Genomic DNA, 49,391 nt, shown 5'->3' on the forward strand with positions numbered 1-49,391 from the left:
CCGAAATTTTAACAGAAGAAATTTATCCTGATGATGAAGATAAAATTGTAGCAATTTCAGGACCAAGTCATGCAGAAAGTGTAGCTCAAAAAGATTTAACTGCAATTTCATGTGCTTCAACAAGTAGGGAAAATGCGCAAAAAGTTCAGCAGTTATTTTCAAATGATTATTTCCGCCTTTATACAAATAGTGACTTGATTGGTGTTGAAGTGGCTGGAGCAGTTAAGAATGTTATTGCCATTGCAGCAGGTATTTTAGTAGGAAAACACTATGGTGATGATGCTAAAGCGGCTCTAATGACGCGTGGTTTAGCTGAAATTACGCGTTTAGGAGTCAATTATTTTGGTGCCGACCCGATGACTTTTAGCGGACTTTCCGGAATAGGTGATTTAATCGTTACCTGTACGTCAGTTAATTCCCGCAATTGGCGTTGTGGTAAACAATTAGGTGAAGGGAAGAGTCTTGACTATATATTGCAGAACATGGGCCAAGTTGTAGAGGGTGCGACAACGGTAAAAGCTGTGCATGAATTGTGTCAAGAAAAGCAGATCGATATGCCAATCAGTGAAGCAATTTATCGCGTTTTATACCAAAATTCTAATGTTGATGATGAAATTACCAGGATGATGGGCAGGAGCCCTAAACAAGAAATTAGACTTTAGCAGGCAATTTGTTGTAACATTACTTACGAAAAATAAGAAAGTACTGGGGGTAAAACTATGACGGAAAAATATGATGTGATCATTATTGGAGCAGGGCCGGGTGGCTTAACTGCCGCTCTTTATGCTTCTCGCGCAAATCTGTCAGTTCTGATGCTTGATCGCGGTTTGTATGGCGGGCAAATGAATAACACCGATGCGATTGATAATTATCCTGGTTTCAGTGAAATAAAGGGACCTGAGCTAGGCGAAAAAATGTATAATTCAATCATGAAATTTGGTGCCAAATTTGAGTATGGCGATGTTCAAACAGTAACCATAGATGGAGACCAGAAAATCGTAAAAACAGATACAGGTGAATATAGTGCTCCTGCTTTGATTATTGCTACTGGGGCTGATCATCGTCATTTAGGAGTCCCTGGTGAAGATGAATATTCTGGTAAAGGTGTTTCTTATTGTGCAGTTTGTGATGCAGCCTTTTTTAAGGACGAAGACATTGCTGTTATTGGTGGTGGCGATTCGGCAATTGAAGAAGGAATCTATTTAGCACAAAGTGCTAAATCAGTTACGGTTATCCATCGTCGTGATCAGTTACGGGCACAGCCGACTTTACAAAAACGTGCTTTCGCCAATTCCAAAATGCACTTTATTTGGAATGGTTTGACCGAATCTATTGATGGCGATGGTGAAAAGGTTACAGGAGTGACATATAAAGATAAAGAAACAGGAGAAGAAAAGCATTTGCAAACTCGCGGTGTCTTTATCTATGTCGGGGTTATTCCTCAAACAGCCCCATTTAAAGACTTAGGCATAACTGATGAAAAGGGTTGGATTCCAACTGATGAACATATGAGAACTAAAGTTGATGGCATCTTTGCCTTAGGTGATGTACGTGCTAAAGACTTGCGTCAGATTGCTAATGCAGTTGGTGATGGCAGTATTGCTGGCCAAGAGGCTTATAATTATCTCCAAGACTTAAATGATCGTTAAATATAAAGACTAAAAAAAGAATTCATTTAAATTGAATTCTTTTTTTATTTTTACGGCTAGCAATAATGATAAATGCTAGAATAGAATCTATGAAACCGAATTTATTGCTAGAAAAAAGGGGTACTTTACCGAAATGAATGCAGAAGAAAAATTTCGAGAATGGCAAAATGCACACAACATGCCAAATTACTTGCAAGCACAGTTAGCAAAAATGGGTCAGGATCCCAAATGGATTGAAGATGCATTTGGCCAGGATATTAACTTTGGTACTGCTGGGATGCGTGGCAGACTTGAGCCTGGGACCAATCGTATTAATTTATATACTGTGGGTCGAATGACCGAAGGATTGGCCCGGCTGATCGATGAAAAGGGTGAAAAAGCTCAAAAAAGAGGTGTAGTGATCTCTTTTGATTCTCGCTACCATTCCCGCGAATTTGCGGAACAGGCAGCGCAAATTTTAGGAGCCCATAATATTCATGTTTATCTCTTTGATGATTTAAGACCAACACCTGAATTATCATTTGCTGTTAGGTACTTACACGCTGCAGCCGGAATTAATATTACTGCTTCTCATAATGCCAAACAATATAATGGTTACAAGGTTTATGGTGCCGATGGTGCCCAAATGGGGCCTGAAGATGCTGAGCGTGTTTTTGAATACTCCCAAAAAGTAACTAATATATTTACAGTTAATAGCGCATCGGTAACTCAACTTCGTGCTCAGGGAATTTTACAGTTAATTGGAGAAGATCTTGACGAGGCATATTTAGCTGAACTGAAAACGGTAAATGTTAATACTGAACTTATAGAGCAAAATGCAAATAGGCTAACCATTATTTACACTCCTTTGCATGGCACAGGCAAAATACTTTATGAACGCGCTTTTAGACAAAATGGTTTTAGTAAAGTAATACCCGTTCCTAGTCAGGCAATCATCGATCCGGAATTTCCCACTACTAAAAAACCAAATCCTGAATACCGCGATGTTTTTGATCCAGGGATTAAGCTGGCAAATGAAAAAAAAGCTGATTTAATCATTGCCACTGACCCTGATGCAGATCGTATGGGTGCTTGTGTGCGCACAAAAAATGGTGGTTTTCAAGTATTAACGGGTAATCAAATTGCTACCTTGATGATTTATTATTTATTAGTTAATTTGAAAAATAATGGCCAACTCACCAGTGATTATGAATTAATTACTTCTATAGTTTCGAGTAGTATGCCACTTAAAATTGCAGAGGACTTTGGTATCAAAACAAAATCAGTTTTGACGGGTTTTAAATTTATTGGCGAAGAAATTGATCGCATGAATAAAATGCACGACGGCAAATTTTTAATGGGCTTTGAAGAAAGCTATGGTTACCTTTTTAAACCATTTGCTCGAGATAAAGATGCTATGCAGGGAGCGCTAATGTTTGCTGAAGTAGCCTCTTATTATGCCTCAAGGAAGATGACAGTCCTAGACGGTTTGAATGAAATCTGGCAAAAATATGGCACATCCTATGAAATTACTAAAGCTATAGAGATGCCAGGAATTGGTGGACAAAAGAAAATGGCGGAATTAATGGCAAAATTGCGTTCTGAAAATTTACCAGAAATAAATGGAGTGCCAGTCGTTAAAATTCAAGACTTTTTGAAGCAGCAGGAATTTAATAAAGATGGCGCTAAACCAATGAGTGACTTACCTAAATCAAATGTATTGAAGTACTTTTTAGCTGATGAAACTTGGTTAGCTTTGAGGCCGTCCGGTACAGAACCTGTGATTAAGGCTTATGTTGGAGTAAATAAACCAGACATTGCGACTGCACATGAAGCAGCCGCAAGTTATCAAAAAGCATTGGCAAAACTGTTAAAATAAAACAAAAAGGATGCGAAAATACGTTCGAAAGTGTAAAATATAATAAGTCAAAATAAGAGTTGAGCTGTTTGGTCCAACTTTTTCTACGAGGGGTCTTTCGATGATTAAACGACAAGAAGAACGTAAATTTGATCTGGTTTCAAAATTTAATCCAGCAGGTGATCAGCAACAAGCAATTGATAAATTAGCTGCTGGTTTTAAAAGGGGTTATAAAGAACAGATTTTGGAAGGTGCTACCGGTACAGGTAAAACTTTCACGATGGCCAATATTATAGCGAAATTAAATAAACCTACTTTAGTCATTTCTCATAATAAGACTTTAGTTGGCCAGCTTTACGGGGAATTTAAAGAGTTTTTCCCCCACAATGCCGTTGACTATTTCGTATCATATTATGATTATTACCAGCCGGAAGCTTATGTTCCTCAATCTGATACCTATATTGAAAAGGACTCAGCGATTAATGATGAAATTGACCAGTTGCGACACCAAGCTACCAGTGACTTAATGGAACGTAACGACGTTATAATCGTTGCATCTGTTTCGTGTATCTACGGCTTAGGTGATCCTAAAGAATATGCTGCAAGCGTGATTACTGTTCATAAGGGTGAAGAATATCACAGAAATACTCTGCTGCGTGATTTGGTCAATATCCAATATGACCGCAATGATATTGACTTTCAACGTGGCCGTTTTCGCGTTCGCGGGGATGTGGTAGAAGTTTTCCCTGCTGGAAATTCTAATCATGCTTATCGAATCGAATTTTTTGGTGATGAAATTGACAGAATTGTGGAAGTAGACTCTTTAACTGGTGAAGTGATTGGTGAAAGAGAGAGCATTTCACTGTTTCCGGCTACTCACTTTATGACCAATGAAGAACAGATGAGAAGGGCTCTTAAAGCAATTTCACAAGAAATGAATATTCAGGTGAAAAAGTTTGAGGGCGAAGGCAAGTTGTTAGAAGCAGAACGGATTAAGCAGCGCACTACCTTTGACATGGAAATGATGGGTGAAGTTGGCTATACCAACGGTATTGAAAACTATTCTCGTCATATGGAAGGCCGTAAAGAGGGCGAGCCGCCTTATACTTTGCTGGATTTCTTCCCTGATGACTTCTTAATTTTAATTGATGAATCACATGCTACAATGCCGGAAATACGGGCAATGTATAACGGTGATCGCAATCGTAAAAAGACTCTAATTGATTATGGCTTTCGTTTACCTTCAGCACTTGACAACAGACCCTTGAAACTGGCTGAATTTGAAAAACATGTAAATCAAATTCTTTATGTGTCAGCGACTCCGGGAGATTATGAACTGGAACGCACAGATCACAAAGTTGAGCAAATCATTAGACCAACAGGTTTGCTTGACCCCAAGATTGAAGTTAAACCAGTTGAAGGACAAATTGATGATTTGGTCGCCGAAATTAACAAACGCATTGAAAAGAATGAACGTGTTTTTGTTACTACATTAACGAAGAAAATGGCAGAGGATCTGACAGATTATTTGAAAGATCTGGGTATTAAAGTACAATATCTGCATTCAGATGTTAAAACATTGGAACGGATGCAGATTTTGCGTGATTTGCGGACTGGCAAGTATGACGTTTTGATTGGGATCAACTTATTGCGTGAAGGAATTGACGTACCGGAAGTTTCACTGGTTGCCATACTTGACGCTGATAAAGAAGGCTTTTTGCGTGCATATAGACCTCTTGTTCAGACAATGGGCCGGGCTTCAAGAAATGCTGATGGTGCGGTAATTATGTATGCTGACACGATTACTGACTCAATGAGAGAAGCCATTGAAGCAACACAGAGAAGACGTAAATTACAGATTAAGTTTAATGAAGAACACGGGATGAAACCGAAAACAATTGTTAAACCTATTAGGGATGTTATTTCTGCCACAAAAGTTGCCGATGAAGACAGTCAAAGCGATAGTTTTGCCGATCTGAATTTTGATGAACTAACCGTTAAACAAAAGAGAACCATGATCAAAGACTTGCGCAAGCAAATGCAGGATGCCGCCAAGAAACTTGACTTTGAAGGAGCCGCTACTTTACGGGATGCGATCATGGAATTGGAGAGCTCAACTAGAAGCCCAATTAAGAAAAAAGGAAAAGCATTAAATGGTAAATGATAAGATTGTTATTCGGGGTGCCCGTGAACATAATTTAAAAGACATTAACCTGTCAATTCCTAAGGACAAATTGGTCGTTATTACTGGTTTGTCAGGTTCTGGGAAAAGTTCTTTAGCTTTTGATACATTATATGCTGAAGGACGCAGAAGATATGTTCAGTCATTATCAAGCTATGCACGGCAATTTTTGGGTCAAATGGACAAACCTGATGTTGATTCTATTGATGGTTTAAATCCTGCGATTTCAATTGATCAGAAAACTACCTCACATAATCCCAGGTCAACAGTTGGCACAGTGACTGAAATCAATGACTATCTGCGATTATTATGGGCTCGAGTTGGGCATCCGGTTTGTCCAAATGATGGCACCTTAATTGAGCGCCAGTCAGTCGAGCAGATGGTAAATCGTATTTTAGCTTTACCTGAGCGAAGTCGTATACAAATCCTGGCACCAGTAATTAGATCTAAAAGAGGCGCTCATAAAGAAGTTTTTAAACGGGTACAACGCGCCGGATATGTGCGTGTCATTGTCGATGGCACTATGCATGAGATTGGTGAAGAATTCGATTTAGAAAAGAATAAACGTCATTCGATTGATATCGTTGTCGATCGTTTAATTGTTAAAGAAGGTATTCGCTCGCGACTTTTTGATTCAGTAGAAGCTGCTTTGCGTTTATCGGACGGTTATATGAATGTTGATGTTATCGGTGGTGATATGATCAATTTTTCAGAGTACTATGCTTGTCCTAAATGTGGTTTTACTGTAGGTGAAATGGAACCGCGTCTATTTTCTTTTAACGCACCATTTGGAGCCTGTCCTGATTGTGATGGCTTGGGTGTGAAGTTATCAGTCGATGAAGATTTAGTTGTCCCAGATAGAAATAAAACTTTGGCAGAAGGTGCAATCGCACCATGGAAGAATTCGAAGTACTATGGGGAAATGCTTGAACAAGCTTGTGCAGCGTTAAAAATTCCCCTAGACAGACCTTTTGGCAAATTAACTAAAAAGCAAAGAGAGACGATTTTGCATGGCTCAACTAAAAAAATTAAATTTCATGTAACTGGTGATTTTGGAGTTAATGACACTACTGCACCTTTTGAGGGTGCCATGGAAAATGTTGAAAGACGTTATTACCATCCAATGTCCAAATTCATGCGTGATGTTATGGGAAAATATATGACTGAGCTGACTTGTTCAACCTGTCATGGCAAGCGGTTAAATCGTAAAGCCCTGGCTGTCAAAGTCAATGGCAAAGACATTGCCGAAGCTTCTGATTTGGCAATTAGTCATGCTCTTGAATTTTTCACAGATATCAAGCTTGACGAGCAGGAGTCAGTAATTGCAAAACCGATATTAAAAGAAGTGCGCGATCGACTCAATTTTTTGAATAGTGTAGGCTTAGATTACCTGACACTGTCACGTTCTGCTAACACTTTGTCTGGTGGCGAAGCTCAAAGAATTCGACTCGCAACTCAAATTGGTTCTAATCTTTCAGGTGTTATGTATGTTCTCGATGAACCTTCAATTGGTTTGCACCAACGTGATAATGACAGGTTGATCGCTGCTCTAAAGCGCATGCGTGATTTGGGCAATTCACTTATCGTTGTCGAGCATGATGACGAAACTATGAGACAAGCTGACTACTTGATTGATATGGGACCAGGTGCTGGTACATACGGCGGTAAAGTCATGGCTGCCGGAACTCCTGAAGAAGTTGAACAAAACAATAAATCCTTAACCGGGCAATATATGTCCGGTAAGAAGTTTGTTCCTGTGCCTTTGAAAAGGCGTAAAGGCAATGGTAAAAAAATCACATTAACAGGTGCGGCAGAAAATAATCTTAAAAACCTCAAGGTTGAATTTCCTTTAGGCAAATTAATTGTGGTTACTGGAGTTTCCGGATCCGGCAAGTCAACTCTAGTTAATATGATATTAAAGCGTGCCTTGGCACAGAAATTAAATAGAAATCAAACCAAACCCGGCAAATATAAGAGTATTAGCGGCTATCAAAATATTGAAAAAATTATTGATATTGACCAAAGCCCAATCGGACGCACTCCACGTAGTAATCCTGCTACATATACTAGTGTCTTTGATGATATTAGAGCTCTGTTTGCGCAAACAAATGAAGCTAAACTACGTGGTTATACCAAAGCACGTTTTTCATTTAATGTTAAAGGCGGTCGTTGTGAAGCCTGCCATGGCGATGGCATTATCAAGATTGAAATGAACTTCCTACCGGACGTTTATGTTCCTTGTGAAGTATGTCATGGGAGTCGTTATAACTCTGAAACTTTAGAAGTTACTTACCGCAAGAAAAATATCGCGCAAGTGTTGGATATGACAATTAGCGAAGCATGCGGCTTTTTTAAAAATATCCCTAAAATTGCACGAAAATTGCAAACGATTGTAGATGTCGGCCTAGGCTATGTCAAATTGGGTCAATCTGCAACTACTCTTTCTGGTGGGGAAGCTCAAAGAATGAAGCTGGCTGCTGAACTGCAAAAGTTGTCAACGGGAAAGAACTTCTATATTCTCGATGAACCAACGACTGGACTTCATACTGATGACATTAAGCGGTTACTGGAAGTCTTACAAAGATTGGTTGATCAAGGAAATACTGTTTTAATAATTGAACATAATCTTGATGTGATTAAAAATGCTGATTGGTTAATTGACCTAGGTCCTGAAGGAGGAGAAGCTGGTGGCAAAATAGTTGCTACTGGAACTCCAGAACAGGTGGCACAAGTTAAGGAAAGTTATACTGGTCAGTACTTAAAACCCGTGCTTAAACGTGATACGGCATTAACTGAAAAGGCTAGTAAAAAAGCAAGTAAATAGTATTAATTTATTGCGATAAAGTGTACAATAAAGCGCAAGGAGGAATAGAAATGGATAACTTTTCTAGTTACAGAGAAAATCGCGGGTTTAACTGGGCAGCATTTATCTCTGGTATTTTAATGGTAATTGCTGGGCTGTTCTTGTTACGTCATCCTGGTAAAGCACTTCATGCCTTTGTATTGCTTTTTGCTATTGTGTCTATTGTTCAGGGATTCGTGTGGCTGGTATTCTACAGTCGTTTTCGTTACTTTATCCCTTCCAGTTGGTTATCGATTGTTTCAGGGGTGCTGGATATTATTGTCGGAATTTTATTTCTCTATTCATACGATGCTGCGGGCTTGACAATCGCTTACTTGTTTGCCTTTTGGTTCTTATTTGATTCAATTACCGGGATCATTTTTTCATGGAGTATGAGGAAGATTTCTACCTTTTTCTTTTGGCTCAATTTAATATTAAATATTTTAGGGTTACTGATAGCAATTAGTTTGATGTTTAATCCTGCATTATCAGCTTTAACATTAATCTGGCTGGTTTCCTTCTGGTTGCTAATCTTTGGTATTAATCAGGTAATTGCAGCATTTGTCAACAGATAATTTTAAAAAGTTCATTTGAACTTTTTTTTTGCCAAAAAAGTAATGAAACACCTGGTATGTTATAATTTTAGTAATAGGAGGTCAGCGAAAATGGCTAAGCATAAAAAGCAGCTACTGATTGTTACAGGCATGAGTGGTGCAGGGAAAACCGTGGCTTCTCATGCTTTAGAGGATATGGGCTATTTTGTGGTTGATAATTTACCTCCATCGCTTTTATCTAGTTTTTGGGACTTAATTGTTAATTCGGATGATTTTACTAAAGTAGCAGTTGTAATTGATTTGCGTGTTAGACGATTTTATAAAGATCTTGATAATGAAATTAATTCGCTGGAAGACAATGGTACTGTCCAAACTAGAATTATTTTTCTGGATGCTGCAGATAATACTTTAGTAGCACGTTATAAAGAAACAAGGCGTGTTCCGCCATTGGCCAATAATGGACGCTTACTTGATGGTATTCAGGAAGAACGACGAATTTTAACCAGCATTAAGAGCCGGGCAAATGATATAATTGATACTTCTAATCTAAGTCCAAAAGAATTGAAACAAGAACTGGCAAATAGGTTTAGTGAACTGCATAAACAGCCCTTTTCAATTGAGGTATTATCTTTTGGTTTCAAATATGGTATGCCGATTGACGCTGATATCGTGATGGATGTCAGATTTTTGCCTAATCCGTTTTATATACCAGAATTACGCCCTTTTACTGGACTTGATAAAAGAGTTTTTAATTATGTGATGGAGAAAAAGGAAACGCGCAGTTTTTATCAGAAATTTCTGGACTTATTAAAAGATGCTTTACCAGGTTATATCAAAGAGGGTAAAAGCAAGTTGACTATTGCCATTGGTTGTACAGGTGGACAGCATCGCAGTGTTGCAATTGCAAAGCAATTAGCCAAAGATTTGGCTGAAGACTACACGGTTGACCTAACCCATCGCGAAATTAGTCGTTACACTAGAAATAGGTGATTATATGACATTTGGTGAAAAAACAAATCATACCAGTAAAAGCAGGAGACCGCAGGTTGTGGTTATTGGTGGCGGTACCGGTTTGCCTGTTGTTTTGACTGCACTCAAAGAGCAAAATGCTGATATCACAGCAATTGTAACGGTATCAGATGACGGTGGTTCTTCTGGCTCAATTCGCAACTTTATTAACGTTGTTCCACCGGGGGATATCCGTAATGTCTTAGTTTCGTTAAGTGAAATATCCCAAGAAGAAAAAGACGTTTTTCAGTACCGCTTTGATTCTTCTGATTCCTTTTTCTCTGGTCATGCCATTGGTAATTTGATTATTGCTGCTTTGAATGAAATGCACGGAAATATTTTTGATGCTGTCCAGTCTTTATCTAAAATGATGAAAGTAGACGGACATGTTCTCCCAGCTTCTAATGAGCCTTTAACGCTTAACGCTGAGTTTGTTGATGGTTCCGTTCAAGCTGGTGAAAAAGAAATTACTGATAAAGACAAAAGAATTAAACGAGTATGGGTTACAAATACAAATTCCAAGTCTGAACCAGAAGCTGTACCGCCAGTTTTGGAGGCAATTAAAAAAGCTGATGCTGTAGTCTTAGGCCCTGGAAGTTTGTTCACATCAATCTTGCCTAATCTGATGATTCCTAATTTAGGAGAAGCAGTCAAAGAAACTAACGCAGAAGTAATATATATTTGCAATATCATGACTCAGCTAGGCGAAACGGATCACTTTTCAGATTGTGACCATGTCAGAGTAATCAATGCCCATCTTGGTGGGCATTATATTAATACAACTTTGGTTAATGGTGCCAGAATAGATATGTCCAAGTTTAATCCTAAAGATTATGATGCCTACCTTGAACCTGTTAAAAATGATTTCAAGGGATTACGTGAGCAGGGGTGTCGCGTGATTACTGATGATTTTATTGACCAGCATAGTGGCTTGGTTTTTCATGATGGCAAAAAAGTAGCTGAGGAAATCATCAACTTGGCATATGCCGCAATGTCTCGTAGGAAGGAATAACAAACAATGGCAAGCTATGCAAGTAATGTGAAAAAAGAGTTGACCTCATTACCTATTCATCCTGAACATGCTAAAGCAGAATTGGCTGCTTTTTTGCGCATGAATGGTGTCTTAAATTTTCACGAGCATCAGTTTAGCCTTGATATAACTACTGAAAATCCTGCAATTGCTAGACGTATATTTTCTTTAATAAAAACTGCATATAAAGTTGAGCCACAATTAATAGTTTCACGCAAAATGAAGCTTAAGAAAAATAACCAGTATTTGGTACGACTGCAAAATCATGTCAAAGAAATACTGAATAATTTAGAAATTTTAACGCCCTCGTTAAATTTAATCACCAGAATCCCAGACAGAATCATTAAGTCACGTGAAGGAGCAATGTCATATCTCAGGGGTGCGTTTTTAGCCAGTGGCAGTGTGAATAATCCCAATACGAGCAGGTATCATTTAGAGATTTATTCTATTTATCAAGATCATAATGATGATCTACTTAAGATTATGAATGATCGTTTTAATTTGAATGCTAAAAGTACGAAAAGACGACGAGGTTATATTGTATACCTAAAAGAAGCTGAAAAAATTGGTGACTTTTTACATATTGTTGGAGCGTTGAATGCGATGCTGTCTTTTGAAGATCTGCGTATTATGCGTGATATGCGTAATTCTGTCAACCGGCTTGTTAATTGTGATACAGCCAATTTAAAAAAGACTGCAAATGCAGCAGCGAAACAGGTTGAAGACATAGAACTAATTGAGCGTAAAATTGGCTTAGAAAATATTCCTGAAAAGTTGCAGGGATTGGCTAGACTACGATTAGAGGAACCGGAACTGTCACTGAAAGAAATAGCGCAGCAGGTTCCGGACGGTCCAATATCAAAATCAGGAGTCAATCATCGTTTTAAAAAAATTCATGATATAGCGGAAAACATTCAGAAATAAAAAAAGAAACTCATCCATGTGAATGAGTTTCTTTTTTTATTATGTTGAAGTAATAATAAGATCGATGCCATTATTTATAATGCTCTTGGCAATATTGATTGGTGGGGTTTTATCAGTGATAATAGTTTGAATTTTTTTTGAATTGAAATCCGATAAAAGAATGTAGTCTTTTTTGCCAAACTTAGTATGATCAATTAATAATATTGTCTTCTGTGATTTGTCGATTGCAGCTCTCTTCATGTAAGTTTGGCTTTCATCTGCCATATATATTCCATTCTCATCAATTGAGCTGCATGAAATGAAATTTAAGTTAGGGCGATAATTATTATCAAGATCAGCAATTGCTTTTGGACCCAAAATTGAATTAGAACGGTTTGATATTTGGCCTCCTAAAACTGAAATATCAATATTTTCTAATTGTGTTACTTCGTCAACAATATTGATATTATTCGTAATAATATGCAAATTTTCTTTTCCAGCAAAATACTTAGGCAAAAAAGTTAAGGTGGATGATCCATCTAAAAAAATTGCGGCTCCATTAGTAATTAAATCAGCTGCGTACTTACAAAGTTTATTCTTTACAGCTACATTTTCACTCTTCCTAGTTGCATATGCAATTTCGACATTGGAATTTTCAAGCAAGCTCACATATCCATGAGTCCGGCTAATTGTATTTGTTGCCTGTAAACTCATAAGATCCCTTCTTAAGGTTGAAATACTAATTCCAAGTTTTTCTTGTAATTTTTTGGTACTAACTCTCTTGTTTTTAGCTAGAATATCGATTATTTGCTGTAATCGATCTGCTTTTGGAACATTCAACATAACTCCCCCAATTATTCAATAATAAAAATAACATATTAACAAAAGAAACTAAATATGAAGATATTAAAGATTTTTTTAGCCTTCATATTTCAGTAATAGGTTATTAAGTTAAATATCTTGACAAGATTAATTATAGCGTTTACAAGCCATAAATACTTATATATGAATTTTTGTATATTTTAATTAAAAGTTTGAACATTTTTGAACAAATATTGGCTTTTACTTAAATTAACTCTTGAAATGAAATTGGAAGCGTTTTATAATCTTATTGTAATCAAAAAGTTCATAAAAGTTCGAACATATGAACAAAAGGAGGATTTAATGAGTAGTTACGCAAATTTATTTGACCGAAATCTTGTTTTTTGGAATATTCATGCAGATAGTTGCACGGATTTATACCAAAAGATAGCGAATAAGCTTGAGAATGCTAATGTTGTGGAGACAAGCTATTTTAAAGCTTTAACTGATAGAGAAAAAGAATTTCCTACTGGGCTGAATACGCAATATTTACCTATTGCTTTACCACATGCTAATCCAGAAAATGTAAAAAAGGCATTTATAGCTGTTGTGAAAACCACATCTAAAATCAACATGAAACAAATGGGGACTAATGAAGATATGGAAAGTCAATATTTTTTCTTTTTGGGAATTGTTAAAGAAAAACAGGATTTGCAAGTTAAGTTATTACAAAGATTTATGCAGCTGATGAATGACGAAAGTTTCGTTAAGTCGTTTAAAAAGCTGTCGAAACCAGAAGAAGTTTATGAATTTTTAGTAAATAGATTTTAAGGAGTTTATTATGTTAAAAATTGTTGTTGCGTGCGGCAGTGGTATTGCTACTAGTGAAACAGTTGTAGGGACAGTGAAATCTTTTTTAGAAGACCATTCAGTTAAAGGTGTAGAGGTTGAAGCAACCGATTTTAAGCAACTAGCCAGTGTTTTGCCAAATTATGATATTTATGTTTGGTTAGCAAAACCTACACCGGAGATTCATGATATTTGCAAAAAAGAGGGAATTCCTGAAGTAAATGGAGTTGATATTTTGACAGGGTCAAAAGGTGACAAAACTTATCTAGAGTTGGTCAATGCCATGATGTCATTAAAAAGTAAAGCATAGTGAAAGGGGATGAGTTAAATGGAAATATTAAAAAACGTAGTCAATTATGTTCTTAACTTAGGGGCTGCGGTCTTCGTACCATTGATTATGTTCGTCATCTCTATCATAGCAAGATTAAAGTTGAGTAAAGCAGTTAAAGCCTCACTTACATTGGGTGTTGCTTTTAGTGGAATGACTTTGGTTGTTAATTACATGACTGATTCCATTTCGCCGGCTGCCAAGGCAATGTCTAAGATGTTGCACTTAAGTTTGAATGCTATTGACCAGGGGTGGCCTGGTGTAGCTGCAATCACCTGGTCATACAAAGCAGCATTTTTGTTCTTTCCGTTCTTGTTACTAATTAATTTTGTCATGCTGACATTTAATTGGACAAAAACCTTGAACGTAGATATGTGGAATGTTTGGAACAAGATCTTCACGTATGTTGTGGTCCTATACTTTACACATAATGCCATTTATGGGTTCATTGTTGCTGGCATTCAAATTGTTTTAGAACTAAAAGCAGGGGACATGTGGCAAAGACACATTCAAGACCTGACTGGAATTCCGGGAGTTACTGTGCCTCATTTCGTGACCTTATTTGCAGTTGTACTAATGCCACTTAATAAACTGTTAGATTTTATTCCAATAATGAATAAACCAGCTGATGCTAATGCTATCCAAAAGAAAATTGGTATTTTTGCTGATAACTCAGTAATGGGTGCGATTATTGGATTGTTATTAGGTTTTGGAGCAGGTTATTCTGTTTCGGGTTCCTTAAAACTTGCCATTGAGGCCGCAGCAGCCATGACAATGTTTCCAATGATTTCAAAATTATTCATGGAAGCATTAAATCCGATAGCTAATGCTATGAATGAAATGATGAAGAAACATTTCAAGGGTCGGCAAGTATTTATTGGCTTAGATTGGCCAATTCTCGCAGGAAGAAATGAATTATGGGTTACAGTAATCATTTTAGTACCAGTTATGTTAATTATGGCGATGGTTTTACCTGGTAACACAGTTTTACCATTTGCCGGAATAATAAATCTGTCATTTGTAGTTGCAGCTTTGCTTTTAACAGGAGCAAACCTGTGGAGAATGCTGACCTTAGGTATCATTACAACCCCAATTTTCTTATACGGAGCAACCTATTTTGCACCAGTTATTACCAATTTGGCCAAATCGACTGGAGCCGTTCATGTTAATCCTGGTCAACAGCTGTCATGGTCAACTTTTGAAGGACCAGATTTTAGATTATTTTTTGCACAAGCCTTTAATGGCAAATGGTGGGCAATAGCTGCTGCTTTAGTATGGTTATTAATTTTTGTTTGGCTTTATAAAGATCAAAATAAAATTGCCTTGCCTAGCGAACGTTATGCCTTAAATAATGGTCAGGCTAATAATGCAGAAAGTACACAAGTCGATCTTAGAGTTAATGAAGAAGATAAATCGTGGAGTATTTCTAGTATTGATGGCATCGATTTTGCTAATGTGCATAAAAAGATTCCAAGTCCTGCAACAAAACGCAACTTTACAATCAACGATATTAATGACGTAGATTTTACGAATTTTAACAAATAAAACGGAGTAATCAAATGAAAGATAAAACTCCAAAATCGAAAAAACTAACCAAAATATGGTGGTCATTTGCTTTATTCATTAACATAATCTTAACGATTCAAGCTATTTTGACTCAAAATATTATGGGTTGCATCAGCGTAACCTTATTTGGCCTTTTTATAGCTAAATATGGTGATCCAGTAATTTTTGAAAATTATAATCGCCAAAAAGAAATTAAGTATCAAGCTGCGTATAAAAAACGTAAAGAATATGAAGTAAGGAAAAGAGATAATTAGATGATAGAGAATTACAATATAACTAAGGAAAGACTTCCTTTTGAAAATGAACGTAAAGATATAGCTGAAGTAGCACGCGAAATGTTTAACCGGAAAATGACAAATATCGCTGGTGGAAATATTTCCGTCAAAATTACTCCAGATGAAACTTTCTCTTATGATAACCAGACATATTATGCCAATCATGATTATTTACTAATGACTCCCACATTTATGTCAGAAGCATGGTTTTCAAAATTAAATGCTTCTCAAATCTTAGTCATTGATTTGGAAACAGGCGAAAAAATGGCTGGTGAAGGTAGATTAACCCGTGAAATTAACATGCATATAGGAGCATACAAAGCAAATAAAGACATTAGAGTAGTTTATCATTCTCATGCACCAAAATGTATGTTTTGGGCTACTTTAGGTCAGGACATGCCTAACTTAACAGAAATTACATCTTTTAATGTACCTCTTGGAAAAATTAAGTGCTTACCTTATCGTGAAGCATGTAGTAAAGAACTCGCTGATCTAGTCCATGATGAGCTGGTGAAACTTGGTACCGGTGCTAAAGAAAATATTTTTCTATTAAACAGCCACGGAGTTTTAATTACTGAAACAGATCTGCATGCTGCAGCTCAAGTTTTAGAAACAGTTGAGTGGAATGCGGAGATTGCATATAAACAGGCAATCTTTAAGAAATTAGGAATCATAGATCAATATCAATCACGTGGCAAAAGTACTGATGGTATGGTAGGTTAAATTGACAGACTAAAAGTAAATATCTATTCAAACAAAAAGGAAGTCAAATGCAATAATTTGACTTCCTTTTTACTCTTAAGAGCATCAATTTTTTGGTTGATAATTAATTTTATTTCTTTTGGTTAACCATAATTTCATCGATTAAACCATAGTCTTTAGCTTGCTGTGCGGTCATGTAATTGTCCCGCTCAGTGTCCTTTTGAATTTTTTCTAAAGGCTGACCAGTAGTTTCATGCAAAATTCTGTTAATCTTTTCACGGCTCTTTAAAATTTCATTGGCAGCAATTTGAATGTCTGTTTGCTGACCCTGTGCACCACCTAAAGGCTGGTGAATTAGAACCGTGGAATTAGGTAATGCAAAACGTTTACCTTTTGCACCACTCGTCAGTAAAATGGAAGCCATAGAGGCTGCCATACCTATAGCGATGGTTGAAACATCAGATTTAATAAAATTCATGGTATCCATGATTGCTAAACCAGAAGTAATCACACCACCTGGTGAGTTAATGTAAAGTGAAATATCCTTGGTGTTGTCTTGAGCATCAAGAAATAGTAATTGTGCAATAATTGAATTTGCCATATCATCGTTAATTTCACCACTTAACATGATGATTCTGTCTTTCAATAAACGTGAATATATGTCATATGCGCGTTCGCCGCGTGCAGTTTGTTCAATAACTGTAGGTACAAGCATCTTTCTACCTCCTAAATATAATTAGCACTCTATCAAGTACAGTGCTAATTAAATCACTTACATTACTTGCTGTCAATGAAAGTGTATTAAAATTGTATTCTTTTTAATAAGGTTTTTATTATATAATTTAGATGTAAACTTAAATATTGGAGGATATATTTTGAAGCTTTATAAGAAAACAATAACCTATTTGCTGACTTTAGTTGCCGGATTATTGATCTATACCGGTTTGTCAACTACATCAGTTGCGGCAGATTCCAGTAGCACTCAGCCGCCAGTTCAAGATGATAGTAATAAATCATCGAATAGCTCAACTGATGCAAATTCTGATAATACTGATGCCAATAAATCAGGTCAAACTGATCAAAATGGTACAGATGATCAGGATAATACTAAGCCTAAACCCAAACAGGTTGTTACCGGTTTTGCTATGATGACAAAAGTTGCCGGTAATAAGAACTATAAGGTTTGGAAAGAAGTTAAAGACGGCAAAGTTAATACTAAAGTAGCTGATGGCATAAATTTTCAGTATAGTCATATTCAGTCTGACCAACTGATCGAAACCAAAAAATATCGTTATTGGCGTATTTATGTTAATGGTCGTGAAGTAGGCTATGTAAATGAAAATTACTTTGATAGAAACAAAATAGCTGTTCCTAAGACTGTTACTTTAGTTCGCAATGAGTTTTATAATTTTTCACCAAAAGATGCAATTTCATATGTCACTAACAGTATGGGAACTGTGATTGACAATAGTCAGGTAATTGTTTCTAAAGATAGTATAAATTGTGGTACTCCTAAAACATATAAAGTGAAATATACATATGGAGAGGCAACTGCCACAGTTAAAGTGACTGTTAGAAAGAGCACTAAAGAGGGAGTTGTTGATGCAGACACATTTAATTCCTTCCCTGCTCAACCGGGCACAAATGATTATCAAGCTTGGAAAACTCATTATGGTTCATCCTTAAACTATGTTAGTCCAACAGAGTATAGTCCTGAAGATAGTAAACATACCTTAACTAGTGGTGATTTGACACTGAAAACCAAGTTTTATCAACCAGTTTTATTAAGTGTTGCAGATCCAACAGATGATAACATCAATCGTGTCGGTCATATCCCAGAAGGAGTAACCGTTTCTGATGGGTGGGCCTATACCAGTCTTTTGAGTCATACAGATGTGATGTCTGGGCACATTGTAGGCTATGATTTGAACAAATTAACTAGTCCATATAATGCGCAGCACCTACTTGATATGACCCAAAAGAAGTTTAACAATTACGTTAAACATATCAAAGTTAGTCCGTATATTCCAATCGGCCACGGCCAAGCTATGGGTTCAAGCGACAAATACATTTATGTTTTAAACAACGACAATACTTTAAAAGACACAAATGATTCTGAAGAATTGATTCAAATACGTAAAAGTGACTTGCAGATTAATAAAATTTGGACAATCAAAGCGTGGATTGATGACGGCAAGACTAACCGCTATTTCCATAATGGTGTGATGATTTCTGACTATGACATGTATACCGTTTATCATGACACTGAAAATAATTGTTATGAATACTGGGAATTTACTCGTACCGGTGATAACTGGTATCCAAAAATAGTAGGAAAAACTGATGGCAACTTTGTTAATAACAATGCACCTGTCCAAGGTTTTACTTATGATCCCAAGCATAAAAACTTTTATTTAGCCTTTAACGATTTGATTTTTAAAATCGGTCGTAATGGTAAAATAAAAGATACCTACTCATTTGATACTGGTCGAGAAATCGAAGGCATCTCAATTAGCGATAATAAGCTGTATGTAAATCTAGCTCAAAGAGCTGAATTACTCGTAAGTATGAATATTAAGTAGCCAAAATAATTTGAAATAAGAGCTAAAAAGCTCTTATTTTTTGCTTACGAATAAAAAATTCCTTTAATAAAATTACGCGTTTATAAATCTTAAAGAAAGTTAAATATCGCTAATCTATAATTTTATAATCACATTTATTAATTATGTATAAATAATTATATTATATAAAAACAAAAAGCTAAAAAGTATTTCTAATAGCAAAAATTCTAAATTTGGTCCAAATCGTTTTTGTATGGTAATAAATAAAAAGTAAACTGCGACTATAATCTCTATTATTATTATTTTTATATGATGTTCCAAAACTGCTACAGCAGTTCTATTATAATTTGTAGCACTTTTACGATTAGTTTTATATATTAACTAAAGTAATTGTATGCAATATAAAATTTGGTTATTTTGTTAGGAAAATGACATCTTAATTAATGTTTCTATATAATTATAATAGATATAATTAAGTTTAAAATATCAGATTTGAATACTTGCCTTTTAAAGGAGTAAATAAATGAAAAAATGTCCCAATTGTGGTGCTTTGATGGAGGCTGACGTTAACTTTTGTACTAAATGCGGTACTGATTTGCGTAACATCAACAATACTCAAGCTAATAAATCAGAACTTAAGCCAAATGTTAACCCACCAATTATTCCAGAAAAAAATGAGTCGGAGCATATGAAACACAGTGCAACTCCGAACGAACAACAATCAATTTCTGATCAAGCTAGTCAAACTGAAAGCCAGTTTGCAGAGCCTAGAATAACGCCGCAGCCTCCACAGTACAATTCTCAGCCAATTTATTCAAATCAAGGACAAACAAATAATCAATATCAAACTTCGAATAGTGAAAGAAAAGAAAAGTTCAACAACTATTGGCAATGGTGTGTGGCATCATGGAAGCGCCCATTCTCAGAACTTACTGGAGAAAGTTGGTATGGCTGGGTGACGATCCTCGCAGAAGATATTGTGCTGGTTTTAGGAATTTATTTTGGAATGAAAGCCGTTGCTAATAGTTATGGTGCAAGTTCTTTTGGTCTTGGAAATACAGTTTCTGGAATTGCCTTTAATGCTACAATTGCATTATTATTTTTCTCAGTCCTTTTTGAAGTGATAGTTATTGGTGGCTATTATGCTGCTTATAGATTTATATATGGTCACGGCAAAAATTTGCTTGAATTTGTTAATTCTGGTGTTCACAGTAGTAATTTGAATTTAATCCTAATCGTTTTAACGTTTATCATCATGTTATTAGGATCAAGTAACGGTTCAGTGGCAGGTTTATTGTTTTTGCTAATAATTGCAAACTTCTTTATGGGTTTTCAGGTGACTACTTTAGGTGAAAATCTTAAGCCGGTACGTGACAAAATGTACGGCTACATTATTTCCTTCTTTATTATTATTATCGCGCTAATAATTTTGTTCTCTCTGATATATAGTTCAGCCTATGATTCATTAATGAATCAGTTGTTTTCAGCCTTTAGCTGATAAGGACAGAGGAGCAAAAAATAATGAGTGGAAGAAGATTTTGTCCCAATTGTGGCACAAAGTTAGAGAGCAACGTTGAGTTTTGTCCCAACTGTGGTTTCAAATTAGCAAAAAAAGAGCATGCCAGTCCGTCAAGACAAGCATATCAGCAGACAGTTAAGAAACAGAGCTCGTCTCAAGGACGTCAAGCTTATCATGCCCAACCCATGAAGAAGAAAACGAAAGTTTTGCTTACTCTGGGTGTAACATTTTTAGCAGTTTTTACAATATTTTATGCTTGGGGCTCAAGCCATTATTCAAAAGAAAATCAAATTAATAGAATTAAAGCAGATTTAATTGATACTAAAGCCGGATTAGCTAAAGATGTTGTTGCAGATGATTCTGCTATGCAGGTAACAGATACGGCTTTAAAACCAACTCAGACTTATTTCGCGGAACATCATAAGGCTGTTAACGAGTTAACTAATTATTTAAAAGAAGATGCTTCATTCAATAGAATTCGTCTCGTTAAATCTGGTCACCATATGTTGCTTTTTCCGAAATATGTTTTAAGAGTGCCTACGATTTATGCAACTGTAGCCACTAATCATTCAAATTCTTCCATAACTGTCAATGGTAAATACATTGGTCAGGTTAAACCCGGGAATTTTGCTGGTGAAAAACAAGATAATAAATATGGTGTTAAATTAAGACACTTGTTCGTCGGAACATACCACATAAAAGTTAAATCTAATATTTCAGGCAGAAATTTGTCGACTACTTCAAATTATGACTTGTGGTCCAGTGGCACAGTCGATATGGGAATTAGGACTGAAAATTTCACGGTTAAAAGTACTCCAGGTGCAATAATTTACTTGAACGATAAAAAGGTTGGCACTTTAAACAAAAAAGGTAAATTAACATTTAAGGATTATCCAGTAACCGATAAGTTGAAAATTTATGTTAAGGCTAAAGTGGGTAATAATACTATTAAATCTCAGGAAATGAATTATGGTGATGTGCAATATGATGATGCAAATGATAGTCATAAGACCATTGAGCCTAAATGGGATGGTTTAATTGCCAAAGAAGATGCCCAAGAAATATTAGAGGACAATTTTAAGGATCCCGATGAAGATGCTTTTGTTAATGGAGCGGAAAACAAGAGTTATCAAGAATTACGGAAAATGGATAAGGGATATGATGATGATGACGATATTGACAGTTATGATATGTCATGTTCTGTTATTTCTGTCAGTCCTGCACCAAATAAGTCCAGCGATGTAGTTTATAAAATTACCTTTACTTTTGAAGTTGGTGATACTGAAAGAAAACAAGTTTTGCTATATAAAGGTGCTTCATTCCGTTCTTCTGATAGTGATGATGAAGATAATGAAAGTCAAAAGATTAAATCAATTGGAACTGGTAAAATAGTTAGTGATAAAAGGTATTAGTAAGGTAGATTAATTTAGAAGGAGTTTAAACATGAAAAAGAATAGTTTTTACAAAAAAATGATTATGTCAGTGGCTGGTGCAGCTTTGGTATCAGTTGGCTTAAATCAATCACCAAATAACGCATTTAATAGCGGTGTCACTGAAGTCAGTGCTGCCAAGAAGACCAAAAAAGTCAAAGCCGTTGGTGCAAATTCTGCAGTATACCAGAAAAAGGGCAAAAAGATGGTCAAAACCAAGAAGACCATTAAAGTAGGAAAAAAAGTACACGTTTTTGCTAAGAAAACTGTTAAAGGCAAAACTTACTACAAGATCGGCAAGAATCAATATATCAAAGCTGCTAACGTTGATGGCAAGACCCGTAAAGCAGGCAAAAAGACAGTATTATATACCAAAAGTGGCAAAGTAATTAAGAACAGTATGGTTCGTAAAGGCCAAAAGATCAAGGTATATGGTGGCGTAGTAACCATTAAGGGCAAGAAGTACTATTCAACAAAGTACGGTTACATAAAAGTAAGTGCTTTGGCTAAAAAAGCACCTGTTGTAAAACCAAACAATGATACATCAGACAATACATCAACACCAACAACCACTAAGCCAGTAGAAAACAATAGCAATGGTTCAAATGGCTCAACAGCTGGTTCCAATTCAAATGGGTCGAATGCAACAAATAGTTCAGCGTCAAATTCAAGTTCAAGTGGCAGCATAAGTGTGCCAACAGGGAATGACAGCAGTTCCAACAATACTGGTTCAAATGGTTCCAGCTCTAATGGTGGCAGTAGTAATGGCACCGGTAGCGACAACAACAGTTCAAATAGCTCCGGCTCCAACAGCAGTGACAATAACAGCTCAAATGACTCGGGATCCAACAGCAGTGATAACAACAGCTCAAATGACTCTGGCTCCAGCAGTAGCGACAATAACAGCTCGAATGATTCTGGCTCCAACAGCAGCGACAATAATAGCTCAAATGGTTCCGACTCTAACAGCAGCGACAATAACAGCTCAAATGATTCCGGCTCCAACAGCAGCGACAATAATAGCTCGAATGGTTCTGAAACAAACTATGCTGAAAATACTATAGTTATTCCAAAAGATTATACTTGGGAAAAAGTTTCTAAAGCTGATAAGGAACCAATTGATGAAAATCTTAGAGCTCTCGATCGAGCATCAAGTGAAGGAATGAAAACCAATCGGTTTAAATCGGAGTCGAAGAATGATGATGAAGAAATTATAGATTTGAACAAGTTGACCAAAGATCAAAATATAAAGCTTACAAATTTTTTCATAAAGTTACTAAATTCAGCCAGAACACAACTTGGCTTAAAGGAAATATATGCTGATCCGAAGAATCAAAAATTGGCAAATGATATAGCTGCAATATATTTAAGGGACAGAAAATTTGGGCTTGTAACAGATACCGAACCTACTGGCCATTATGTAAAGGGAATAGTTGAAGCAGCGCATGATAATGGACTTAATATAGATAATAATTATATTGAGGATCTTAGCATGAATTTTCAGACAGCTGGGCCTTCAGATATTTATAATGAAAAAACTAGTATGACACAAGCAAAACAATTCATTTATGATGGTATAGTAGGTATGCTTTTTGGAGGAACCACTGGAAATGATGGTACAATCATGGAAGGTACAGAATATCACCATGCTAGATCACTATTATATCCAACTAATATAACTGGAGCTGCTTCATTTCACTATGGAGTACCAGAAAATGGAATCGGGGCAGGCTACGGAGAAGTTGTTACCCACTTTATTTTAATTGCCGATTTTGCGATTCAAAATTCTGATAGTAATAAAGGTACTTATAAGCCTACCGGTCAAAATTAAATTGACATAAGAGGAGTACACAACGTAAAAAAGAATAGCTTCCTAAAAAATGATTATGTCGGTGGTTGGTACAGCTTTGGTATCAGTTGGCTTATGACGAACTCCAAATAATGCATTTCTTAGCGATATCACTGAAGGATAGTGTTGCTAAGAAATAGAAAAGGTGTTAAAAGCTGATAAGGAACCGATTGAAAAGAATAGTACAGCTTGACTCAAGTTTCAAGTGAAGGGATGAAAAATCATTTTTTTGCTTAAGCAAAAGCAGATGCTGAAGAAGTTGTAGATTTAAATAATTTGATAAGTAATGAAAATAAAAATTTTGATTGTGAAATATTGGCAGGTGATCGCATATCTGATTTTTGGTGGCTTAACCACTTTAATTAACTTTCTATTATTTAACTATTTATATACTTGTTATATACTTGAGAAAATTTGACTGGCTACCAGGTGGTCACCTTTGTGGCTTGGCTGGTAGTCAGTTATTTTTGCCTATGTTACCAATAAACTATATGTGTTTCATGCATATTCACGTACAAAAAAGAAAATGATTGGAGAAATTTTTTCTTCTGGAGAATTCTCAGTTTATTAATAGATTTTTTGATTTTGAAAATTGGTATTGGCTCATGAATGCTAATGCTTTTTGGTGAAAATTGTCGATAACGTAATAGTCGTTATTGCTAATTATCTTTTTAGTAAAGTATTTATTTTCAAAAATAAGACTCGGCCAGATAATTAAGAGATGTAGTTAGATTTAGGAAGAATGTAAATCGTGTACAAATGAATATAAATTTTTCAAGTTAGGTATCTAAATTTTTAAAACTTTTTTTATTATTTAGTTGCCTTGTGACACTAGAAATTTTTACTTATTGCTTCCTTAAATTAAAGCAGACTAAATAATGATAATATATTACAATCGGAAAGTTAAAGAAAGAGTTTAAAAATTCAAAAATGAAAGTCTTGAAAATGTTAGGTAACTTAAAAAAGTCAAAAATATTGCAATTTTTAGCTTTTTCATCTTTAGTGCTTTTATTGTTATCGGCTTGTAGTCAACAAACACAAAGAAAATCTGCTTCTGCTCCTGAAATAGTAAAGTCAAAACCAAATGAATCTAATTCTAAGACTAAATCTGCACTGAGAAAAGGCAAAGCAATTGATTCCAACATAAATCCTAAAAGAACAGCTACTGTCATAGCGGTATATGCTGCCAAAAAATATGGCGGTGACTGGCAAAAAACATTAGCAGACGAAAAAAAAAATGGATTTGCTGTGGCTGTTAAAAACAGCGAATATTTTCCTCATGTACCTTCGAGCTTTGGTGTGGTTTACCAAATAGGAGATCACGAAGTGCTTTATACGTTAAAACAAGTCGGTCAAGATAATCTTGTCTATTTATATACAAACAATGGCATGAAAGAGTTGGGTCAAGCAACATTTAGAACTATGAGTCAATACTTGAAAGAAAATGGTTGGGAATATTTAATTAGCGAATATGCCCATAAAACTAAGATTTTTGATCTAAGGATCAGTCCAAAGCTAATGAGTCAAAAAATGCAGGGTGATGCTGGAGCTTTCATCATGCCGTTTGCTATGCGAGGTAACTGGTATAGTTATTTTAATAAACGTATGAATACTACGACAATTGGCCCAAATTATACTACTGAAAATGGTGAAAAATATGAACTGCATCGGATCGATGATAGATTTTTTGAGCATAAAACTTATGGAGAAATGTCTAAAGACTATCAAATAAGAACCGAAAATTGGAAAATGACAGGAGAATTGAGCAGGAAGATTCATGGCATCAGATGGATTAACTTTCGAGCTTGGATGCAGGGAGCAGGAGATGGCATATATTTTGGTCTGCATTCAGAAATGGGTCAACCAGTTTTAGTTGCTGCAAGCGGTGCCTCAATAGCAACTGATCAAATTTATTGGAAAACACCACAACTTGCCTTGCAAAATAAAAATAAAGAATTTAGCGATTTATACTATCTTAGGTAACCCTCAAAATTTAAAAATGAAAATTATAATGTAATTTTTAGTTATGAATTTAAAAATATCATGATTAAAGAAATTCATTAAGTAGGGTAGAATTAATTTTTATTTTGTCACATTACTCTGAAGTAACTTACTTTTAATACAGAACAAAAAGGTTGTACTGATCTACTTTAGTTCTCAAATTTCAGCTTGTAGAAGCAGAATTGGATCAGTTAGCAAAAAGCAATGGTAAATAAATCTGGTTAAAGAAAATTACCAATAAATTATTTATCATAAACAAAAAAAGAGCCACTTTGATGTGACCCCCATATTTTTTAAATTTAGGAGTCGTATCATTCAACTCTTTTTTCTTTCTTTAGACAGTCAGGACATAAACCATATATTTCAACATGACTAGAAGATGTGACGAACCCAGTTTGTTTTTCTGCCTCTGTTCTCATGTGACTTTCAATTGAGTCAAAATCAGGATAATAAACGTCAGCTATTTTACCACACTTTTTACAGATAATATGAAAGTGGGGTTTGACAAAATAATCGTAGTGCAGAGAATCATCGCCATTTTTTATTTCGATTACAATTCCGGCATCAACTAATTTGTTTAGAGTATTGTAAACCGTAGCACGATAAGTAGGTTCATCACCACTAATTGCTGAAAATATTGTGGCCGCAGTAGGATGATTATGATGTGCCATTAAGTATTCTAATATTTTTAAGCGGGGTTTAGTAGCTTTTAAGTGGTGACTACGTAACAATTCTTCAGCATCATCATGAAAATTAGGCAAAGTTCTCATCTCCTTTATTATTTAGTTATAGTTTAGCATTTTTGGTAAAGAAAAAACCGCCTTAAGCAAGGCGATTTTATTTAATTATTATTTTTCTTCTTGGTGGCGTCTGATAGTTGGCATAATCAAACCAAGTAGCAGTAATACTACAGGTGTAGCAATATTTAAGCATAGCGTGAACGGATCTGATGAGTACATACCCATTAAACAGCATGCAATAGTAACTGCCAATCCCCAAAGACCAGCTATATATGCCAGCCACTGGTGCTTGGTCATTTGGTAGTTGTCAAAACCGTTATGAAACTTTTCATGTTGTTTTCGTAAAGCCAAATATGCAATGAAAACCCATAGATATCGCATTGGCATTACTATTGAATTAAGTTTAACCAATTGTGCCATTACTGCTTGTGCATCAGGCATAACGGCTTGAAGTGCTATAATTCCACCAGAAAGAATAACAATCATCCAAATACCGTTAATGTAGGCACCATGTTTATTAACTTTTAAAAGCTTTTTAGGAATGAAATCTTTAGCTTCTTTGCCTCCTAACAGCATTCTTAGGGGAGCATCAATACTTATAACTAAAGCAGAAAATTGACCAATCACATTGCACCAGGCATAGATGTAGAGGAATAATCCACCAACTCTGTAATATTCACCCAATTTTTGAAAGGCAATGTAAGGGCCGTTTGAAATGTATTCATTCAAATTGCCATTAACAGTCTTAGGATCAAACATTAATGCTAAAGCAATTGTGCCCAAAATAGCTGAAATCATCACCATTCCGGCCAAGCCTAACATTGCTTTCGGGAAATTTTTCGAAGGATTTTTCAATTTATTAACATATGGCGAAATTTTCTCCGCTCCACCGACAGCAAATACTAAAATTGACAGAGAAGTAAAATACTTAATGTTAAAATCTGGTACAAAATTTTGCCAATTCCAGTTTACAGTATTGAAATTAGCGTGCGGATTAATCATTGGCGCCGCAAACATCATGATAATAAATAAAATTGACATGATGAACATTGAAGTACCAGCAATTGTCGACAAAGTTTTAATTACTGGAATTCCTCGACTGGCTACCCAGCAAAAGAATAAAAAGATTACTAATGTAGCTAGTTGTGTCCAAGCTGTTGGCAGACTGTCATACCAATTAGTATTTCCAAAGATACCCCAGGCCATGCCTCTCAAGCCACCTGTACCTTTACTAGAAATGTAAACTACGTGAACCGCCCAAAAGGTCCAACCAGCATAATATGCCCATTTAGGTCCAATAGTGGCGTTAATCCAAGAAGCCACACCACCTTCAGAATCTTTAAAAACAGACCCTAGTTCACCAACCATTAGGGCATAAGGGATAAAGAAAAGCAGGAAAATAACTATCCAGCTAAAAATTACCTTTGTGCCATCAAAATATATAAATCCGTTGACAACGTTGCCGAAGCTCCATACTATAGAAAAAGCCATAGTAGCAAGCGTTGTCCACATCATCTTTTTAGAATTGTTTGGTGTTTCACCCATGAAACTACTCCTTATTTTAAGATAACAATTTTATTATTTTAGCTTAAATGTTTTTAAAAATCTAATAAAAAGTAGTTTATTTTTTATAACGTCGGTAATTATTGATTTATGCCTAAAAAAGTGCAAAACTGTTATTATATTATAAAAGAAGGGTTGTAAGCTTTAATGAAAAAAAGATTTAAAAACACGCTGCTGGTTGCTGGAACTATAGCCGCAGTTGGTTTATTTGTTGGGAGTAATAATTTTTACATTTCTGCTAAAAGTTATCATAAGGCCGTCACTAAAATAGCTGGTAATGGTAACTATGCAGTTTATCGTCATGCTTCGAAGAAAGGACCATCCGGAAAATTTACTTCGACAAAATATTTTAAACACGCACAGATTCAATCTAAGAAGTCAATTAATACTAAAAAGGGCAAGTTTTGGAAAATAATTGTTGACGGTCGTACTGTTGGCTGGGTTAACCAAAACTTTTTTGCCAGAAATAAAATTTCAGTAGCTAATAAAGTTAGTTTAGTACAAAATAAGCAGTATTCGTTTAACACCAAAGATGCTATTAATTATGTGACTGATAGTGCCGGAACAGCCGTTGACGCAAGTAAAGTTAATGTATCTAAATCTAAGATTAATTCAGGCACACCAGGAAAAACTACTGTTAATTACAGTTATGGCAAAGCTAAGGCTAGTGTTGCTGTGACTGTTCGCTCTGACAAAAACGAAGGCATCGCAAGAGCCAATAAAACCCCTAAGAAGGGTCCAAAGGAAGTTACAACTTGGAAGGGAAGTTCCAAGTCTTCTTCCAGAAATTGGAATGCAGCTCATCACTATACCCCTGAAACCAGATCCAATACTTTTAGAGCTAATGGATTAACGTTAAAAACTAAGCTCTTCCAGCCCCGGTTTGTAAGTCTTGACTACCACAAGGCTGGCGATAAAATGGGTCAGGTAGGTGTAATTCCTGAAGGAATTACTGTTCATGGCTCAAACTTTACTGTTGCGGTCTTTAATTCTAGTAAAGCTCAAAACGGTCACTTAGTTTCTTATGACTTAAAACACATTAACAAGTTTAAGGCTCAAAACTTATTAACCTTAAACTGGTCAACCTTCAAGAAATATGCTTCACATATTAAAGTTAGTCCTTATATTAAATTAGGACATGGTCAGGCCATTGGTTCATCATCTAAATATGTTTACGTAATTGCCAATAATAATACTTCAAGCAATTCAGATGCTTCTGAAGAAATTTTGCAAATACGTAAGTCAGACATGAAGATTAATCAAATTTGGACTTTTAGAATTTCTAACTATGGTAGTCCAAGATATATTCACAATGCCACCTTTGCTGGTGACAACACTATGTATTGTCTCTTCCATAATGGTGGCCACGGTTATTATGAATATTGGAAAGTTACCCGCAGTGGTGATACCTGGACTCCAGTTGAAGTTGGTGCTACCAAAGGCAACTTTGTAAGCAACCATTCTCCAGTTCAAGGCTTTACTTATGATCAAAAGCACAGTCAATTCTATGTTGGTTTTAATGATTACATCTTCAAAGTTGATAAAGATGGTACATTTAAGAAGACCCACCATTTGAATGTTAGACGTGAAATTGAAGGATTATCCTCATATGGCAATAAGCTTTACGTTGAGTTTGCTCAAAGAGGGGAACTAACAGCCGGTAATACGAATTAAAAATATATACTGAGCAGCTTGATAATCAAGCTGCTTTTTTTGTTTATCATTTTTGAACTTGAGATAAATGAAAAATACTATCAATTATGAGTTTAGTTATAAGTTTAGTTTTAAAATTTATACTTCAACTCTTGCTTTAAAATTTTTTAAAAGTAATTAAAATTTTCTATATTCGACCCCAATTGGTTTTAAAAGAAGCGGAATTCCTGTATTATGATACGCAACAACACAAATAGTAGTTATTTTAAGGAGGATTTTTTGGTTAAAAGAGACTTTATTGATACTTGTAGCTTTTCAAAAGACGAAATGGAATATTTAGCTGAGCTGGGTATTAAAATTAAAGCAACTATTAATCATGGATATTACCCATCGTTATTAAAAGGAAAAAGTCTGGGTATGATTTTTGATCAGGTATCTACAAGAACACGTTGTTCAGCTGAAACTGCCATGACTGAACTTGGCGGTCACGCATTGTATTTAGCACCTGGTCAAATTCAATTGGGAGAAAATGGTCATGAAGGCTTAGCTGATACGAGTCATGCTTTAGGTGACCTGGTTGATATCATTGGGGTTAGAACTGCCAGTCATGACGATATTGTTGAAATTGCTCAAAATTCGCCTGCACCCGTAGTTAATTTCATGAGTGATAACGATCATCCAACACAAGCTCTTGGAGATTTAATTACAATCAAGGAATTTTTGCCTCAAGGGAAAAAACTATCTGATGTTAAGCTGGTTTTTGTGGGGGATGCAACTCAGATTACAGTTTCAGCACTATTTTTGTGTGCACAAATGGGGATGCACTTTGTTCAGTATGGTCCTGAAGAAAAGCATCTGCCTTTAGAAGTATTGGACAAAGCCACAAAAATGGCTCAGGAAAATGGTGGTACAATTACACTTTCTGATGATGAAAAAGTAATGGAAAATGCTGATTTCCTTTATACAGATGTTTGGTATGGTCTATATGAGCAAGAGCTTGGCAAAGACGAATATATGAAGATTTTTTATCCTAAATACCAAGTTAATGATAAGTTATTAGCTAAAACAAAAAATCCGTCCGTTAAGTTTATGCACTGTTTGCCAGCAAACCGAGGCGAAGAAGTAACGGCTTCTGTTCTTGATGGCAAAAAATCTATTGTCTGGCAGCAAGCTGCAAACAAAAAAACAGCAATGAGAGCAGTATTTACGTATTTGCTTAAAGATAAGCTAAATATTGAGAATCAAGAAGCTATACAAAATTTATTAGCTTAAAACAGAAAGAGTATCTTTTGCTAAATTGCAAGAGATACTCTTTTTAATTCAATGGGTCCCCTGAGAGTCGAACTCAGATTTTAAGAACCGGAATCTTACGTGCGATCCATTACACTAAGGACCCAGAATTGGCACAACAACAAGTATAACAGAAAAAGACTAAAAATTGAATTGTTTTTCCTTAACAAAAGAAAAAGACTAGGTCGAAAATATTAAGACTTTCTAATTGATTCATTTAAACTTGAATTATTTTTTGTGTGTTGCTATACTATAGTTGTCGATTGAGAAATGAGTAACTTGATTAAGGTCAGGTCACGTTTCTCATATATTTTTAGACAATCTGGGACATTTAATGACAATATGTGGGTCGATTTGGTCCCGGAAGAAGGAGAGATATTAGTGTACTCGGAATTTCCCGTGCTTGAAGCTCTCGTTCCTGACATCTTAAAAGTTTTTCGACAAAGATATCTTGTTCTTGAGCAAATATCACTTAATGCACCAATAGGTCGCAGAAGTGTAGCTCAGTCATTAGGACTATCCGAAAGAAATGTGCGAACAGAAACTGAATATTTGCGTGATCATGGTTTGATTGAGATCAAGAGTTTTGGCATGTTTATGACAGAGAAGGGCAAAAAGATATTGCAGGAGGCCGCACCTCTAATAGATCGCCTGTTTAACGCTCGCAAATCTGAAATTGATTTGGCGCGTAAACTTGGTATTGAACGGACAATTATTGTCCCGGGAGATAGCGATTTACAGGAATTGGTCTATGAGAGAATGGGTGAAGAGCTTAATGCGGCTCTAGACCTGATTTTACCTTTAGGACATTCAATTATTACTGTTCTTGGTGGTGAAGCTCTTGCAAGATCTACTAGGAATTTGTCTAAAAGTTTAAGTAAAAATCGACAGCTGGTATTTGTGCCAGGTCGTGGAGCTTTGGGTGAAAATGTTGCAATTCAAAGCAATACTATTGTGCAAGAGATGGCAGCTGAAACTGGTGGTAAGTATAAAACGTTATATTTACCAGAACAAATTTCATCAGCAGCTTACAAATCTTTAATTCGTGAATCTACATTTACTGATGTGCTTGAAGATATTTCACAAACTGATGTAGTAATTCACGGAATTGGATTAGCTCACGACATGGCTAGGCGCAGAGGATACGATTCAATTCGCTTATCTGAATTGCGTGAAAAAAAAGTAGTCACCGAATGTTTTGGGTGTTTTTTCGATGGCGAAGGAAAGATTGTTGACCGCGTGCATCAGGTTGGCTTGCAGTTTGAGAATCTAAATAAAATACCTCACATATTTGCATTTGCTTGCGGCGGTCGTAAGGCTAAAGCAATCAAGGCTTATATGCCTAATGCTCCTCATCAAACCTGGTTGATTACTGATGAGGGAGCCTCAGAGAAGATTTTAAAGGAGAAGTAATTCTCATTTAAAATAAATTGATGTTTACAGTTCTTACATAGTTCTTAAGGAGGACTTTAGAATATGACAGTTAAAATTGGTATTAACGGCTTTGGCCGTATTGGTCGTTTGGCATTCCGTCGCATTATGGACTTAGGCGAAAAGTCAAAGGATATTGAAGTTGTTGCTATTAACGACTTGACTACCCCAGCACTTTTGGCACACTTGCTAAAATATGACTCAACTCATGGTACCTTTGACCACGAAGTTTCAGCTACTGAAGATTCAATCGTTGTTGATGGTAAGAAATACCGTGTATACGCAGAACCACAAGCTCAAAACATTCCTTGGGTTAAGAATGATGGTGTTGACTTTGTTCTTGAATGTACTGGTTTTTACACCAGCAAGGCTAAGTCACAAGCTCACCTTGACGCAGGTGCCAAGAGAGTCTTGATTTCAGCTCCTGCCGGCAATGACTTAAAGACTATTGTTTACTCAGTAAACGATGATACTTTAGATGCTAACGACAAGATCGTTTCAGCTGGTTCATGTACTACTAACTCATTAGCACCAATGGTTGATGCTTTGCAAAAAGAGTTTGGCATCAAGGTAGCTACTATGACTACTATCCACGCCTACACTTCAACTCAAATGCTTTTGGATGGTCCTGTTCGTGGTGGTAACAAGCGTTCAGCTCGTGCTGCTGCAGTTAACATTATTCCTCACTCAACTGGTGCTGCTAAGGCTATCGGTCTTGTTGTTCCAGAGTTGAATGGTAAAGTTAACGGTCACGCACAACGTGTTCCAGTTACTGATGGTTCATTAACTGAATTAGTTTCAATCCTTGACAAGAAAGTTACTGCTGACGAAGTTAACTCAGCATTGAAGAAGTACGAAAGCCCATCATTTGCTTACAACGATGACGAAATCGTTTCAAGTGATGTAGTTGGTATGACTGCTGGTTCAATCTTTGATCCAACTCAAACTATGGTAACTACTGCCGGTGACAATCAATTAGTTAAGACTGTTGCTTGGTATGACAATGAATACTCATTCACTTGCCAAATGGTTCGTACTTTGTTGAAATTTGCTACTCTTTAATCTGTAATATTTGATTACTGTTAAGTGGTGAAAGAGAAGGCGGAGGGAAATTCTTCCTTCCGCCTTTTTTTCAAAATAAAAATAATTAAGTTATCGGAGGATATAGATGGCTAAATTAATTGTTTCTGACCTTGATGTAAAAGACAAAAAGGTTTTAGTTCGTGTTGATTTTAACGTGCCAATTAAAGATGGTGTGATTGGAGACGACAACAGAATTGTTGCTGCCCTTCCTACTATTAAATACATCATTGAAAATGGTGGTAAGGCAATTTTGCTTAGTCACTTGGGACGTGTAAAGTCAGATGATGATAAGAAAGAATTGTCATTAAAACCAGTTGCTGAGCGTTTAAGCGAACTTTTAAAGAAGCCAGTAACCTTTGTTCCAGCTAACGAAGGTAAAGAAGTTGAAGATGCCGTTGCCAAGATGCAAGACGGTGACGTTGCTGTTCTTGAAAACACTCGTTTCCAAGATATTGACAATGATTTTGGCAAACGTGAAAGCAAGAATGATCCTAAGTTAGGTGAATACTGGGCTTCATTAGGTGACATGTATGTTAACGATGCCTTTGGTACTGCACACAGAAGTCATGCTTCTAACGTAGGTATTGCCGAAGCTATGAAGAAGGATGGCAAGCCTGTTGCTGCTGGTTTCTTGATGGAAAAAGAGATCAAGTTCTTGGGTGATGCTGTTGCTAACCCTGTACACCCATTTGTTACCATCTTAGGTGGTGCTAAGGTTTCAGACAAGATTGACGTTATTACCAACCTTATTCCTAAATCAGACCACATTTTAATTGGTGGTGGTATGGCTTATACTTTCTTAGCTGCCCAAGGTCATGAAATTGGTAAGTCTTTGTTTGAACCAGATAAAGTTGATCTTGCTAAAAAATTGTTAAAAGACGCTGATGGCAAGATTGTATTACCTGTTGACAACGTTGCAGCAACAGAATTTTCAAATGATGCAGCTCGTAAAGCTGTTGGTGATGACATTCCAGAAAACATGATGGGTCTTGATATCGGTCCTAAGACTGTTGCCAAGTTCAAGGATGTTTTAAAAGATGCCAAGACTGTTGTTTGGAATGGACCAATGGGTGCCTTTGAAATGTCTAATTTTGCTGAAGGCACGTTAGAAGTTGGTAAGGCTCTTGCTGATTTAACTGATGCTACTACTATTATCGGTGGTGGTGACTCAACTGCAGCCGCTAAACAACTTGGTATCGCTCCAAAGATCACCCACATTTCAACTGGTGGTGGTGCTTCTTTGCAATACCTTGAAGGTAAAGAATTACCAGGAATTGCCTGCATTTCAGACAAATAGACTTTAAGAAAGGACATTATTTACATGCGTACACCAATTATTGCTGGTAACTGGAAATTACATATGAATCCCAAGCAAACAAAGGAATTTGTTGCTGCTGTAAAGGATAAATTGCCAGAAGCAAGTAAAGTTGAAGCACTGATTTGCGCTCCTGCTGTTGATCTCGAAAGTTTAGCCCAAGCCGCAAATGGTTCTGAATTACGTGTCGGTGCAGAAAATGCTTATTTTGAGGATGAGGGTGCCTTTACTGGTGAAACTTCACCTAAAGTTTTAAAAGAAATGGGCATGAATTACTGCATTATTGGTCACTCTGAACGCCGTGGCTACTTCCACGAGACAGACGAAGATATTAACAAGAAGGCTAAAGCTTTATTTGCTAATGACATTACGCCAATTATTTGCTGTGGTGAATCACTTGAAACTCGTGAAGCCAACAAGCAAGAAGATTGGGTAGTCAGTCAAATCAAGGCTGCACTTGCTGGCCTTACTGCTGATCAAGTTTCTAACTTAGTTATTGCTTATGAACCTATCTGGGCAATAGGTACAGGTAAGACTGCCAGTTCTGATCAAGCTGAAGAAATGTGCAAGACTATTCGTGACACTGTTAAAGATTTATACAACGAAGAAACTGCTGAGAACGTTAGAATTCAATATGGTGGTTCAGTAAATCCTGGCAATGTTAAAGAATTAATGGCTAAACCAGACATTGATGGTGGTTTAGTTGGTGGTGCCTCACTTAAGCCTGATTCATTCTTAGAATTAGTAAATTACCAAGATTAATTTTAAATGCAATTTAGCAAAAAGTTTCTGCAATTCACAGAAACTTTTTTTGTTTAACCGAAAAATATAATTATTTTGTGCTTGATTTGTAATAAAATATAAAATACTATAATTTTATAAATAATTTATATATAAATAATAAAATGAGGCAGTGAAATGAAAAAGAAAGTCAATTTTAAACTAGCAGAAATATTAGTAGCACTCTTGGGAGTGCTAATTTTAGGATTTTGTGTTAGTCAAAGTAATAGTAATTTTGCGGATTTTAATAATGTTATAGAGGCAAAACATGTTAAGGGAGACCTAGGAAAATTTACTGTACCTAAAAAAATGCGCGGCACATGGTATGGCAAGTATTTTGACATCAATGGAATTAAAGCAAAGAAAATTGATAAGATCAAAATTACGGCGCACACGATTGCCGGTAGTACATTGCATAAACAAAAAGCTAATTTTGAAGGCACCAAAATTCCTAAAGCGGCTCGGAACTGGTTAAGAGTAGTTTATCCAGTAAAGTTTAAAAAAGATAAAAGCATAAAATACATATCCATGTATCCGTGGGTAAGTCCGGTCTTGTCAGGCGAGAGTCTTGGCTTGTATCATTATAAGGGCCATAAGGTTTTAATTGATAGAACTACATCTTCATTTAGAATTACTAATGTTTATTGGAAAACGCGCAAGCTGGCTCAAAAATATGGCGGTCATAAACCTAAAGAGCTTAAAAGATACGGAGAATGGTAATTTCATGCATTTTTCCTAAGTAATCGAGGTCACTATTCATAGTGGCTTTTTGTTTACTTTCAATGATACTGCTTGCAATAAAGGAAATACCTGTCCATAATATGAGGTAAAAGTTCTAGTAAGGGAGGCAATACTATGAAACTTCATAAAACTGCGATTTAGACAGCAGCAGTAATTGCTTTAGCTGCAGCTGGTGGAATTATTAATAGCCAGACAAATCAAGCTCAGACTGTTAAGGTGCAAAAATCCGTTAAGAAAATCAGTAATAAAACTAAGTATGGCTTTAAAAGAGATTTCAAGTTTTCACAATCATGGCGGGGCAAGTGGTTTAGTAATACACATGGTCACTTAAGCAACATGATTATTAAGAAAAATGGTTTCAACACACCTTGGACTGGAGAATACGTTGAATTAGTTTCGGTCGGCAAAGTTAAAGGTACTAATAAATACTTATGGCAAATGCCTCACAGTTGGTTTACAAAACACAATAAAATATTCAAAAATTTGGGACGAGTAACAACTAAAAATTTAAAAAATAAAAAGTGGACAGTTTTTAGTCCGATTGATGAAAATAATATTAAAATAGGATATGCTTTCAGTTTACAAAATAAAAAAATTGACGGTAAAACCCAGAAAGTAATGTTTGAAGCTAATCCTGAGACTGGTGAAATCTATGATCAATTTTATCGTTCACGAAAATTAGCACAAAAATTTCAAAATTATCATTTTAAGAATGAAACGTATGCCCCTGTTTTTAATCAATATCAAAAAAAGTAAATATTTCAGAATAAAAAACTGGTTTTTAAATGGAACCAGTTTTTGCTTTAAAAATGTATTTCTTAAATTGAACAGCAAGTTTATAATTATTACTATATAATAATTATTTTTAGGAGAAAATGAATGTCTAAAAAAATCACTGCACTAATTGCTATAGCATCTCTCACTCTATCACTTGGTGTATCAACTAAAGCAAGCGAGCCACAAACAGTGCAGGCTGCGCAAAACCAGAAGAGCCAGCTTAGATTGGGACAGCAATTTAAATTTCCCAAGACTTGGCGGGGTAAATGGTTTAGCAACAATAATCTTACACCGAGCCCCATGATTATTCACAAGACTGCGTTTAATACTCCTTGGACAAATGATTATGTTAAAGTTGTGAAAACAGGTTTTGTTAAAGGAACAAAAAAGTATCCTTGGCAAATGCCTAATGCATGGAAACAAAGTAACAAAGATGAACTTGCAAAATACATGCGTGTTACAAGTAAGAAAATAAAAGGTAATAAATGGATTATTTTAAGCCCAGTCCAAGAGAAAACTTTTAAAAACGGCTTTGCTTTTATAGTCAAAAAAGAATCAATTGCAGGTAAAACTCATAAAGTACTATTTCAAGGTAATCCTGAAAACGGTCTAATAATAAATCAATATTTTAAATCTAAAACTTTAACTAATAAGTATAGTGCGTATGAATTTAAAAATATGAAATATAGTAAAATTAATCCACGTTAAAATATTAAACTGTAGTCCCAACTATTTGTGATTACAGTTTTTTTATGAAAAGTTAGGAAGAAATCGTGAAACTACTGTTAACAGGGGATAGCATTATTGCACGCAAAGATGGCTTAAAAGAGCCTCGTATTAATGCAGAGATAAAAGAAAAAATACCAGGCACAAATTTAGTTAATACGGCAGTTTCTGGTATTAACTCAGGAGCATTTTACGCATTATTTCCCGATTTAGTGTTAAAAGTTGAGCGTCGTGACAAATTAATTTTACTCTTGGGAATTAATGACTTGGCCCTGCACAAAAATGTTCCAGTTACACAATTTAGTAAAAATATGTCTCTCATAATTTCCAGCGTAATTTGTTTATATTATCCGCAAAATGTAATTTTGATTTCACCGCCTGCAGTTGATGAGACCAGACAAAAAAAGAGAAACAATCGTGAAATAGCTATTTATACTACAGAATTAATAAAACTAGCCAAAACTTATAATTTGAATTTTATTAACCTATTTCAAGCTATGATTAAACATGGTGACTTAAAGAATCTTTGTCAAGGACAATTGAATGATGGTTTGCATTTTGGAACGGAAGGATACAAGTTATTGTCAGATTTACTATTAAAAGAATTACAAAGTTAAAAAATACTCCTTTATTTTGTTTGCTATAGAGTTACCTCAAAAGCTTATACTATTTATTAATCGGATAAGGGATTTTAAAGAAATTCAGATAATTGTCGGAGCTGTAAAATTAGCCATTTTGATGATCACTTGTTAACTTTTGAAAAAGAAAAATTGGTATATGAAAGGTCAACCGAAATTTAATTCCGTCCAAAAGTCCTCTTAAAATTATGTTTTAGGAAGGCTTTTTATGTTTTACTGAAATAAAATGTTTATAACGATAGCTTGTTTGACCTAATACCTTTTGTTAATATTATTAATAAATTATAAATTAATTAAATCAGCTGTAAAAAACTATTTATTAACTGAATAGTAGTTAAGGAGGGTCAAAATGTACCATTATTTGAAAAAACATGTATTCTCAGTTATAGTAGCTTGTTTATTACTACTGGTTAATTCAGTATTGCAAGTTTTGGCTGCTACCAAAATGGCTGTACTCGCAAATTATCTTATTGCGGGTAAAATTGCCTCCTTTACTAAAATGTTAGTCATTATATTTATGCTCTGGTTTTTAACATTTATCATTTCCTTTTTTGAAAATTATCTTCAAGAAAACGCCACTCAGGATATTCTAAGTGATATTCGCAGTGACATTGTTACCAGTTTAATTAAACTTCCTCAAAATAAATTTAAAGAAAATCCTGTTGATTATTATGAGTCTTACTTACAAAATGATGTCAATTTAATTCAAAAAGAAGGCTTAAATACCTTTTTTCTAATTGTACGTTTTAGCGGTAATGCGATTTTTGCTTTAGCAGCACTATATCTTTATAATTATATTCTTTTTCTTGCTGCAATTATTTTAGTTTTGATAATTGTTTTAGTTCCGCGTTTTTGTAAAAAGTTTCTTACTACCGGAGTTGCTAAGATCTCTCAGGCAAATGAAAAATTTTTAAAATATACGAGCAGTGGTTTGCACGGTTATGATACTTTATATGCCTTTAATGTTCTCAGCGAAATAAAGAAATTAGTAGCTGCTGGTTCACAATCACTAAAAGAGGCGAATGTACATAACACAGTTAGACGTTCAGCTGTTGATATTATAACTGGTGTGATTAATATAGGAATTCAACTGCTTATTTTAGGAATTACTGGGGCACTGCATTTTCAAGGAAAAATCAGCGCCGGAGCTATATTGGCTACGGCCGAATTAGCTACTAAAGTGTTCGACTCAGCAGGTATTATTAACCGTTATTTTGCCCAACTTCTTTCTACATCAAGTATCTTTGCCAAGTTTAATAATTTGAAAGAAGAAAATGAAAATAAGGTTGAAAAATTTGCTAAAACAACTTTTCCAATGGAATTCAGAACTTTGGAATTTCGCAATGTTTCTTTTGCATATCCTCGAGCAAAAGAAGAAATATTGCATAATTTTTCTTTTGTTTTTAAAAAAGGAGATTTTTATAAGCTAAATGGTATTTCGGGACGGGGGAAGTCGACCTTATTGAAGTTAATTACTGGTCAATTAAAACCCAGTCGGGGGAAAATACTGCTTAATGGAGTTGATATTAATACCATACCGCGAAGCATAATTAATTCATTGATTGTTTATATGCCACAAGCAGTTACAATTTTTCCGCGCTCAATTGATTATAATATTTTGCTCGATCGCAGCTATAATAAAAAAATTCTCGACTTAGTAAAGAAAGATTTTAATATTAGCGATGAATGGCAATTCGATTCGCTTTCGGGTGGACAGGAGCAGCGTGTTGCATTGGCCAGGCTGATTGATACTAAAGGTAAAATGATTTTACTTGATGAAAGTTTTTCCAGTATTGATTTGCAAACAGCACAAGAACTATTACAAAAATTACTTAAAAGAGTTGAAACAGTAATAGTAGTTTCCCATCGAAATGAAGAAATTGCTCAGTTCTCTTTTAAAAATTTGTCATTAAATTAGTTTTAAAAGTAAAAAAAGTTACCAGCAAAGTCGGGCTTATTTACTAGTAACTATATTAATTAAAGTTAACATTATATTTACGACCAATAGGTGGAAAAGTTGGCAGTCTCAATGGTGTAGTATGCCACTGGGTGAAAAGCGTAGCACATAATAAAATAAAAGGAACATCTTCAGGTCGTTCAATGTCGCAAATGAGAACTACCCCTTCACTTTGAACAACAGTATTTACTGTTGCGACTTTTTTGATACCAAAGAGAAACTTATAACTTCCCTTTTTGATACTGCCAGAGACTATGTAATTTAATCTAGTAATATAAAAAAGGTTTGCTAATTTATTGTTTAAGCGTTTAACCTTTACTAAGGAATGGTTAATAACATCAATTGTGTAGGAAGAAATAAATCCATTGCCATCGGTATAAAGACGTCCGATTTCTTCACCGTTAACTTTTTTTAAGTACAGAGTATGGTTGGGATTATCTAAATTGCCTTGAATTATATACTGAATTCTATTCTGTTCGTTTGCTACAGGAATTTGACCATATTCCTGTTTTTGAGTTAATTCCAATAAATAGCGCATCTAAGCACCTCTATTCTTTTGCATTATCCTTGATAAATTTTCTTAAAACATAAGCAACTCCATCTTCATTATTTGACTTGGTTTTGACTTGTGCTAAATCTTTTATTGCCGGAACAGCATTGGCCATAGCCACCCCTGTTCCGGCATCTCTAATCATGCTGGCATCATTTAAATTATCGCCAATAGCAGCTACTTCTTCACGTTTAATACCCTTTTGACGTGCATAATCAAGAAGCGCTGGTCCCTTTTGTGCTTTGGCATCATTAATCTCAATATTAGCAGCTGAGCTTGAAGTCACAACAACGTCACCTAAAGCATTGATTTCTTTTTTAGCTTGAGTAAAAGCAGCTTGACCGCGACCATCGAAGGCAATAATTTTCATGATTTCAATCTTGGGATTTGTCAGTAAGTGATCATAATCGTCTACTAAAGTCATGCTAAGCATAGCATCACTACCTGCAGCTGTAGCAACAGCTTTTTTATAATTGACCTTGGGATCAAGTAACATTAAGGAACGAGCCAAATTAACTATTCGCTTACTAGTATCCGTTGAGAAAATCTTTTCAGCAGTGACTAATTCAAAATAAATATTGTTTTCCCTGAGGATTTTTGAAATTAGACTGGCTTTTTTATTTGGCAGTTTGTGCTTAACCTTTAAATTGGCATCTGCATCATAGACTAATGCACCATTAATGTTAATAAAGCCAGTTTTAAGGCCATAATCATGCATAGTTTTACGAGATTGTCGCGGCGCGCGTCCGGTTGCCACTAAAAATTCAATACCATTTTTTTGTGCTGCACGAATCGCAGCGACATTTTTGTCTGATATAGCCATATCACTGTTAAAAAGAGTTCCGTCTAAATCACAAGCTACTAATTTAATCAATGGTAAAATTACTCCTCCTCCAATTTTGCTAGTTAAATGAGTACTTTACATGTTAACATTATGAAGAAAACCTTACCTTTAATTTTTATCAACTTCACATGAAAATTAAAAGAAATTAAAAGTAGTTATTGTCCCAGTTTCATTATTAATTTCATGATAACATAAAAGTTAACGAAAGAGAGGCTGTTTAGGTGATGAAAAAATTTATTGGAAACGACTGGGATGAAATCTTGGCTCCAGTGTTTAACAGTGAAAAGTATCAGCGATTACATGAATTTTTAAAAAAAGAATATGCGACCAAAAAGATTTATCCTGATATGTATCATATTTTTACCGCTTTTAAGTTAACTTCATTTGCAAATACTAAAGTAGTCATTTTGGGACAGGATCCGTATCATAATCCTGGTCAGGCAACAGGGATGAGCTTTTCAGTTAATCCCGGTGTAAAATTGCCACCTTCTCTGCAAAACATTTATAAGGAACTTTATGATGATGTGGGTTGTAGACCCGTTAATCATGGTTATTTAAAAAAATGGGCAGATCAGGGAGTTTTACTATTAAATGCTGTTCTAACTGTCCCTTACGGTCATGCTAACGGTCATCAAGGAAAGGGCTGGGAAGAAGTTACTGATGCCGCAATTAAGGCTTTGAGCGACCGTGGTAAAGTAGTTTTTATACTGTGGGGTCGCTATGCTCAAAATAAAATCGTTTTGATTGACCAAGATAAAAACTTTGTGATTAAATCAGCTCATCCAAGTCCGTATTCCGCAGACAGAGGATTTTTTGGTTCAAGACCTTTTTCACGCTGCAACGAAGCACTAAAAAATTTTAACGAAATTCCCATTGATTGGCAGTTGCCGACCAAAGTTACACAAGCAGATTTAGCATAGGTAGGAAATAAATGAGCGTTTTTGATTTATTAAAAAATAAAGTACAAAAGTCACACAGAAGGTATCAGATTGTTTTTCCTGAAGGAGATGACCTCCGCATTTTAAACGCAGCCAGCAAATTATCTTTAGATAATGTTGTTAAGCCCATTTTATTAGGCAATTCCGCGAAGATAACTAGTTTGGTACAAGAACAAAATTTAACTTTTAGCGAGTTAGTAATAATTGATCCGGCTCACTATGAGAACAAGGCAGCTATGGTGCAGAGCTTTATCAACGCACGAGGGAAAAAAGTTGACCCCACTGAAATAGCAGAAACAGTAAAAGATCCAAATTATTTTGGCACTATGCTCGTTGAAATGGGGCTGGCCGACGGCATGGTATCAGGAGCAACTCATTCGACTGCCGCAACGGTAAGGCCGGCTTTGCAATTGATCCACACCGCTAAAGGCATGAAACGGGTTTCTGGCAGTTTTATTATGGAGCGGCACGATGAAAAATATATCTTTGCTGATTGCGCAATTAATCTAGATCCCGATAGCCAAACTTTAGCTGAAATTGCATATCAGTCAGTTAAGACTGCCCAAATGATTAATATTGATCCTAAAGTTGCATTTTTAAGTTTTTCAACTAAAGGGTCTGCCCAGGCAGATATGGTTACCAAAGTTGAACAAGCTACAGAAATTTTTAAACAACAACATCCAGATATTCCTGCAGATGGTGAGTTACAATTTGATGCTGCTTTTGTGCCTGAAGTAGCTGCTAAAAAAGCTCCAGAATCTGTCATTAAGGGACGAGCAAATATTTTTATTTTTCCTGAATTGCAGTCCGGCAACATTTCTTATAAAATTGCTCAACGTCTAGGTAACTTTGCGGCTATTGGCCCCATCTTGCAGGGATTGCGCAAACCTGTTAATGATCTTTCGCGCGGAGCTAATACTCAAGATGTTTATAACATTGCCGTTTTAACTGCTGCCCAGGCACTAATAAGGGATGAAGAAAATGAAGCTTGAGGTCAATTCTACACAGGAAATGCAACAATTAGGTGCAGTTATAGCTCAAACTGCACAAGCTCATGATTTATTACTGTTAAATGGTGATTTGGGCGCAGGTAAAACCACCTTAACTCAAGGGATTGGTCGGGAACTAGGAATTAAGCGACCGGTCAAAAGTCCTACATTTACAATTGTCCGCGAATATCCTGAGGCCAGATTGCCATTGTATCATATGGATTTTTATCGTTTAGAAGAAGATGATCTATCTTCGATCGATTTGAATGCATATTTGGCTGAACCTGGCATAGTAGTGATTGAATGGCCAGAAATTGTGCAGGAACAATTACCAGAAACTTTTCTAGAAATCACTATTAAGCGTGTTGATGATAGTTGGGATTCGACTAAGCGAATAGTTGAATTTGCGCCCAAAGGCAGTAGGAATAAACAATGGGCAGAAAATATTATAGAAAAAATAAGTTAAAAAATAGGGTCTAAAAGGCCCTACTTTTTTATGTTATATTTGGTAAACCAAGTTTTTCAACGCTTCGTCACCATATTGTTTATCTTGCGCTATTAATATACCAGCACATGCTTCACTATCACTTAATGCATTATGGTGGTGCCATAATTCTACACCAAGGGCATTTGAAACAGTGTCAAGTTTATGGTTAGGTAATTTGGGTTCAAATAACTTGCTGGTGCGTAAAGTATCAATGACAAAATAATGTGGTTCAGGTATGTCATAGCGTGCCAAGCTCTGTCGCATGACATTAGTATCAAAGCGGGCATTATGAGCCGTTACTAACATCCCCGGTTGATATAAATCCTTAATTTTAGGCCAAACTTCAGCCATCGTTGGGGCATCTTTGACATCTGCTGCAGTGATATCGTGAATTTGAATGTTGCGAGCATCAAAAGGCATTTGGGGATTAATTACCGTATAAAAACGATCTATAATTTGATTGTCTCGTACCATCACCAGTGCCAAAGAACAAGCACTCTCTGGATGCCGGTTGGCTGTTTCAAAATCCATCGCGACGAAATTCATATTATCTCCTTTAAATTTTAATTTTAGTATAACATATGATGAAGCAATTAACTGAATGCGGTAAAATAGAAAAAGATTAGACAAAGGGGATTTTTGATTTGAAATTATCAGATTTAACCAAAAATGGCATAGAAATAAAAAGGCAGGTTCCGCTTAGTAAATATACATTTACAAAAACAGGGGGACCAGCTGAATTTCTTGCATTTCCACAAAATGAAAGTGAGCTAAAAAACTTGGTAATTGCCGCACATGATAACAATATTCCCTTGACTATAATAGGAAATGCTTCCAATTTAATAATTCGTGATGGTGGTATCTCAGGTATAGTTCTAATTTTAACCAAAATGAATCAAATTAAAGTTGATAAAAATAAAGTAATTGCTCAAGCGGGAGCGACTATTGTTGATACGGCTTTTACTGCTGCTCATCATGGTCTCAGCGGTATGGAATTTGCAGCTGGAATACCCGGCAGTGTTGGGGGTGCTGTGTTCATGAATGCTGGTGCTTATGGAGGAGAAACTTGTAGCGTTATTGAGAGTGTCAGGGTAATGACCCGTTCTGGTAAGTTTAAAAGTTATTCTCAGTCGGAAATGAAGTTTTCTTACCGTCACTCGTTGGTTCAAGAGAATGGCGACATTGTATTAGAAGCAGTTTTTGCATTAAAAAAATCTGCAAAAAACCGCATTCTGGCGGATATGAATTATTTAAATGCTTTGCGTCAATATAAACAACCATTGGAATACCCTTCTTGTGGCAGTGTTTTTAAACGACCAACCGGTCATTATGTTGGTCCTATGATTATTCAAGCCGGTTTACAAGGAAAACAAATTGGTGGTGCTCAAGACTCTACAAAGCATGCGGGTTTTATAGTGAATAAGGGTAATGCCACTGCAACTGACTATCTTGACCTGATTCATTTGATTCAAGAAAAAATCAAAATAAAATTCGGTCTGGATTTACATACTGAAGTTAGAATCATTGGTAAACCTAATGATTAACCCGAAAAATTATTAAGTTTGTCTATGATAGAAGGGAGCATTTATGCAGAGTAGTGGAGCACACATTTTTACATGGGGTAACCTTTCAATAATTCTTGATGTTCTGATTATTTGGTTTGTCGTTTACCACCTGGTAATTTTGATCAGAGGAACCAAGGCTGTTCAGTTAGCCAAAGGAATTGTCTTGATTTTTATTGTTCGTATCCTTGCTGGCATTTTTCAGTTACACACAACGATTTGGCTTATTGATCAAATAGTTTCATGGTCAGTTGTTGGGATAATAGTAATTTTTCAGCCAGAAATTAGACGAGGTCTCGAACATTTGGGTCGCCTGCCCATTTTTGGTGGTCGAGAAGACAGTGCCCGTGCTGAATCAATTCAGTTTATTAATGAACTTGATAAAGCTATTCAATATATGTCGAAAAGAAGAATAGGTGCATTAATTACTATCCAACAAGAAACTGGCCTAGAGGATTATATCGAAACTGGGATTAAGCTTAACGCTGATGTTACTGGAGAACTATTAATTAATATTTTTATACCTAATACTCCATTACATGATGGTGCAGTCATTATTAATAAGGATCACAAAATTGCAGTGGCGGCAGCTTATTTACCCTTGTCTGATAATAGTATGATTCCTAAGAGACTCGGAACTCGTCACCGTGCAGCTGTTGGTATATCAGAGGTGACTGATGCAATTACCATTGTCGTTTCAGAAGAAACAGGTGGGGTAACGATCACACGTAATGGTCGCTTTTTAGTTGACATGACACGAGATGAATACTTAAAGTATCTTAATGCAGAACTGGTCCCCAAGAAAAGTGGTAACGACAAATGGTATCAAAAAATTATTCGTAAGATATGGAAATGGGGTGCCGATCGATGAAAGAGTTTTGGAAAAAATCATGGTTTATTCGGCTAGTTTCCCTTTTAATTGCTGTGTTACTGGTAATTTATGTTAATTCTACCCAAGAAGGATTTTTGTCTCAGGGACAGACGGATAAAACTAAGCAGACTGCAAATAAAACGCAAACTATTAAAGTTCCCTTACAAGTTTCGGTAGATACAGACAAATTTTATGTTGTGGGTTATCCTGAAAAAGTAAGCGTTACCCTTGAAGGATCCACTGCATTGGTTACCTCAACTATCAATACCCAAAATTTCAGAGCATATATCGATTTAACGAAAAAAAGCATTGGTCAACACAATGTTAAAGTACATGTAAATGGTATTAATAAGCAGATTTCCTATTCTGTTAATCCACGCAGCGTTGAAGTTAATATTCAACGGCGAAAGTCCACAACTATGCCCATACAAATAGAGTATAATAAGAGTGCAGTTGGTGAGGGATATCAGCTTGGACACTCCAGTGTATACCCACAACAAGTAGAGGTTACTGGAGCTCGTTCCGAGGTTGATCAAATTGATCAAATAATTGCCAAAGTTGTTCTACCTAATGGAATCGATCATACTTATGAACGTCAAGTCAGTTTAATAGCTGAAGATCGTAAGGGCAGACAACTTAATGTTGTAATTGATCCAGCTACAGCTAAAGTGACAATCCCAATTACCACATCTAAAAAAGCAGTTAAAATAAAGCTCAAACCTGAACATGAAAAAGTAGATAAGGTGTATTCGCTTACTGTAAAAAATAAGTATGTTACGTTATTTGGTAATGAAAAAGATTTAGCAAAAATAAAAAATCTAGAGGTTCCTGTTGATTTAGGTTCGGTTACTTCTACTACAACTAAGACTATTACTCTAGATTTACCTGATGGTATTGTTAAGTCTAATCCCACGCAAATTGCTGTAGAAGTAAAAGTAGATAATGCAAACGATTCAAAAAATAAAAATAATTAAGATAGAGAGGTTGTTTACTAATGTTAAAATATTTTGGCACTGATGGAGTTCGTGGAGTAGCAAATCAAGACTTGTCTCCAGAATTGGCATTTAAACTGGGTCGTGATGGTGGCTACGTTTTAACTAAAAATAAAGCTAAGGAAGAGCAGGCAAAAGTTTTAGTCTCACGTGATACCAGGATTTCTGGTCAAATGTTGGAATACGCTTTGATATCCGGACTTCTTTCCGTTGGGATTGAAGTTTTAGAAGTTGGTGTAATTACTACCCCTGGTTTGTCATACTTAGTCCGCGCTCAAGGCGCTGATGCCGGTGTTCAAATTTCCGCTTCACATAATCCTGTAGAAGATAACGGTATTAAATTTTTTGGTAGTGATGGTTTGAAATTGTCAGACGAAATGGAAGGCGAAATTGAAAAACTAATTGATGCTCCAGAAGATAATTTGCCTAGACCTTCTGCTAAAGGATTGGGTTCAGTCACTGACTTTCATGAAGGCGGTGCCAAATATTTACAATTTATTGAAAATACTATTCCGGAAGACCTTAGCGGCATCAAAGTCGTTATCGACGGTGCCAATGGTGCTGCCAGCAGCTTGATTTCCCGGTTATTTGCTGATTGTGGGGTTGATTTCACTACTATTGCTACTCATCCTGATGGCTTGAATATTAATGATCATGTTGGCGCTACGCATACTGAAAGGCTGCAGGAAGAAGTTGTTAAGCAGGGTGCGCAACTTGGTCTCGCTTTTGATGGCGATGCTGATCGCTGCATTGCTGTGGACGAAAATGGTCATGAAGTTGATGGGGATCATATCATGTATATTCTCGGAAGCTACATGGAAGATGGCGGTCGACTAAAAAAAGATACCATTGTCACTACTGTAATGAGTAATCTCGGTTTTACCAAAGCATTACAAAGGCGCGGGATTAAAAATGTTCGTACTCAAGTTGGCGACAGGTATGTTTCAGAAGAAATGCGAGCAAACGGTTATAATTTAGGCGGAGAGCAGTCAGGTCATGTTATCATGAGTGACTATCATAATACCGGTGATGGTATGTTGACTGGCTTGCATCTAATGCTAGTAATGAAAAGAACTGGAAAAAGTTTGACAGAATTATTGACTGACTTTAAGGAATATCCCCAATGCTTGGTTAATGTTCCGGTTAAAGATAAAAAATCCTGGAAAAAGCACCAACCAATTATAGATGTCATCAAAGAAGTTGAAAATGAAATGGGTGATGAAGGACGAGTATTAGTACGGCCTTCCGGAACACAGTCGCTTCTGCGTGTAATGGCTGAAGGTCCTACTCAAGAAGAAACAAATGCTTACGTCAAGAGAATAACTGATGTAGTTGAAGCGGAAATGGGAGTATAAATAAATTAGCCCCACTGTTTTTGACCAAAAAGTAGGTAAACAAGAATAAGCTCCCCAAATCTAAGGCGCATTTGGGGAGCTTATTCTATTTTTTTATATCTTTTTCTATACCAGCTGGCGTGACATCAGCTGCTGTATTTATTGGTTTTAAATGATTGCCAAAAGTATATTTAGCAGTCGAAGCTTTCACAAAATTACAGTTTAACACTGATGAAGGTGAATC

The 49,391-nt window shown here is 35.8% G+C and carries 44 protein-coding genes (1 of these 44 running past the window's edge); 37 read left to right on the forward strand and 7 right to left on the reverse strand.

What is annotated here, in order from left to right:
• From LDM92_RS06610 to whiA, 9 genes are all read left to right on the forward strand, one after another.
• Positions 1 to 662, forward strand: the 3' portion of a protein-coding gene (locus LDM92_RS06610; RefSeq protein WP_223902529.1) for an NAD(P)H-dependent glycerol-3-phosphate dehydrogenase. The gene continues 358 nt to the left of window position 1, outside the view; 662 of the gene's 1,020 nt are visible here — the last part of the coding sequence; its start codon lies off the left edge, out of view; its stop codon occupies positions 660 to 662.
• A 57-nt stretch (positions 663 to 719) separates the two neighbouring features.
• Positions 720 to 1,649, forward strand: coding sequence for a thioredoxin-disulfide reductase (gene trxB / locus LDM92_RS06615; RefSeq protein ID WP_223902530.1), 930 nt, complete (start codon positions 720 to 722; stop codon positions 1,647 to 1,649).
• Between the two features lie 133 nt (positions 1,650 to 1,782).
• Positions 1,783 to 3,507: a phospho-sugar mutase gene (locus LDM92_RS06620; RefSeq protein ID WP_223902531.1), complete on the forward strand. Its 1,725-nt coding sequence runs from the start codon at positions 1,783 to 1,785 to the stop codon at positions 3,505 to 3,507.
• Between the two features lie 100 nt (positions 3,508 to 3,607).
• On the forward strand, positions 3,608 to 5,650 hold the full coding sequence (gene uvrB / locus LDM92_RS06625; RefSeq protein WP_223902532.1) for an excinuclease ABC subunit UvrB: 2,043 nt from the start codon (positions 3,608 to 3,610) through the stop codon (positions 5,648 to 5,650).
• Positions 5,640 to 8,492: an excinuclease ABC subunit UvrA gene (gene uvrA, locus LDM92_RS06630; protein ID WP_223902533.1), complete on the forward strand. Its 2,853-nt coding sequence runs from the start codon at positions 5,640 to 5,642 to the stop codon at positions 8,490 to 8,492. The genes uvrB and uvrA overlap by 11 nt, the downstream gene beginning before the upstream one ends.
• Positions 8,493 to 8,542: 50 nt before the next feature.
• Complete coding sequence (locus LDM92_RS06635; protein WP_223902534.1) at positions 8,543 to 9,085, forward strand: HdeD family acid-resistance protein; 543 nt, start codon at positions 8,543 to 8,545, stop codon at positions 9,083 to 9,085.
• Positions 9,086 to 9,175: 90 nt separating this feature from the next.
• Positions 9,176 to 10,054, forward strand: a complete 879-nt coding sequence (rapZ, locus tag LDM92_RS06640) for an RNase adapter RapZ (protein ID WP_223902535.1) — start codon at positions 9,176 to 9,178, stop codon at positions 10,052 to 10,054.
• Between the two features lie 4 nt (positions 10,055 to 10,058).
• Complete coding sequence (gene mgfK / locus LDM92_RS06645; protein WP_223902536.1) at positions 10,059 to 11,084, forward strand: gluconeogenesis morphogenetic factor MgfK; 1,026 nt, start codon at positions 10,059 to 10,061, stop codon at positions 11,082 to 11,084.
• A gap of 6 nt (positions 11,085 to 11,090) precedes the next feature.
• The gene (gene whiA / locus LDM92_RS06650) at positions 11,091 to 12,026 is read left to right on the forward strand and encodes a DNA-binding protein WhiA (RefSeq protein WP_223902537.1); all 936 of its coding nucleotides are present in this window, start codon (positions 11,091 to 11,093) and stop codon (positions 12,024 to 12,026) included.
• Between the two features lie 39 nt (positions 12,027 to 12,065).
• Here whiA and LDM92_RS06655 read toward each other — a convergent pair whose 3' ends face one another.
• The gene (locus LDM92_RS06655; protein ID WP_223902538.1) at positions 12,066 to 12,848 is read right to left on the reverse strand and encodes a DeoR/GlpR family DNA-binding transcription regulator; all 783 of its coding nucleotides are present in this window, start codon (positions 12,846 to 12,848) and stop codon (positions 12,066 to 12,068) included.
• 321 nt (positions 12,849 to 13,169) lie between these two features.
• Here LDM92_RS06655 and LDM92_RS06660 point away from each other — a divergent pair, with 321 nt between their 5' ends.
• The 5 genes from LDM92_RS06660 to LDM92_RS06680 are packed head-to-tail and all read left to right on the forward strand — an operon-like array spanning position 13,170 to position 16,547.
• Positions 13,170 to 13,637 (forward strand): PTS sugar transporter subunit IIA, encoded by a 468-nt coding sequence (locus tag LDM92_RS06660; protein WP_223902539.1) that lies wholly within the window; start codon positions 13,170 to 13,172, stop codon positions 13,635 to 13,637.
• A gap of 10 nt (positions 13,638 to 13,647) precedes the next feature.
• Complete coding sequence (locus LDM92_RS06665) at positions 13,648 to 13,965, forward strand: PTS sugar transporter subunit IIB (protein WP_109586088.1); 318 nt, start codon at positions 13,648 to 13,650, stop codon at positions 13,963 to 13,965.
• Between the two features lie 18 nt (positions 13,966 to 13,983).
• A complete protein-coding gene (locus LDM92_RS06670) occupies positions 13,984 to 15,528 on the forward strand; it encodes a PTS galactitol transporter subunit IIC (protein WP_223902540.1) in 1,545 nt (514 codons plus the stop codon).
• Positions 15,529 to 15,542: 14 nt separating this feature from the next.
• Complete coding sequence (locus tag LDM92_RS06675; RefSeq protein WP_223902541.1) at positions 15,543 to 15,803, forward strand: hypothetical protein; 261 nt, start codon at positions 15,543 to 15,545, stop codon at positions 15,801 to 15,803.
• Complete coding sequence (locus LDM92_RS06680) at positions 15,804 to 16,547, forward strand: class II aldolase/adducin family protein (protein WP_223902542.1); 744 nt, start codon at positions 15,804 to 15,806, stop codon at positions 16,545 to 16,547. It abuts the gene before it with no gap.
• Between the two features lie 109 nt (positions 16,548 to 16,656).
• Here LDM92_RS06680 and clpP read toward each other — a convergent pair whose 3' ends face one another.
• On the reverse strand, positions 16,657 to 17,241 hold the full coding sequence (gene clpP / locus LDM92_RS06685; RefSeq protein ID WP_034977497.1) for an ATP-dependent Clp endopeptidase proteolytic subunit ClpP: 585 nt from the start codon (positions 17,239 to 17,241) through the stop codon (positions 16,657 to 16,659).
• A gap of 160 nt (positions 17,242 to 17,401) precedes the next feature.
• Here clpP and LDM92_RS06690 point away from each other — a divergent pair, with 160 nt between their 5' ends.
• The 5 genes from LDM92_RS06690 (at position 17,402) to LDM92_RS06710 (ending at position 25,868) form a co-directional block, all read left to right on the forward strand.
• Positions 17,402 to 19,108, forward strand: a complete 1,707-nt coding sequence (locus LDM92_RS06690; RefSeq protein ID WP_223902543.1) for an SH3-like domain-containing protein — start codon at positions 17,402 to 17,404, stop codon at positions 19,106 to 19,108.
• Between the two features lie 502 nt (positions 19,109 to 19,610).
• Positions 19,611 to 20,585 (forward strand): zinc ribbon domain-containing protein, encoded by a 975-nt coding sequence (locus LDM92_RS06695; protein WP_223902544.1) that lies wholly within the window; start codon positions 19,611 to 19,613, stop codon positions 20,583 to 20,585.
• A gap of 23 nt (positions 20,586 to 20,608) precedes the next feature.
• The gene (locus LDM92_RS06700) at positions 20,609 to 22,018 is read left to right on the forward strand and encodes a zinc ribbon domain-containing protein (protein ID WP_223902545.1); all 1,410 of its coding nucleotides are present in this window, start codon (positions 20,609 to 20,611) and stop codon (positions 22,016 to 22,018) included.
• Positions 22,019 to 22,049: 31 nt separating this feature from the next.
• Positions 22,050 to 23,867 (forward strand): SEC10/PgrA surface exclusion domain-containing protein, encoded by a 1,818-nt coding sequence (locus LDM92_RS06705; RefSeq protein WP_223902546.1) that lies wholly within the window; start codon positions 22,050 to 22,052, stop codon positions 23,865 to 23,867.
• 948 nt (positions 23,868 to 24,815) lie between these two features.
• Positions 24,816 to 25,868: a hypothetical protein gene (locus tag LDM92_RS06710; protein WP_223902547.1), complete on the forward strand. Its 1,053-nt coding sequence runs from the start codon at positions 24,816 to 24,818 to the stop codon at positions 25,866 to 25,868.
• A 329-nt stretch (positions 25,869 to 26,197) separates the two neighbouring features.
• On the opposite strand, the gene LDM92_RS06715 is transcribed toward LDM92_RS06710, so the two are convergent.
• Positions 26,198 to 26,647, reverse strand: coding sequence for a Fur family transcriptional regulator (locus LDM92_RS06715; RefSeq protein ID WP_223902548.1), 450 nt, complete (start codon positions 26,645 to 26,647; stop codon positions 26,198 to 26,200).
• Positions 26,648 to 26,734: 87 nt separating this feature from the next.
• Complete coding sequence (locus tag LDM92_RS06720; RefSeq protein WP_223902549.1) at positions 26,735 to 28,171, reverse strand: APC family permease; 1,437 nt, start codon at positions 28,169 to 28,171, stop codon at positions 26,735 to 26,737.
• Positions 28,172 to 28,336: 165 nt separating this feature from the next.
• On the opposite strand from LDM92_RS06720, the gene LDM92_RS06725 reads away from it, so the two are divergent.
• From LDM92_RS06725 to LDM92_RS06775, 11 genes are all read left to right on the forward strand, one after another.
• The gene (locus LDM92_RS06725; RefSeq protein WP_223902550.1) at positions 28,337 to 29,863 is read left to right on the forward strand and encodes an LBA0864 family S-layer associated protein; all 1,527 of its coding nucleotides are present in this window, start codon (positions 28,337 to 28,339) and stop codon (positions 29,861 to 29,863) included.
• A 258-nt stretch (positions 29,864 to 30,121) separates the two neighbouring features.
• Positions 30,122 to 31,114 carry an ornithine carbamoyltransferase gene (argF, locus tag LDM92_RS06730; protein WP_223902551.1) on the forward strand — a complete coding sequence of 331 codons (993 nt, stop codon included), beginning with the start codon at positions 30,122 to 30,124 and terminating at the stop codon, positions 31,112 to 31,114.
• A gap of 360 nt (positions 31,115 to 31,474) precedes the next feature.
• The gene (locus tag LDM92_RS06735; protein ID WP_373868652.1) at positions 31,475 to 32,545 is read left to right on the forward strand and encodes a sugar-binding domain-containing protein; all 1,071 of its coding nucleotides are present in this window, start codon (positions 31,475 to 31,477) and stop codon (positions 32,543 to 32,545) included.
• 63 nt (positions 32,546 to 32,608) lie between these two features.
• Entirely contained in the window at positions 32,609 to 33,625 is a 1,017-nt protein-coding gene (gene gap / locus LDM92_RS06740; protein ID WP_046331890.1) for a type I glyceraldehyde-3-phosphate dehydrogenase, read from the forward strand.
• A 106-nt stretch (positions 33,626 to 33,731) separates the two neighbouring features.
• On the forward strand, positions 33,732 to 34,943 hold the full coding sequence (locus LDM92_RS06745; RefSeq protein ID WP_223902552.1) for a phosphoglycerate kinase: 1,212 nt from the start codon (positions 33,732 to 33,734) through the stop codon (positions 34,941 to 34,943).
• Positions 34,944 to 34,967: 24 nt separating this feature from the next.
• Positions 34,968 to 35,723: a triose-phosphate isomerase gene (tpiA, locus tag LDM92_RS06750; RefSeq protein ID WP_223902553.1), complete on the forward strand. Its 756-nt coding sequence runs from the start codon at positions 34,968 to 34,970 to the stop codon at positions 35,721 to 35,723.
• Between the two features lie 156 nt (positions 35,724 to 35,879).
• A complete protein-coding gene (locus LDM92_RS06755) occupies positions 35,880 to 36,461 on the forward strand; it encodes a hypothetical protein (RefSeq protein ID WP_223902554.1) in 582 nt (193 codons plus the stop codon).
• A 237-nt stretch (positions 36,462 to 36,698) separates the two neighbouring features.
• Complete coding sequence (locus LDM92_RS06760; RefSeq protein ID WP_223902555.1) at positions 36,699 to 37,238, forward strand: hypothetical protein; 540 nt, start codon at positions 36,699 to 36,701, stop codon at positions 37,236 to 37,238.
• A 123-nt stretch (positions 37,239 to 37,361) separates the two neighbouring features.
• Positions 37,362 to 37,967, forward strand: a complete 606-nt coding sequence (locus LDM92_RS06765) for a hypothetical protein (protein WP_223902556.1) — start codon at positions 37,362 to 37,364, stop codon at positions 37,965 to 37,967.
• 65 nt (positions 37,968 to 38,032) lie between these two features.
• Positions 38,033 to 38,602, forward strand: a complete 570-nt coding sequence (locus tag LDM92_RS06770) for a GDSL-type esterase/lipase family protein (RefSeq protein WP_223902557.1) — start codon at positions 38,033 to 38,035, stop codon at positions 38,600 to 38,602.
• A 370-nt stretch (positions 38,603 to 38,972) separates the two neighbouring features.
• A complete protein-coding gene (locus tag LDM92_RS06775) occupies positions 38,973 to 40,541 on the forward strand; it encodes an ATP-binding cassette domain-containing protein (protein WP_223902558.1) in 1,569 nt (522 codons plus the stop codon).
• 55 nt (positions 40,542 to 40,596) lie between these two features.
• Here LDM92_RS06775 and LDM92_RS06780 read toward each other — a convergent pair whose 3' ends face one another.
• The gene (locus tag LDM92_RS06780; RefSeq protein ID WP_223902559.1) at positions 40,597 to 41,118 is read right to left on the reverse strand and encodes an LURP-one-related/scramblase family protein; all 522 of its coding nucleotides are present in this window, start codon (positions 41,116 to 41,118) and stop codon (positions 40,597 to 40,599) included.
• A gap of 10 nt (positions 41,119 to 41,128) precedes the next feature.
• Positions 41,129 to 42,004, reverse strand: coding sequence for a Cof-type HAD-IIB family hydrolase (locus LDM92_RS06785; protein WP_223902560.1), 876 nt, complete (start codon positions 42,002 to 42,004; stop codon positions 41,129 to 41,131).
• A 194-nt stretch (positions 42,005 to 42,198) separates the two neighbouring features.
• Between LDM92_RS06785 and LDM92_RS06790 the strand changes: the two genes are divergently transcribed.
• Genes LDM92_RS06790 through tsaE form a run of 3 tightly spaced genes read left to right on the forward strand, consistent with a single transcriptional unit; the run spans position 42,199 to position 44,367 of the window.
• Positions 42,199 to 42,894, forward strand: coding sequence for a uracil-DNA glycosylase (locus LDM92_RS06790; protein ID WP_187154425.1), 696 nt, complete (start codon positions 42,199 to 42,201; stop codon positions 42,892 to 42,894).
• An 11-nt stretch (positions 42,895 to 42,905) separates the two neighbouring features.
• Positions 42,906 to 43,904, forward strand: coding sequence for a phosphate acetyltransferase (gene pta / locus LDM92_RS06795; protein WP_223902561.1), 999 nt, complete (start codon positions 42,906 to 42,908; stop codon positions 43,902 to 43,904).
• Positions 43,894 to 44,367 (forward strand): tRNA (adenosine(37)-N6)-threonylcarbamoyltransferase complex ATPase subunit type 1 TsaE, encoded by a 474-nt coding sequence (tsaE, locus tag LDM92_RS06800; protein ID WP_223902562.1) that lies wholly within the window; start codon positions 43,894 to 43,896, stop codon positions 44,365 to 44,367. Before pta ends, tsaE begins: the two co-directional genes overlap by 11 nt.
• Before the next feature lie 33 nt (positions 44,368 to 44,400).
• Here tsaE and LDM92_RS06805 read toward each other — a convergent pair whose 3' ends face one another.
• The gene (locus tag LDM92_RS06805; protein WP_223902563.1) at positions 44,401 to 44,934 is read right to left on the reverse strand and encodes a 3'-5' exonuclease; all 534 of its coding nucleotides are present in this window, start codon (positions 44,932 to 44,934) and stop codon (positions 44,401 to 44,403) included.
• Positions 44,935 to 45,032: 98 nt separating this feature from the next.
• Here LDM92_RS06805 and murB point away from each other — a divergent pair, with 98 nt between their 5' ends.
• Genes murB through glmM form a run of 4 tightly spaced genes read left to right on the forward strand, consistent with a single transcriptional unit; the run spans position 45,033 to position 49,168 of the window.
• Positions 45,033 to 45,932, forward strand: a complete 900-nt coding sequence (murB, locus tag LDM92_RS06810) for a UDP-N-acetylmuramate dehydrogenase (RefSeq protein ID WP_223902564.1) — start codon at positions 45,033 to 45,035, stop codon at positions 45,930 to 45,932.
• 43 nt (positions 45,933 to 45,975) lie between these two features.
• Complete coding sequence (gene cdaA / locus LDM92_RS06815; RefSeq protein WP_122052194.1) at positions 45,976 to 46,821, forward strand: diadenylate cyclase CdaA; 846 nt, start codon at positions 45,976 to 45,978, stop codon at positions 46,819 to 46,821.
• A complete protein-coding gene (locus tag LDM92_RS06820) occupies positions 46,818 to 47,795 on the forward strand; it encodes a CdaR family protein (RefSeq protein WP_109586111.1) in 978 nt (325 codons plus the stop codon). Before cdaA ends, LDM92_RS06820 begins: the two co-directional genes overlap by 4 nt.
• Before the next feature lie 20 nt (positions 47,796 to 47,815).
• Positions 47,816 to 49,168, forward strand: coding sequence for a phosphoglucosamine mutase (gene glmM, locus LDM92_RS06825; protein WP_223902565.1), 1,353 nt, complete (start codon positions 47,816 to 47,818; stop codon positions 49,166 to 49,168).
• Positions 49,169 to 49,391 lie beyond the last annotated feature (223 nt).

This window comes from Lactobacillus laiwuensis, assembly GCF_019972835.1.
GTDB classification, from domain to species: Bacteria; Bacillota; Bacilli; order Lactobacillales; family Lactobacillaceae; genus Lactobacillus; species Lactobacillus laiwuensis.

Coding starts and splice junctions, on each gene's coding strand:
- trxB (WP_223902530.1), top strand. CDS start 720: ATGACGGAAAAATATGATGTGATCATTATTGGAGCAGGGCCGGGTGGC.
- LDM92_RS06620 (WP_223902531.1), top strand. CDS start 1,783: ATGAATGCAGAAGAAAAATTTCGAGAATGGCAAAATGCACACAACATG.
- uvrB (WP_223902532.1), top strand. CDS start 3,608: ATGATTAAACGACAAGAAGAACGTAAATTTGATCTGGTTTCAAAATTT.
- uvrA (WP_223902533.1), top strand. CDS start 5,640: ATGGTAAATGATAAGATTGTTATTCGGGGTGCCCGTGAACATAATTTA.
- LDM92_RS06635 (WP_223902534.1), top strand. CDS start 8,543: ATGGATAACTTTTCTAGTTACAGAGAAAATCGCGGGTTTAACTGGGCA.
- rapZ (WP_223902535.1), top strand. CDS start 9,176: ATGGCTAAGCATAAAAAGCAGCTACTGATTGTTACAGGCATGAGTGGT.
- mgfK (WP_223902536.1), top strand. CDS start 10,059: ATGACATTTGGTGAAAAAACAAATCATACCAGTAAAAGCAGGAGACCG.
- whiA (WP_223902537.1), top strand. CDS start 11,091: ATGGCAAGCTATGCAAGTAATGTGAAAAAAGAGTTGACCTCATTACCT.
- LDM92_RS06655 (WP_223902538.1), bottom strand. CDS start 12,848: ATGTTGAATGTTCCAAAAGCAGATCGATTACAGCAAATAATCGATATT.
- LDM92_RS06660 (WP_223902539.1), top strand. CDS start 13,170: ATGAGTAGTTACGCAAATTTATTTGACCGAAATCTTGTTTTTTGGAAT.
- LDM92_RS06665 (WP_109586088.1), top strand. CDS start 13,648: ATGTTAAAAATTGTTGTTGCGTGCGGCAGTGGTATTGCTACTAGTGAA.
- LDM92_RS06670 (WP_223902540.1), top strand. CDS start 13,984: ATGGAAATATTAAAAAACGTAGTCAATTATGTTCTTAACTTAGGGGCT.
- LDM92_RS06675 (WP_223902541.1), top strand. CDS start 15,543: ATGAAAGATAAAACTCCAAAATCGAAAAAACTAACCAAAATATGGTGG.
- LDM92_RS06680 (WP_223902542.1), top strand. CDS start 15,804: ATGATAGAGAATTACAATATAACTAAGGAAAGACTTCCTTTTGAAAAT.
- clpP (WP_034977497.1), bottom strand. CDS start 17,241: ATGCTTGTACCTACAGTTATTGAACAAACTGCACGCGGCGAACGCGCA.
- LDM92_RS06695 (WP_223902544.1), top strand. CDS start 19,611: ATGAAAAAATGTCCCAATTGTGGTGCTTTGATGGAGGCTGACGTTAAC.
- LDM92_RS06700 (WP_223902545.1), top strand. CDS start 20,609: ATGAGTGGAAGAAGATTTTGTCCCAATTGTGGCACAAAGTTAGAGAGC.
- LDM92_RS06705 (WP_223902546.1), top strand. CDS start 22,050: ATGAAAAAGAATAGTTTTTACAAAAAAATGATTATGTCAGTGGCTGGT.
- LDM92_RS06710 (WP_223902547.1), top strand. CDS start 24,816: ATGAAAGTCTTGAAAATGTTAGGTAACTTAAAAAAGTCAAAAATATTG.
- LDM92_RS06720 (WP_223902549.1), bottom strand. CDS start 28,171: ATGGGTGAAACACCAAACAATTCTAAAAAGATGATGTGGACAACGCTT.
- LDM92_RS06725 (WP_223902550.1), top strand. CDS start 28,337: ATGAAAAAAAGATTTAAAAACACGCTGCTGGTTGCTGGAACTATAGCC.
- LDM92_RS06735 (WP_373868652.1), top strand. CDS start 31,475: ATGTGGGTCGATTTGGTCCCGGAAGAAGGAGAGATATTAGTGTACTCG.
- gap (WP_046331890.1), top strand. CDS start 32,609: ATGACAGTTAAAATTGGTATTAACGGCTTTGGCCGTATTGGTCGTTTG.
- LDM92_RS06745 (WP_223902552.1), top strand. CDS start 33,732: ATGGCTAAATTAATTGTTTCTGACCTTGATGTAAAAGACAAAAAGGTT.
- tpiA (WP_223902553.1), top strand. CDS start 34,968: ATGCGTACACCAATTATTGCTGGTAACTGGAAATTACATATGAATCCC.
- LDM92_RS06755 (WP_223902554.1), top strand. CDS start 35,880: ATGAAAAAGAAAGTCAATTTTAAACTAGCAGAAATATTAGTAGCACTC.
- LDM92_RS06765 (WP_223902556.1), top strand. CDS start 37,362: ATGTCTAAAAAAATCACTGCACTAATTGCTATAGCATCTCTCACTCTA.
- LDM92_RS06775 (WP_223902558.1), top strand. CDS start 38,973: ATGTACCATTATTTGAAAAAACATGTATTCTCAGTTATAGTAGCTTGT.
- LDM92_RS06780 (WP_223902559.1), bottom strand. CDS start 41,118: ATGCGCTATTTATTGGAATTAACTCAAAAACAGGAATATGGTCAAATT.
- LDM92_RS06790 (WP_187154425.1), top strand. CDS start 42,199: ATGAAAAAATTTATTGGAAACGACTGGGATGAAATCTTGGCTCCAGTG.
- pta (WP_223902561.1), top strand. CDS start 42,906: ATGAGCGTTTTTGATTTATTAAAAAATAAAGTACAAAAGTCACACAGA.
- tsaE (WP_223902562.1), top strand. CDS start 43,894: ATGAAGCTTGAGGTCAATTCTACACAGGAAATGCAACAATTAGGTGCA.
- LDM92_RS06805 (WP_223902563.1), bottom strand. CDS start 44,934: ATGAATTTCGTCGCGATGGATTTTGAAACAGCCAACCGGCATCCAGAG.
- cdaA (WP_122052194.1), top strand. CDS start 45,976: ATGCAGAGTAGTGGAGCACACATTTTTACATGGGGTAACCTTTCAATA.
- LDM92_RS06820 (WP_109586111.1), top strand. CDS start 46,818: ATGAAAGAGTTTTGGAAAAAATCATGGTTTATTCGGCTAGTTTCCCTT.
- glmM (WP_223902565.1), top strand. CDS start 47,816: ATGTTAAAATATTTTGGCACTGATGGAGTTCGTGGAGTAGCAAATCAA.